This window comes from Streptomyces sp. NPDC060002, assembly GCF_042737245.1.
In the GTDB taxonomy this organism is placed as follows: domain Bacteria; phylum Actinomycetota; class Actinomycetes; order Streptomycetales; family Streptomycetaceae; genus Streptomyces.
This window is the reverse complement of record NZ_JBHWUW010000036.1, coordinates 1-55,934: the sequence shown is the minus strand read 5'-3', so window position 1 is coordinate 55,934 and position 55,934 is coordinate 1. Positions and strand designations below refer to the sequence as shown.

At 72.5% G+C, this 55,934-nt stretch carries 50 protein-coding genes and 2 pseudogenes (1 of these 52 running past the window's edge); 28 read left to right on the top strand and 24 right to left on the bottom strand.

Going from position 1 to position 55,934, the window contains the following annotated elements; all coding sequences use genetic code 11:
* Positions 1-721 carry the 3' portion of a LysR family transcriptional regulator ArgP gene (locus ACFWBD_RS27500; protein WP_385672090.1) on the top strand. The gene continues 182 nt to the left of window position 1, outside the view, so 721 of the gene's 903 nt are visible here — the last part of the coding sequence; its start codon lies off the left edge, out of view; it ends in the stop codon at positions 719-721.
* Here the strand turns inward: ACFWBD_RS27500 and ACFWBD_RS27495 are convergent.
* On the bottom strand, positions 711-1,418 hold the full coding sequence (locus ACFWBD_RS27495; protein ID WP_385672087.1) for a TetR/AcrR family transcriptional regulator: 708 nt from the start codon (positions 1,416-1,418) through the stop codon (positions 711-713). The two genes, ACFWBD_RS27500 and ACFWBD_RS27495, sit on opposite strands and share 11 nt — an antisense overlap.
* A 283-nt stretch (positions 1,419-1,701) precedes the next feature.
* Between ACFWBD_RS27495 and ACFWBD_RS27490 the strand changes: the two genes are divergently transcribed.
* Positions 1,702-2,919 (top strand): saccharopine dehydrogenase family protein, encoded by a 1,218-nt coding sequence (locus tag ACFWBD_RS27490; RefSeq protein WP_385672084.1) that lies wholly within the window; start codon positions 1,702-1,704, stop codon positions 2,917-2,919.
* A gap of 103 nt (positions 2,920-3,022) precedes the next feature.
* On the top strand, positions 3,023-3,271 hold the full coding sequence (locus tag ACFWBD_RS27485) for a WhiB family transcriptional regulator (RefSeq protein ID WP_385672082.1): 249 nt from the start codon (positions 3,023-3,025) through the stop codon (positions 3,269-3,271).
* 263 nt (positions 3,272-3,534) lie between these two features.
* Here ACFWBD_RS27485 and ACFWBD_RS27480 read toward each other — a convergent pair whose 3' ends face one another.
* The 4 genes from ACFWBD_RS27480 to ACFWBD_RS27465 all read right to left on the bottom strand — a co-directional run bounded on the left by ACFWBD_RS27480 (position 3,535) and on the right by ACFWBD_RS27465 (position 8,348).
* The gene (locus ACFWBD_RS27480) at positions 3,535-5,403 is read right to left on the bottom strand and encodes a sensor histidine kinase (RefSeq protein ID WP_385672079.1); all 1,869 of its coding nucleotides are present in this window, start codon (positions 5,401-5,403) and stop codon (positions 3,535-3,537) included.
* On the bottom strand, positions 5,400-6,098 hold the full coding sequence (locus ACFWBD_RS27475; RefSeq protein ID WP_385672076.1) for a response regulator: 699 nt from the start codon (positions 6,096-6,098) through the stop codon (positions 5,400-5,402). The genes ACFWBD_RS27480 and ACFWBD_RS27475 overlap by 4 nt, the downstream gene beginning before the upstream one ends.
* Before the next feature lie 17 nt (positions 6,099-6,115).
* Positions 6,116-6,868 carry a L,D-transpeptidase family protein gene (locus ACFWBD_RS27470; protein ID WP_385672073.1) on the bottom strand — a complete coding sequence of 251 codons (753 nt, stop codon included), beginning with the start codon at positions 6,866-6,868 and terminating at the stop codon, positions 6,116-6,118.
* A gap of 61 nt (positions 6,869-6,929) precedes the next feature.
* Complete coding sequence (locus ACFWBD_RS27465) at positions 6,930-8,348, bottom strand: M1 family metallopeptidase (protein WP_385672070.1); 1,419 nt, start codon at positions 8,346-8,348, stop codon at positions 6,930-6,932.
* Positions 8,349-8,509: 161 nt separating this feature from the next.
* Here ACFWBD_RS27465 and ACFWBD_RS27460 point away from each other — a divergent pair, with 161 nt between their 5' ends.
* A complete protein-coding gene (locus tag ACFWBD_RS27460; RefSeq protein WP_385672067.1) occupies positions 8,510-8,875 on the top strand; it encodes a DUF488 domain-containing protein in 366 nt (121 codons plus the stop codon).
* A 95-nt stretch (positions 8,876-8,970) separates the two neighbouring features.
* On the opposite strand, the gene ACFWBD_RS27455 is transcribed toward ACFWBD_RS27460, so the two are convergent.
* Both ACFWBD_RS27455 and ACFWBD_RS27450 read right to left on the bottom strand, forming a co-directional pair.
* Positions 8,971-10,644: an FAD-binding dehydrogenase gene (locus ACFWBD_RS27455; protein WP_385672064.1), complete on the bottom strand. Its 1,674-nt coding sequence runs from the start codon at positions 10,642-10,644 to the stop codon at positions 8,971-8,973.
* 28 nt (positions 10,645-10,672) lie between these two features.
* Positions 10,673-11,329: a TetR/AcrR family transcriptional regulator gene (locus ACFWBD_RS27450; RefSeq protein WP_385672060.1), complete on the bottom strand. Its 657-nt coding sequence runs from the start codon at positions 11,327-11,329 to the stop codon at positions 10,673-10,675.
* Between the two features lie 140 nt (positions 11,330-11,469).
* Here ACFWBD_RS27450 and ACFWBD_RS27445 point away from each other — a divergent pair, with 140 nt between their 5' ends.
* From ACFWBD_RS27445 to ACFWBD_RS27435, 3 genes are all read left to right on the top strand, one after another.
* Positions 11,470-12,099 (top strand): alpha-ketoglutarate-dependent dioxygenase AlkB, encoded by a 630-nt coding sequence (locus ACFWBD_RS27445; protein ID WP_385672057.1) that lies wholly within the window; start codon positions 11,470-11,472, stop codon positions 12,097-12,099.
* A gap of 155 nt (positions 12,100-12,254) precedes the next feature.
* Positions 12,255-13,004: an MBL fold metallo-hydrolase gene (locus ACFWBD_RS27440; protein WP_385672054.1), complete on the top strand. Its 750-nt coding sequence runs from the start codon at positions 12,255-12,257 to the stop codon at positions 13,002-13,004.
* A 9-nt stretch (positions 13,005-13,013) separates the two neighbouring features.
* On the top strand, positions 13,014-14,249 hold the full coding sequence (locus ACFWBD_RS27435; RefSeq protein ID WP_385672051.1) for a DUF4032 domain-containing protein: 1,236 nt from the start codon (positions 13,014-13,016) through the stop codon (positions 14,247-14,249).
* Between the two features lies 1 nt (position 14,250).
* Here the strand turns inward: ACFWBD_RS27435 and ACFWBD_RS27430 are convergent, their stop codons facing one another.
* Complete coding sequence (locus ACFWBD_RS27430) at positions 14,251-15,123, bottom strand: universal stress protein (RefSeq protein ID WP_385672048.1); 873 nt, start codon at positions 15,121-15,123, stop codon at positions 14,251-14,253.
* A 61-nt stretch (positions 15,124-15,184) separates the two neighbouring features.
* Between ACFWBD_RS27430 and ACFWBD_RS27425 the strand changes: the two genes are divergently transcribed.
* A complete protein-coding gene (locus tag ACFWBD_RS27425; RefSeq protein ID WP_385672045.1) occupies positions 15,185-15,541 on the top strand; it encodes a VOC family protein in 357 nt (118 codons plus the stop codon).
* Positions 15,542-15,697: 156 nt separating this feature from the next.
* On the opposite strand, the pseudogene ACFWBD_RS27420 reads toward ACFWBD_RS27425, so the two are convergent.
* Positions 15,698-16,794: pseudogene (locus tag ACFWBD_RS27420) on the bottom strand (helix-turn-helix domain-containing protein).
* 119 nt (positions 16,795-16,913) lie between these two features.
* Here ACFWBD_RS27420 and ACFWBD_RS27415 point away from each other — a divergent pair.
* From ACFWBD_RS27415 to ACFWBD_RS27405, 3 genes and pseudogenes are all read left to right on the top strand, one after another.
* A pseudogene (locus ACFWBD_RS27415) lies at positions 16,914-17,319 on the top strand (MerR family transcriptional regulator).
* Between the two features lie 119 nt (positions 17,320-17,438).
* On the top strand, positions 17,439-17,654 hold the full coding sequence (locus ACFWBD_RS27410; protein WP_385672043.1) for a hypothetical protein: 216 nt from the start codon (positions 17,439-17,441) through the stop codon (positions 17,652-17,654).
* Between the two features lie 181 nt (positions 17,655-17,835).
* Positions 17,836-18,225, top strand: coding sequence for a hypothetical protein (locus ACFWBD_RS27405; protein ID WP_079403197.1), 390 nt, complete (start codon positions 17,836-17,838; stop codon positions 18,223-18,225).
* A gap of 65 nt (positions 18,226-18,290) precedes the next feature.
* Here the strand turns inward: ACFWBD_RS27405 and ACFWBD_RS27400 are convergent, their stop codons facing one another.
* Both ACFWBD_RS27400 and ACFWBD_RS27395 read right to left on the bottom strand, forming a co-directional pair.
* Entirely contained in the window at positions 18,291-20,081 is a 1,791-nt protein-coding gene (locus ACFWBD_RS27400) for a hypothetical protein (RefSeq protein WP_385672040.1), read from the bottom strand.
* 225 nt (positions 20,082-20,306) lie between these two features.
* On the bottom strand, positions 20,307-20,807 hold the full coding sequence (locus ACFWBD_RS27395) for a GNAT family N-acetyltransferase (protein WP_385672037.1): 501 nt from the start codon (positions 20,805-20,807) through the stop codon (positions 20,307-20,309).
* Here ACFWBD_RS27395 and ACFWBD_RS27390 point away from each other — a divergent pair.
* Positions 20,712-21,011: a hypothetical protein gene (locus tag ACFWBD_RS27390; RefSeq protein ID WP_385672196.1), complete on the top strand. Its 300-nt coding sequence runs from the start codon at positions 20,712-20,714 to the stop codon at positions 21,009-21,011. The two genes, ACFWBD_RS27395 and ACFWBD_RS27390, sit on opposite strands and share 96 nt — an antisense overlap.
* Positions 21,012-21,320: 309 nt before the next feature.
* Here ACFWBD_RS27390 and ACFWBD_RS27385 read toward each other — a convergent pair whose 3' ends face one another.
* Genes ACFWBD_RS27385 through ACFWBD_RS27375 form a run of 3 tightly spaced genes read right to left on the bottom strand, consistent with a single transcriptional unit; the run spans position 21,321 to position 22,845 of the window.
* The gene (locus tag ACFWBD_RS27385; RefSeq protein ID WP_385672034.1) at positions 21,321-21,848 is read right to left on the bottom strand and encodes a hypothetical protein; all 528 of its coding nucleotides are present in this window, start codon (positions 21,846-21,848) and stop codon (positions 21,321-21,323) included.
* 12 nt (positions 21,849-21,860) lie between these two features.
* On the bottom strand, positions 21,861-22,247 hold the full coding sequence (locus ACFWBD_RS27380; protein WP_385672031.1) for a recombinase family protein: 387 nt from the start codon (positions 22,245-22,247) through the stop codon (positions 21,861-21,863).
* Positions 22,198-22,845, bottom strand: coding sequence for a recombinase family protein (locus ACFWBD_RS27375; protein WP_385672028.1), 648 nt, complete (start codon positions 22,843-22,845; stop codon positions 22,198-22,200). The genes ACFWBD_RS27380 and ACFWBD_RS27375 overlap by 50 nt, the downstream gene beginning before the upstream one ends.
* Before the next feature lie 29 nt (positions 22,846-22,874).
* On the opposite strand from ACFWBD_RS27375, the gene ACFWBD_RS27370 reads away from it, so the two are divergent.
* The 9 genes from ACFWBD_RS27370 (at position 22,875) to ACFWBD_RS27330 (ending at position 39,162) form a co-directional block, all read left to right on the top strand.
* Positions 22,875-24,548 carry an FAD-dependent oxidoreductase gene (locus tag ACFWBD_RS27370; protein WP_385672025.1) on the top strand — a complete coding sequence of 558 codons (1,674 nt, stop codon included), beginning with the start codon at positions 22,875-22,877 and terminating at the stop codon, positions 24,546-24,548.
* Positions 24,545-26,020: an ATP-binding protein gene (locus ACFWBD_RS27365; protein WP_385672022.1), complete on the top strand. Its 1,476-nt coding sequence runs from the start codon at positions 24,545-24,547 to the stop codon at positions 26,018-26,020. Before ACFWBD_RS27370 ends, ACFWBD_RS27365 begins: the two co-directional genes overlap by 4 nt.
* Positions 26,017-26,370, top strand: coding sequence for a UBP-type zinc finger domain-containing protein (locus ACFWBD_RS27360; RefSeq protein ID WP_385672020.1), 354 nt, complete (start codon positions 26,017-26,019; stop codon positions 26,368-26,370). The genes ACFWBD_RS27365 and ACFWBD_RS27360 overlap by 4 nt, the downstream gene beginning before the upstream one ends.
* A gap of 118 nt (positions 26,371-26,488) precedes the next feature.
* Positions 26,489-29,485: an ATP-binding protein gene (locus ACFWBD_RS27355; RefSeq protein WP_385672018.1), complete on the top strand. Its 2,997-nt coding sequence runs from the start codon at positions 26,489-26,491 to the stop codon at positions 29,483-29,485.
* Positions 29,486-29,707: 222 nt separating this feature from the next.
* Positions 29,708-31,174, top strand: a complete 1,467-nt coding sequence (locus ACFWBD_RS27350; RefSeq protein WP_385672016.1) for a CAP domain-containing protein — start codon at positions 29,708-29,710, stop codon at positions 31,172-31,174.
* Positions 31,175-31,320: 146 nt separating this feature from the next.
* Complete coding sequence (locus ACFWBD_RS27345) at positions 31,321-32,490, top strand: tetratricopeptide repeat protein (RefSeq protein ID WP_385672013.1); 1,170 nt, start codon at positions 31,321-31,323, stop codon at positions 32,488-32,490.
* Positions 32,487-33,545 carry a polyprenyl synthetase family protein gene (locus ACFWBD_RS27340; protein WP_385672010.1) on the top strand — a complete coding sequence of 353 codons (1,059 nt, stop codon included), beginning with the start codon at positions 32,487-32,489 and terminating at the stop codon, positions 33,543-33,545. The genes ACFWBD_RS27345 and ACFWBD_RS27340 overlap by 4 nt, the downstream gene beginning before the upstream one ends.
* 363 nt (positions 33,546-33,908) lie before the next feature.
* The gene (locus ACFWBD_RS27335) at positions 33,909-35,540 is read left to right on the top strand and encodes a serine/threonine protein kinase (protein WP_385672193.1); all 1,632 of its coding nucleotides are present in this window, start codon (positions 33,909-33,911) and stop codon (positions 35,538-35,540) included.
* A 229-nt stretch (positions 35,541-35,769) separates the two neighbouring features.
* Positions 35,770-39,162, top strand: coding sequence for a hypothetical protein (locus ACFWBD_RS27330; RefSeq protein WP_385672007.1), 3,393 nt, complete (start codon positions 35,770-35,772; stop codon positions 39,160-39,162).
* Positions 39,163-39,449: 287 nt separating this feature from the next.
* Here the strand turns inward: ACFWBD_RS27330 and ACFWBD_RS27325 are convergent, their stop codons facing one another.
* Together ACFWBD_RS27325 and ACFWBD_RS27320 are read right to left on the bottom strand one after the other, a co-directional pair.
* The gene (locus tag ACFWBD_RS27325) at positions 39,450-40,148 is read right to left on the bottom strand and encodes a tectonin domain-containing protein (RefSeq protein WP_385672004.1); all 699 of its coding nucleotides are present in this window, start codon (positions 40,146-40,148) and stop codon (positions 39,450-39,452) included.
* Positions 40,149-40,357: 209 nt separating this feature from the next.
* Positions 40,358-40,885: a hypothetical protein gene (locus ACFWBD_RS27320; protein WP_385672001.1), complete on the bottom strand. Its 528-nt coding sequence runs from the start codon at positions 40,883-40,885 to the stop codon at positions 40,358-40,360.
* A gap of 498 nt (positions 40,886-41,383) precedes the next feature.
* On the opposite strand from ACFWBD_RS27320, the gene ACFWBD_RS27315 reads away from it, so the two are divergent.
* Complete coding sequence (locus tag ACFWBD_RS27315; protein WP_385671999.1) at positions 41,384-42,079, top strand: hypothetical protein; 696 nt, start codon at positions 41,384-41,386, stop codon at positions 42,077-42,079.
* A gap of 67 nt (positions 42,080-42,146) precedes the next feature.
* Here the strand turns inward: ACFWBD_RS27315 and ACFWBD_RS27310 are convergent, their stop codons facing one another.
* From ACFWBD_RS27310 to ACFWBD_RS27300, 3 genes are all read right to left on the bottom strand, one after another.
* The gene (locus tag ACFWBD_RS27310) at positions 42,147-43,022 is read right to left on the bottom strand and encodes a PhzF family phenazine biosynthesis protein (protein WP_385671996.1); all 876 of its coding nucleotides are present in this window, start codon (positions 43,020-43,022) and stop codon (positions 42,147-42,149) included.
* A gap of 92 nt (positions 43,023-43,114) precedes the next feature.
* Positions 43,115-43,795, bottom strand: a complete 681-nt coding sequence (locus ACFWBD_RS27305; RefSeq protein WP_385671993.1) for a class I SAM-dependent methyltransferase — start codon at positions 43,793-43,795, stop codon at positions 43,115-43,117.
* A 74-nt stretch (positions 43,796-43,869) separates the two neighbouring features.
* Positions 43,870-44,481, bottom strand: a complete 612-nt coding sequence (locus tag ACFWBD_RS27300; RefSeq protein WP_385671990.1) for an MBL fold metallo-hydrolase — start codon at positions 44,479-44,481, stop codon at positions 43,870-43,872.
* 130 nt (positions 44,482-44,611) lie between these two features.
* Between ACFWBD_RS27300 and ACFWBD_RS27295 the strand changes: the two genes are divergently transcribed.
* The gene (locus tag ACFWBD_RS27295; RefSeq protein WP_385672189.1) at positions 44,612-45,520 is read left to right on the top strand and encodes a GlxA family transcriptional regulator; all 909 of its coding nucleotides are present in this window, start codon (positions 44,612-44,614) and stop codon (positions 45,518-45,520) included.
* A 375-nt stretch (positions 45,521-45,895) separates the two neighbouring features.
* On the opposite strand, the gene ACFWBD_RS27290 is transcribed toward ACFWBD_RS27295, so the two are convergent.
* Positions 45,896-46,741, bottom strand: a complete 846-nt coding sequence (locus ACFWBD_RS27290; RefSeq protein ID WP_385671987.1) for an RNA polymerase sigma factor SigF — start codon at positions 46,739-46,741, stop codon at positions 45,896-45,898.
* Between the two features lie 254 nt (positions 46,742-46,995).
* On the opposite strand from ACFWBD_RS27290, the gene ACFWBD_RS27285 reads away from it, so the two are divergent.
* Positions 46,996-48,714, top strand: a complete 1,719-nt coding sequence (locus tag ACFWBD_RS27285) for a SpoIIE family protein phosphatase (protein ID WP_385671984.1) — start codon at positions 46,996-46,998, stop codon at positions 48,712-48,714.
* 27 nt (positions 48,715-48,741) lie between these two features.
* Here the strand turns inward: ACFWBD_RS27285 and ACFWBD_RS27280 are convergent, their stop codons facing one another.
* The 3 genes from ACFWBD_RS27280 to ACFWBD_RS27270 form a co-directional block, all read right to left on the bottom strand.
* A complete protein-coding gene (locus ACFWBD_RS27280) occupies positions 48,742-49,950 on the bottom strand; it encodes a PP2C family protein-serine/threonine phosphatase (RefSeq protein WP_385671982.1) in 1,209 nt (402 codons plus the stop codon).
* Positions 49,951-50,168: 218 nt separating this feature from the next.
* The gene (locus ACFWBD_RS27275; protein ID WP_385671979.1) at positions 50,169-50,402 is read right to left on the bottom strand and encodes a hypothetical protein; all 234 of its coding nucleotides are present in this window, start codon (positions 50,400-50,402) and stop codon (positions 50,169-50,171) included.
* Between the two features lie 184 nt (positions 50,403-50,586).
* Positions 50,587-51,801 (bottom strand): MFS transporter, encoded by a 1,215-nt coding sequence (locus ACFWBD_RS27270; protein ID WP_385671976.1) that lies wholly within the window; start codon positions 51,799-51,801, stop codon positions 50,587-50,589.
* Positions 51,802-52,106: 305 nt separating this feature from the next.
* Here ACFWBD_RS27270 and ACFWBD_RS27265 point away from each other — a divergent pair, with 305 nt between their 5' ends.
* Positions 52,107-52,445, top strand: a complete 339-nt coding sequence (locus ACFWBD_RS27265; RefSeq protein WP_385671973.1) for a hypothetical protein — start codon at positions 52,107-52,109, stop codon at positions 52,443-52,445.
* Positions 52,442-52,564 (top strand): hypothetical protein, encoded by a 123-nt coding sequence (locus tag ACFWBD_RS27260; protein ID WP_385671970.1) that lies wholly within the window; start codon positions 52,442-52,444, stop codon positions 52,562-52,564. The genes ACFWBD_RS27265 and ACFWBD_RS27260 overlap by 4 nt, the downstream gene beginning before the upstream one ends.
* Before the next feature lie 200 nt (positions 52,565-52,764).
* Here ACFWBD_RS27260 and ACFWBD_RS27255 read toward each other — a convergent pair whose 3' ends face one another.
* On the bottom strand, positions 52,765-53,454 hold the full coding sequence (locus ACFWBD_RS27255) for a GAF and ANTAR domain-containing protein (RefSeq protein ID WP_385671967.1): 690 nt from the start codon (positions 53,452-53,454) through the stop codon (positions 52,765-52,767).
* A gap of 247 nt (positions 53,455-53,701) precedes the next feature.
* Between ACFWBD_RS27255 and ACFWBD_RS27250 the strand changes: the two genes are divergently transcribed.
* Positions 53,702-54,673 (top strand): LLM class F420-dependent oxidoreductase, encoded by a 972-nt coding sequence (locus tag ACFWBD_RS27250; protein WP_385671965.1) that lies wholly within the window; start codon positions 53,702-53,704, stop codon positions 54,671-54,673.
* 118 nt (positions 54,674-54,791) lie between these two features.
* Positions 54,792-55,844: a hypothetical protein gene (locus ACFWBD_RS27245; RefSeq protein ID WP_385671962.1), complete on the top strand. Its 1,053-nt coding sequence runs from the start codon at positions 54,792-54,794 to the stop codon at positions 55,842-55,844.
* Positions 55,845-55,934: the final 90 nt, after the last annotated feature.

Below are 55,934 nucleotides of genomic sequence, written 5' to 3'. Positions count from 1 at the left end.
GGAGTCGGGCGAGATCGTCGTCCGGTTCGCCCGCCAGCTGGCCCGGCTCGAGCGCGACACGCGGTCCGAGCTGGGCATGAGCGGCGAGGGCGAGCCGGCCCGGGTGACGGTCGCGGTGAACGCCGACTCGCTCGCCACCTGGTTCCTGCCGGCCCTGACCCGGGTGCCGCGGGAGCCGCAGCTCTGCTTCGAACTGCACCGCGAGGACGAGACCCGCACGGCGGAGCTGCTGCGGGAGGGGCTGGTGATGGCCGCGGTGACCTCGTCGCCCGAGGCCGTGACCGGCTGCTCCGTACGGGCCCTGGGCACGATGCGCTACCTGGCCGCCGCGACCCCGGACTTCGTCGCCCGCCACCTGGTCGACGGCCCGCTCCACGAAACCCTCGCCCGGGCGCCGGTGATGACCTTCGACCGGAGCGACGACCTCCAGGACGCGTTCGTGCGCGGGCTGCGCCGGGGCGCCGGCGGTGCGAGTCCGGTGCGACAGGCCGTGCCGACCTCGGAGGGTTTCGTGGCCGCCGTGGTCGCCGGCCTGGGCTGGGGCATGGTGCCCGAGGTGCAGTCCGGCCCGCTGCTGCGCTCCGGCCGCCTGGTCTCCCTCGCCCCCGAACGCCCGCTGGACGTCCCGCTGTACTGGCAGCAGTGGAAGCTGGACTCCCCGGCGCTCGCGGCGGTGGCGGACGCGGTGACGGCGACGGCGGCCGAGTCCCTCAGGAGCTGAGCCCGGCCAGCGTCGCCTGCGCACTGTCCAGCAGCATCTCCAGCGCCGTCGGATAGGCGCTGGTCACCATGCGGGTCGACAGCAGCGGGGCCGCCTCGGCGATCCGGGGGTGGGTCTCGGCGGGCAGCCGGGCGTACGTCGAGCGCCACACCGCTTCGTCGGCGCGCTGCGCGGCCCGGGGCAACGCCAGGGACGCGGCGTCCAGGGCGGCGAAGGCCAGCGTCTGGTCGATGAAGGCGTGGTAGATCCGCACGGTGTCCGGCAGCGGGAACCCGGCGGTGCGCAGCACGTCCAGGACGGCCTCGTCGGCGGCGAGTTCGTTGGCCCGGCCGGTCACCCGGCTCGCGGTCAGCTGGGCGGCCTGCGGGTGGGCGACGTATGCGGCGTGGATGCGCAGCCCGACGGTGTGCAGATCCGTGCGCCACTCCCCCGTCGGCCGCCAGCCGCGCAGCGCCTCGCCGACGAGCGCGTCGCCGATGGCCAGGGTCAGCTCGTCCATGCCCCGGAAGTACCGGTACAGGGTGCTGGGGTCGCAGTCGAGGGCGATGCCGAGCCGGCGGGCGCTGAGGCCGGCGCTGCCGTGCTCGCGCAGCAGGCGCAGCGCCGCCTCGACGATCAGCCGCTCGGACAGCACGGTGCCGCTCCTGGTGGGCCGGCGCCGGCGCCGCTTCTCCTCGGGTACCACCTGTTTGGCCACGGCCCTCGCCCCCTCGCCCCTCGTCCGCGCTCTTCGGTCGCCGGTCTTCGGTCGCCGGTCTTCGGTCGCCGGTCTTCGGTGTCGGTCTTCGGTCGTTGCGCTTTGGTCGTTGCGCTTTGGTCGTTGCGCTTCGGTCGTTGCGCTTCGGTGTCCGGCCGTCGTGCTTCGGTCGTCGCCCTTATGCCAACGCCATTGACCTTACGCGGGCGCACGGCGTTGTATCTCTCTCAGGGCCCCCCTTCGCACACCTTCGTTCGCAGTCTCAGCCGAGGGAGTTCTCGTCATGCGTGTCCTGCTCGTGGGCGCCGGCGGTGTGGGCACCGCCATCACCCGCATCGCCGCCCGCCGTCCGTTCTTCGAGGCACTGGTGGTCGCCGACTACGACCCCGCCCGTGCCACTGCCGCCGTCGCCGCGCTCGACGGCGACGACCGCTTCCACGCCGAGCGCGTCGACGCCGGCGACGAGGCGGCCGTGGCCGGCCTGCTCGCCCGCCACCGCTGCGACGTCCTGCTCAACGCCACCGACCCGCGGTTCGTGATGCCGCTGTTCCGCGCGGCACGGGCCGCCGGGGCCACCTATGTCGACATGGCGATGTCGCTGTCGCGGCCGCACCCCGACCGGCCGTACGAGGAGTGCGGGGTCCGGCTCGGCGACGCCCAGTTCGCCGAGGCCGACGACTGGGCCGAGGCGGGCGCCCTGGCCCTGGTCGGCATGGGGGTCGAGCCGGGTCTGTCGGACGTCTTCGCCCGGTACGCCGCCGACGAACTCTTCGACGAGATCGAGGAGATCGGCATTCGCGACGGTGCGAACCTCACCGTCGACGGCCACGACTTCGCACCCTCCTTCAACATCTGGACCACCATCGAGGAGTGTCTGAACCCACCGGTGGTCTACGAGGCCGACCGGGGCTGGTTCACCACCGCGCCCTTCAGCGAACCCGAGGTGTTCGACTTCCCCGAGGGCATCGGGCCGGTGGAGTGCGTGAACGTCGAGCACGAGGAGGTGCTGCTCGTGCCGCGCTGGGTGAAGGCGCGCCGGGTCACCTTCAAGTACGGCCTGGGCAACGAGTTCATCGAGACCCTGAAGACGCTGCACCTCCTCGGACTGGACCGCACCACGCCCGTCACCGTGCCCGGCGAGCACGGACCGGTGCGGGTCTCGCCCCGGGACGTGGTGGCCGCCTGTCTGCCCGACCCGGCGACCCTGGGCGAGCTGATGCACGGCAAGACCTGCGCGGGCACCTGGGTGCGGGGCGTGAAGGACGGCGCGCCGCGCGAGGTGTACCTGTACCACGTGGTCGACAACCAGTGGTCCATGGCCGAGTACGGCAGCCAGGCCGTGGTGTGGCAGACCGCCGTCAACCCGGTGGTAGCCCTCGAACTGCTCGCCACGGGCGCGTGGTCCGGCGCGGGTGTCCTGGGCCCCGAGGCGTTCCCGCCCCGCCCGTTCCTCGACCTGCTCACGGCGTACGGCTCCCCGTGGGGGCAACGGGAGCAGTGAACGTTTTTCCGGGCCCGCCCGGTTTCACCGGCGCCTCTGCGGTGACCCGATCGGGAGCAACTCATCCGGAAAAGCGCATACGACGAGATCGCAGGTGACTTCGATGGACAACTGGCGAGAGCACGCCGAGTGCCGCAACGAGGACCCCGACCTCTTCTTCCCGATCGGTACCTCCGGTCCGGCACTGCTCCAGACGGAGCAGGCGAAGACGGTCTGCCGACGCTGCCCGGTGCAGGAGGCGTGCCTGGGGTGGGCCATGGAGACCGATCAGAGCCTCGGGGTCTGGGGCGGTACGAGTGAGAACGAACGACGTGCCCTCAAGCGGCGCATCAGGGCGCGACGCAGCTCGTGAGCCGCGGGTCGATGCCCGGGGCCGGGGCGGCCCGTGGCCGGGGAGTCGCACCCCGGCCCCACGCCCGCCGGGGGCCGGTGGCGGAGCGGCCGGGCGGCGGCCGGGCCGGGAGACCGGGCCGGAGATCGGCATCCGGGCCGGCCGCCCACCGGCCGGTCCGGCGCGGCGGCCCTCGCCGGACCGGCGGCGCCGTTCCGCAGAACGCAGTGCACACGGCTGTTCCGCAGCTGTACCCCGGCCGTCCCGGGCAGCAGGGCTGCCGGCTAGCCGTCCGCGGGCGGCGTCGCCGCGGGCAGCCGCAGGGTGAAGACGCTGCCCGCGCCCGGGGTGCTCGCCGCCCGCGCCGTGCCGCCGTGGGCGTCCGTCAGCTGACGGACTATCGGCAGACCCAGCCCGCTGCCGCCGGTGCGGCGACTGCGTGACTTCTCCGCCCGCCAGAACCGCTCGAAGACGTGCGGCAGATCCTCGGCGGCGATTCCCGTGCCGGTGTCGGCGACCTCCAGGACGACCCGCTCGCCGTCGCCGCGGGCGGTGAGGGTGACCGTGCCGTCGGGCGGGGTGTGGCGTACGGCGTTGGTGACGAGGTTTCCGAGCGCCTGCCGCAGCCGTACCGGGTCGGCGTCCAGCCAGGGAGCACCCTCGGTCTCGGTGCGCAGGCGCACGCCGGCCGTGTCGGCGGCGACCCGGTGGGCGGCGGTGACCTGGGCGAGCAGGTCGTCGGCGGGCACCGGTTCGCGGTGCAGGCGCAGGGTGCCGGCGTCGGCCGCCGCGAGGTCGCGCAGGTCGTCGATGACGCGCTGGAGGAGCAGGGCCTCCTCGTGCAGGGCGCCCAGCAGTTCGGTGTCGGGTTCCACGAGGCCGTCGCGGGCGACCTCCAGCCACCCCCGGATGTTGGTGAGCGGGCTGCGCAGTTCGTGGGCCACGTCGCTGACGAGCGCCTTGCGCTGGGCCTCCAGCCGTTCCCTGCGTTCGGCCAGGTCGTTGAAGGCCTCCGCGAGGATCCCGGTCTCGTCGCGGGTCGTGACGGGCACGCGCGCGTGCCGGTCCGGGGGCTGCCCCGCGGCCTCGGTCAGGGCGCGCAGGGGCCGTACCAGGCGGGTGGCGACGACGGCGGTGACGGCGACGGTGACGGCCAGCACCAGCCCGGCCGCGCCGACGACCTTCGCCTTGTTGGCCGGGGACATGACCCAGCGGGGAGCCGCGCCGTCGTCCCCGACGCCGAGGAACAGCTCGGCGACCGGGGCGACGTACGGGTCGAGCTGGGCGTGCCGCGCGGTCTCGAAGCAGGTCTGGGCCGCGCGCAGGGCCGCCTTGCCGTCGTCCGCGCCGTCGGTGCCGCCGGCCGCCACCTTGGCGAACACGGGCGCCAGGGTCGGCGCCCGGCCGGACACGCCGGGCAGGCCGGTGCCGAACAGCAGGGGGGTGTCGGGATCCAGGCCCGCCCGGGTCAGGCAACCGCCGGCGCGGCCCTGAAGCGCGGTCAGCGCCTTCTCCTCCGTGGGCGCGGGCGTGTCGAGCTGCCCGTCCCCGCACTCCTCGAACGCGTATCCCGAGACGGCGGTGGAGTCCGCGGCGGTGACCACCGGGCGCCCGCTCGGGGTGTGGGTGACGGTCATGTCGATGCCGAAGCCGGAGAGGCAGCGTTGCCGCGCGCGGGCCACGGCGTCGAGCTTCGTGCGTTCGAGCGTGCTGAGCCGGTAGGGGCCCACCACGCGCGGGTCGGTGCCGCTCAGCTGCGCGCCCGGTTCGCTGTAGGTGTCGGTGCGCAGCGGGTCGACGGTGGCGGCGGCGCTCGGCGGCAGGGAGGTGCCGCGCGGCGCGGAGTCGGCCAGGGTTGTGCGGTCGGCGGTGGTCAGGGCGATGCGCCGGCCGGTCCGCGCGGACAGGTCACGGACCGTCGCCTGGACACCCTTCCAGTCGGGGTGGGTGGCGGCGTAGCCACTGAGCCGCGCGAGGATGTCCATGTCGTCGGCGAGGGCCTGGCCCTGTTCCTCCCGCAGCGCGCGGGTGGTGGTGGTGACGGCGAGCCAGGCGGTGGCGGCCACCGAGCACACGGCGATCAGGACGGACGCGATCAGCAGACGGACCAGCAGGCGCTTGCGCAGCGGTACGCGGGTGCGGGCGGTGTTCACGCGTGGCCGCCGCTGAGCTTGTAGCCGACGCCGAACACCGTCAGCAGCCGCACGGGTCTGCGCGGGTCGTCCTCGATCTTCCGGCGCAGGTTCATGATGTGCACGTCGATCGCCCGTTCCGTCGAGGCCCGGTCGACCCCGCGGGTGCACTGGAGCAACTGCCTGCGGGAGAACACCCGTTCGGGTTCGGCGGCCATGGCCAGCAGGATCTGGAACTCGGCCGGTGTGCACTCCACCGGCTCGCCGTCGCAGCGCACCTCGTGCCGCCCGGGATCGACGGCGAGCCCCGCGGCCCGGACGACGGGGTCGTCCCGCCGGTCGGCGCCGGCCCGCCCGCTGCGCCGCAGGACGGTACGGATGCGGGCCATCAGCTCGCGCGGACTGTAGGGCTTGGTCATGTAGTCGTCGGCGCCCAGTTCCAGGCCCAGCAGCACATCGTCCTCGCCGGCCCGGGCGGTCAGCATCAGCACCGGGATGTCGTCGTCCCGGCGCAGCACCCGGCACACCCCGAAACCGTCGATGACCGGCAGCATGAGGTCGAGGACGACGAGGTCGGGCCGGCTGCGCCGCACCGCGTCCAGCGCGGCGGCGCCGTCGTGCACGACGGTGGCGGTGTGCCCCTCGGCGAGCAGCGAGCGGCGGATGAGTTCGGCCTGCATCGCGTCGTCCTCGGCGACCAGTACATGAGCGCACACGCGACAACTCCGTTTGTTCAGCGGGCCAGAGAGGCATGGTCGCCCATGACGACCACAGGGTGCAGGGCGGGGTCCAGGGTGAGGAGCAGCTCCTTCATGTGCTGCTCGGCGATGCTCACACAGCCGTGGGTGGGGCCGCCGTGGTCGACGTGCAGCCAGATGCCGCCGCCGCGTTCCGCGCCGAGGGGGCGGGTCCAGTCGAGGGGAGAGGTGCCGGGCTCGCGGTTGTAGTCGATCGCGATCACGTAGTCGAAGGAGCCTCGCAGCGATTCGCCCTTGAACCCGGTGCCGTGCGCGGTGAAGCCGGTGCCGCGGTCGTAGGAGAGCCGGGTGCCGGGGTCGCGCAGCAGGCCGCCGGCGTCGGTGAGGCCGTAGACGCCGACGGGCGAGCGCAGGTCGCCGCCCCTGTGGTGGTCGCTCCAGCCGCGCAGCGCGTTGTGCGCGGGCCACGGCTCCCCCGACTGCCAGCCGGCCGCGGTACGCCGGTACAGGACCACCGTGGAGAGCGGGGAGTCGCGGCCCCGGCCGGTCACCACGACCACCTGAGCCGCGTCGTCCGGCACGGCCGCCAGGGTCTTCGTCCCCAGGCCGGGTATCCCCTGCGGTGCCACCTCGACGGAGATCGCGGGCGTGGGTGTGCCGGGCGTCGCCGGTGTGCCGGCGGCGGTGGCGCCGGGCCGGGGTTGCGGCGTGGCCGCGGCGCCGCCGCCGCATCCGGTGAGCAGGAGGGATGCGGCGAGCAGCACGGCCCGGCGGCGATGGGTGATCATCGTTCGACTTTCGCCGACAGGTGTGTGGAACTCGTCAGGTTCCGGGGCCTGTTCGGCCCCGCTACGGCTTGCCGGGCTTGCCCCGGCCGTACAGCCAACTCTGGAACAGCGCGCCGAGGTTCTGCCCGGACTCCCGTTCCGCGAGGCGTTCGAACCGGGCGGTGGTGCCGTGGCCGTAGCGGTGCGCGGCGGCCCAGGCGCGCAGGACGCGGAAGAAGGCACGGTCTCCGACGGCGGTGCGCAGGGCGTGCAGGGTCATGGCGCCGCGGGCGTAGACGGGGGTGCCGAAGATGTTCGCGCCGCTGCCGGGGTCGCCGGGCGGGAACTCCCACAGGCCGTCGGTGGCGGGGCGGGCGTACAGGGCGTCGAAGGTCTGCTGGGCGGTCTTGCCGCCGTGCTGCTCGGCGTAGAGCCACTCGGTGTAGGCGGCGAAGCCCTCGTTGAGCCAGATGTCCTTCCAGGAGGTGAGGGAGACGGAGTCGCCGAACCACTGGTGGGCGCTCTCGTGGACGAGGGTGCTCAGGTCGGGGGCGCTGTCGTACACGGGCCGGGACTGGGTCTCCAGGGCGTAGCCGACGTTCGGGGCGTGGTCGACGATGGAGCCGGCGGCGCGGAAGGGGTAGGGCCCGAACAGTCCGCTCTCCCACTCCAGCACGGTGGGCAGCTGTCCGAGGACGGGTGCGGCGGCCGCGGCCTCGCGTGGGTCGACGGCGTCGTAGACCTTGAGGCCGGTGCGGGTCGTGTACTGCTCGACCTGGAATCTCCCCACGGTGGCGGTGGCGAGGTAGGCGGCCATGGGTTCGCTCTGGCGCCAGCGGAAGGTGGTCCGGCCGTTGGTGGTGCGCCGGCCGAGGAGGACGCCGTTGGCGACGGCGGCGCGGTCCTTCGGCACGGTGATAGTGAAGTCGTAGGAGGACTTGTCGAGGGGATGGTTGTTGGCCGGGAACCAGGTCATGGCGCCCTGCGGTTCGCCGGCGACGAAGGCCCCGTCGTCGGTGGGGATCCAGCCGTCGAGGGAGCCGTCGGGGTCGGTGACCGGGCCGGGGGTGCCTTGGTAGGTGACGGTGACCTGGAATCGCTCGCCCTTGCGCAGGGCGCGCCGCGGGGTGACGACGAGTTCCTGGCCGTCGCGCCGGTGCGCGGCCTTGACGTGGTCGACGGTCAGGCCGGTGACCTTGAGCCCTTGGAAGTCGAGGTCGAGGCGGGTCAGCCGCTGGGTGGCGCGGGCGGTCAGGACAGCCTTGCCGTCGAGGTGCCGGCTGCCCGGGTCGTAGCGGAGGGTCAGGTCGTAGTGGGTCACGTGGTAGCCGCCGTTGCCGGCGAGCGGGAAGTAGGGGTCGCCAATGCCGGCGTCGCCCGTCGGTCCGGCCGCGGTGGCGGGTCCGGCCGCCGTGAGCAGCGCCGCCAGGGCGACGGGGACGGTGGCGGCGACGGTTTGGCGGCGCAGGAGGGTGGTGGCGCGTCTGCGGGGCTGTGTCACGTGCGCTCCTGGGGGGTGGCGTGTGATCAAACGTCCTCAGACTAGGGACTGGGCGCCCCGCTCTTCCCCCTCGTTCAGGTCAAGCCGAGCGGTGCCGGAGGGCGTCCGGGGCCTACGCTCGGCAGGACCTGCCCACCCGACAACGGACGGACGGCCTGCCCATGAGTGTCCGCGTGCGCCGCGTCTACGAACCGCCCGAGCCCGACGACGGGGTGCGGGTCCTGGTCGACCGGCTGTGGCCGCGCGGTGTGTCCAAGGACGCGGCCCGCGTGGACGAGTGGCCCAAGGGCCTCACCCCGTCCACCGAACTGCGCCGCTGGTACCACGCGGGCGAGGGGCCGTACGAGGAGTTCGCGCGGCGCTACGAGGCGGAGCTGACCGCCCCGGAGGCGGCCGGACTCCTCGACCGGCTGCGTGAGTCGGTCCGCGAGGGCCCTGTGACGCTGCTGACGTCCGCGAAGTCCCCGGAGCGGAGCCACACGGCGGTGCTGGTCCGCCTGCTGGAGGCAAACGCGGACCAGCGCTGACGATCCGTGGCGGCCGGCCCGGCCGACGGCCCGTAAGTCAGCCCGTCAGCCGGCCCGCCCGTCAGCCGGTCCGCCCCGTCGCCCCGTCAGCCCCGTCAGCCGGTCTGTCGGGCCGCGGCCCGGCCGGCGGCCCGACCGGAGAAGAGGCAGCCGCCGAGGAAGGTGCCTTCGAGGGCGTTGTAGCCGTGCACGCCGCCGCCGCCGAAGCCGGCCACCTCGCCCGCCGCGTACAGGCCCTCGACCGGCTGTCCGTCGGCGCCCAGGGCGCGCGAGTCGAGGTCGGTCTGGATGCCGCCGAGCGTCTTGCGGGTGAGGACGTGCAGCTTGACGGCGATGAGCGGGCCGGCCCCGGGGTCCAGGATCCGGTGCGGGGTGGCGACCCGGCCGAGCCGGTCGCCGATGTAGCGGCGGGCGTTGCGGATGCCCTGGACCTGGGAGTCCTTGGCGTACGGGTTGGCGATCTGGAGGTCGCGGGCCTCGATCTGACGGCGCAGGCCGTCCACGTCGAGCAGCGCCTTCTCCGTCAGGCCGTTCATCTTCTCGACGAGCTTGTCGAGGGTGTCGGCGATGACGAAGTCCGCCCCCCGGTCGAGGAACGCCTGCACGGGCGCCGGGGCGCCCTTGCCGAGCAGCCGGTCGCGCAGGACGGCCTTGCGGTCCTTGGCGGTGATGTCGGGGTTCTGCTCGGAGCCCGAGAGCGCGAACTCCTTCTCGACGATCTTGCGGGTGAGGATGAACCAGGAGTGGTCGTGCCCGGCGATGTCCTCGGTCGTGCGCAGGTACTTGAGCGTGTTGAGGGTGTCGTAGCCCGGCAGGCACGGGTCGGGCAGGCGGCGGCCGAGGGCGTCGAACCACAGGGAGGACGGGCCGGGCAGGATGCGGATGCCGTGGCCGGGCCAGATCGGGTCCCAGTTCTGGATGCCCTCGGTGTAGTGCCACATGCGGTCGCGGTTGACCAGCCGGACGCCGGCCTCGGCGCTGATGTCGAGCATGCGGCCGTCGACGTAGGCGGGGACACCGGTGACCATCTCGGCGGGTGGGGTGCCCAGCCGCTCGGGCCAGTAGCGCCGCACGATGTCGTGGTCGGCGCCGATGCCGCCGCTGGTGACGACCACGGCCTGGGCGGTCAGCTCGAAGTCGCCGAGGCGGTCGCGGTTGGAGGCGACGCCGCGCGCGCAGTCGTCGGGGGCGAGGACCGTGCCGCGCACCCCGCGGGCGGCGCCGTCCTCGAGGACCAGCTCGTCGACCTGGTGCCGGTGGTAGAAGGTCAGCAGCCCGTCCTTCGCGGCCTGCTTGGCGTACCGCACGAACGGTGCGACGACGCCCGTGCCGGTGCCCCAGGCGACGTGGAAGCGGGGCACGGAGTTGCCGTGTCCGTCGGCCCGCAGGTCACCGCGCTCCGCCCAGCCGACGGTCGGCACGAAGGAGATCCCGTGCCCGGCGAGCCAGGTCCGCTTCTCCCCCGCCGCGAACTCGACGTAGGCGCGCGCCCAGCGCACCGCCCAGGAGTCCTCGTCGTCGGCGCGGTCGAACTGCGCGCTGCCCTGCCAGTCGCTCCAGGCGAGGTCGAAGGAGTCCTTGATGCCGAGGCGGCGCTGCTCCGGCGAGTCGACGAGGAAGAGCCCGCCGAAGGACCAGAACGCCTGGCCGCCGAGGTTGGCGGCGTTCTCCTGGTCGACCAGGGCGACCCGCCGGCCCCTGCTGGTGAGTTCGTGCGCCGCGACCAGGCCCGCGAGGCCCGCTCCGACGACGATGACGTCCGCGTCCATGGCGTCCGCTGCCTTTCTCCTGAAGAGGTCATTGGGGGGTGCCGCTGCCGTCGGTCAGCAGCGCGGTGAGCAGTTGCTTCAGCCAGACACGGGCGCCCTCGACGTCCTTGTCCAGCAGCAGTTGGGCGGTGACTCCGTCGTAGGCGGCGACCACGGCGTGCGCCGCGCTGTCGACGTCCCCGAGCACGGCCGGCGGTGCGGCGAGGCCCCGGGCCCGGGCGAGCCGGTCGGCGATCGCCCGCCGCAGCCGCGCCCGGTGTTCCAGCAGGGTCTGCGCGATGTCCGGAGCCCGCGCGGCGTGCACCAGGAAGTCCGTCTTCACCAGGAGCCAGTCCAGGTCGAGGAGGAGCACCTCGGTGACCCGGTCGACGGCCGCCGGCACGTCGAGGTCGGGTCCGTCGAGGGCGAGGGCCCCGGAGACCTGCTCGGCGATCAGGTCGGCGCGTTGCCGGTAGAGGGCGAAGAACAGCTCGTCCAGGCTGTCGAAGTTGGAGTAGAAGGCGCCCCTGCTGTAACCGGCGGCCTCGCAGACCTCCTCGATGGAGACCCGCCCGAAGCCCTTGGCGGCGAACACCTCGAAGGCGGCGTCGAGCAGCTTCGCCCGGGTGCGGACCCGGCGCCTGGTGACGCGCCCGGTCGTCGGCCCGGTCTGCTCAGCCGTCTGTTCGGTCTGCTCCGCCGCCATCCCGGACCTCCGTTCGATACGGGAATGTATCCGATACACCGATGTATCGAAAGCCCTCCCGAAGGGACCGCACCACCCCCCGCCTCCCGCGAGTGACGGCTGAAGGGAACATGTTTTCGATTAAGGCGTACGCTGGAACCATGACCGCGCACCACCTCCAGGGCTCCCTCTTCGACCAGACCGACGAACTGCGCCTCGGCCCCCTCGACGGGATCCGCCGGACCGTGCTCGGCGCGGGCGCCTGGATCGATGTCCTGCCGGGATGGCTCACCGGATCGGACGCCCTGTTCGAACAGCTGGCGGCCGAGGTCCCGTGGCGTGCCGAGCGCCGGAGGATGTACGACAGCGTCATCGACGTACCGCGCCTGCTGGCGTTCTACGGAGCCGGCGAGGAGCTGCCCCACCCGGTGCTGGCCCAGGCGCGTCGGGCCCTGTCCACGCACTACGCCGAGGAACTGGGCGAGCCCTTCGTCACCGCCGGTCTGTGCCACTACCGCGACGGCCGGGACAGCGTCGCCTGGCACGGCGACCGGATCGGCCGCGGCGCCCGGCAGGACACCATGGTCGCGATCCTCTCCGTGGGCTCCCCGCGCGACCTGCTGCTGCGCCCGGCACGCGGGGGCGAGACGGTACGGCGCCCGCTGGGACACGGCGACCTGATCGTGATGGGCGGCTCCTGCCAGCGGACCTGGGAGCACTGCGTCCCCAAGTCCACCCGCGCCGCCGGGCCGCGCATCAGCGTCCAGTTCCGCCCGCGCGGGGTGCGCTGAAACGGAAGCAGACGGTACCTGTGCCCCTACCCTTCAGGGGTACGTGGTTGACCGCATGACCTGTTCGGCGTGCGTGGAGCCCCAGCGTCCACATCCACCCGGTGATCTGCTTTGCTGTCCCCGTCGAGCACGAACCTCCAGGACACGGGACGGCCATGCGGGCAGACGTACGGCAAGTGGCGGACGGCACCTACCTGGTGCACGGCAGCAACACCAACTGGGTGATCCTCGCCGAGGGGGACGCCGTCACCCTGATCGACACCGGCTACCCGGGCGACCGGCAACTGGTCCTGGACTCCCTCGCCTCCGTGGGCAGTTCGCCGGAGGCCGTCACGGCCGTACTGATCACCCACGCCCACAACGACCACCTGGGCTCCGCCGAACACCTGCGTTCGGTGTACGGCACCCCGGTGTATCTGCACGAGGCCGAAGTGCCGCACGCCCGACGGGAGTTCCTCCAGCAGGTGACCGTGGGCGAGGTCCTGAGGAACGCCTGGCGGCCCGGCGTGCTGCCCTGGACGGTGCACGCGCTGCGCTCCGGCGGCACCGAGCAGCACCCGGTCACCGCGCCCGAGGCGTTCCCCGGCGACGGCGGACCGCTCGACCTGCCCGGCCGTCCCGTCCCGGTGCACACCCCCGGCCACACCAGCGGCCACGCCGTCTTCCACCTGCCGGGGGCGGGCGTCGTCATCTCCGGCGACGCCCTGGTCAGCGGCCACCCGACCTCACGTCTGAAGGGGCCGCAGCTGCTGCCCGACATGTTCCACCACGAGCGGGGCCGCGCGGTGGAGTCCCTGAACGTGATCGAAGGGCTCGCGGCCGACCTGCTGCTGCCCGGGCACGGCCCGGTGCACCAGGGGTCCGTGAAGGCGGCGGCCCAGCAGGCCCGCGAACGCGCCGTCTAAGGTCAGGCCATGGCTTTGCAGATCAGCGCCACCAACCCGGAGCATCCGGCACTCCTGCTGGAGCTGCCGTGGCACCTGCCCCTGGAGGAGTGGCCCGAGGAGGTCCTCGTCCCGCTGCCGCGCGGCATCTCGCGCCACGTGGTGCGCTACGCCCAGGCCGGCGACGAGGTGATCGCCGTCAAGGAGCTCGCCGAACGCCCCGCGCTGCGCGAGTACGAGCTGCTGCGCGACCTGGACCGGCTCGGCATCCCCGCCGTCGACCCGCTGGCCGTGGTCACCGGCCGCGCCGACGAGGGCGGTGTCCCGCTGGAGTCGGTGCTGGTCACCCGGCACCTGGGCGGCTCGATGCCGTACCGCTCGATGTTCGAGACGACGATGCGCCCGGCGACCATGCACCGGCTCATGGACGCCCTCGCCGTGCTGCTGGTACGGCTGCACCTGGCCGGGTTCGCTTGGGGCGACTGCTCGCTGTCCAACACGCTGTTCCGGCGGGACGCGGGCGCCTACGCGGCCTACCTCGTCGACGCCGAGACCGGCGACCTGCACCCCCAGCTGAGCCTCGGCCAGCGCGACTACGACCTCGACCTCGCCCGCGTCAACATCAGCGGCGAACTGCTCGACCTGGAGGCGTCCGGGGCGCTGCACCCCTCGGTGGACCCGATCGAGTTCGGCACCGAGATCTGCGCCCGCTACGGAGCGCTGTGGCAGGAGCTGACCCGCACCTCGGTCTACCCGGCGGGCAAGTACCACTACATCGAGCGCCGGATCCGCCGGCTCAACGAGCTCGGTTTCGACGTCGCCGAGATGCAGATCGAGCACTCCGCCAACGGCGACACGGTCACCTTCGTGCCGAAGGTCGTCGACGCGGGCCACCACCAGCGTCAGCTGCTGCGCCTCACCGGCCTGGACACCGAGGAGAACCAGGCCAGGCGGCTGCTGAACGACCTGGAGAGCTGGATGGCCACCCAGGACGACTACGCCCCGGGCGACCCCCTCGCGGCCCGCCCGGAGGTGCTGGCGCACCGCTGGGTACGGGACGTCTTCCGGCCCACCGTGCGCGCGGTCCCCCTCGAGCTGCGCGGCTCCATGGACGCGGCGGAGATCTATCACGAGCTCCTCGAACACCGCTGGTACCTCTCGGAGCACGCGCAGCACGACATCGGCCTCGACACGGCGGTCGAGGACTACATCCAGAAGATCCTGCCCAGGGCACGGGAGACCCTGGAGCCGACGATCCCGGAGTGAGTCACTCGTGGGGCACGACGGCGACCGGGCAGTCCGCGTGGTGCAGGACGCCGTGCGCCACCGAGCCGATCCGGGCGCCCACGGCCGTGCGGTGGGCGCGGCGGCCGACCACCATCAGCTGCGCCCGCCCGGACACCGACAGCAGCACCTGACCGGCGCTGCCCATCTCCACCTGCTCCACCACCGGCACGTCGGGGAACCGCGCCCGCCACGGCTCCAGGGCTTCGGCCAGCGCCTTCTTCTCGTACGGCTCCAGGCCGCCGGCGTCGTCCGCGAGCTTGAGCGAGCCGGGGCTGTAGGCGAACACCGGCGGGAGCGTCCAGGCCCGTACCGCACGCACGCCCGCGCCCCGGGCCGCCGCCGTCTCGAACGCGAAGCGCAGCGCGCGGGCGCTGTCCTCGGGCTCTCCGTGCTGGCCGACGACGATCTCGTGGCCGGCCACCTCGGACGACGGCGTGTCACCGGCCCGGACCAGCACGACCGGGCGCGCGGCCTCGGTGATGACCTGCTGGCCGACCGAGCCGAGCAGGAACCCGACGACCGGCCCGTGCCCGCGCGAGCCGAGCACCAGCAGCTCCGCCTCCGCCGCGGCGGCGACCAGCGTCCCGATCGGGCTGCCCTCCCGGACGTCGATGGTGACGGCCGGCCCCGGGTACCGCTCGGCGACCGTCGCGACGGCCCGCCGCACGGAGTCGCGCACCCACTGCTCCTGGGCGTCCCGGTCCGCCACGTCGGCCGCCGCGTTCGGCTGGAACCCCCAGGCGTGCACCACCCGCAGTTCCAGGTCTCGCCGGACGGCCTCGCGGGCCGCCCAGGCGAGCGCCGCGAGGCTCTCGTCCGTCCCGTCGACCCCTGCCGTGATCGGGCCCGTCATCCCGCCGCCTCCTCGTGTCGTGATCACATCCGTCGGACCCAGTCTTCACTACGCTGCGGACATGGCATTGGAGTGGGAGCAAGTGGTCATCGACGCGGCCGACCCGGTGGCGCTGGGGCGGTGGTGGGCCGCGGCCCTCGGCTGGGTCGTGGTGCACGACGCCCCCGACGAGTACGAGATCCAGCCGGAGCGGGACCGGCTGCCGGGCCTGATCTTCGTTCCGGTGCCGGAGGGGAAGACCGTCAAGAACCGTCTCCACCTGGACTTCCGCCCCGACGACCAGAACGCCGAGGTGACCCGGCTGCTGTCCCTGGGCGCCCGCCACGCGGACATCGGGCAGGGCGCGCGGCCGTGGGTGACACTGTTCGATCCCGAGGGCAACGAGTTCTGCGTGCTGGGGGCGCGGCAGCCGTCTTGACCGCGTGCGCCCTGCCCTGTGCTCAGAGCGCACGGTCCGCCGGTATCCCGGAGCGGACCGCGGCGATCGAACATACGATGGGCGGAGCCGGCGCGGGCTTCGCCGTGCCGCCGTGAGTGACGACCCTGCGCTTGCCGAATACCTCCTCCATGCTGGTCAGGCGGCATGTTGATACTCGTGGAGGGTGCCGCCGAGTCGCGCTTGCCGTCGTATGTCCAGATGGGCGATGCGGTCCGGGTCCTCGATCGGAGCGGGCAGCGAGTGGAGAGGGCGGGCATTCGCAAGCCCCTGGTGCGGCCGGTGCTCGTGCTAAAACGTCTCGAACTCGCGCAGGGCGTGCAGGAGATGGCGCTGGTTCCAGATCAGCGTACGGTCCAGCAGCTCTCGCCTGCAGGTCTGCACCCACCGCTCCATGATCGAGTTCATGCGCGGCATCCGGACCCCGCTGAGCACCACCTCGATACCCGCGTCCTTGAGCACCTCGTCGAACGGCCGTGGGAACTTCCCGTCCCGATCCCTGATCAGATAGCGAGCCCGGCAGCCGGCGTCCTCGAGGTCCATGACGAGATTCTTCGCAGCCTGGACCACCCAGGACGCGGTCGGGTGCGCGGTCGCGCCCAGGATCCGGATCCGGCGGCTCGCGTGCTCGATCACGGCGAACACGTACAAGCGGGCCCGGACAGAGTGACGGCCTCGAAGAAATCGCACGCCAGGCGCGCGTCCGCCTGGGAGCGCAGGAAGTCCGCCCAGGTACTGGACGTCCGCTCGGGTACCGGGTCGATCCCCGCCTCCTTCAAGATTTCCCAGACCGTGGATGCTGCCACCTTCACCCCGAGTACGAGCAGCTCACCGTGCAGGCGCCGATAGCCCCAACTTGGATTTTCCCTGGCCAGGCGCAGCACCAGCGCCCGGATCGAGTGCACGGTGCGGGGCCGGCCTCCGCGCTTCGGCCGGGACTGGGAGGCGTGTCGGCGGGCGATGACGTTGCGGTGCCAGCGCAGTACCGTGTCCGGCCGCACCAGCAGCCGCATCCCGCGCAGCACTTCCCGTGGCAGGCCATGGAGGAGCGACGCCAAAAACGCCCGGTCGCTCGCTTGGAACCGGACCTGCTGCCCGTTCAGCTGCCGTTCCAGAACGCCGATCTGGTGGCGCAGAGCGAGGATCTCGACATCTTTCTCCCGGTCGCTCATCGGCAGCAGTCGCAGCATCGCGAACGCGTTCGTCACACCCAGGTACGCCAGTCTCAGCAGCACGACCGATCATCATGCCGCGCCAACCGGCGCCGCGCGATACCGGCGACTCGATCGGCCTCGGCCAACGCCCAAACCCGATCCCACCTGCGTGGATGAGGTATTCGGCAAGGGCAGCGTTGATGCGCATCGGTGAGCTGGCCTCAAGGGTGGGCGTGAGCGTGCGGGCACTGCGCTACTACGAAGAGCAGCACCTGCTGGCCTCGGCGCGCAGCCCCAGCGGCCAGCGGCAGTACCCGGACAGCGCAGTACCCAGACAGCGCGGTCGACCGCGTCCAGCTGATTCAGCAGCTGTACTCCGCAGGGCTGCCGAGCAGGGCGATCCTGGAACTGCTGCCGTGCGTCGAGACCGGTGACGTGACCCCCGCGCTGCTCGACCGGCTGTCGGCCGAGCGGGACCGCAGGACAGGCACGAGCCCTCCGGTGATCACTGAGCGTCAAGAACTCCATGATCACCCAGGCTCGTGCCTGTCTTGCCTCCGGGTCGTCACACGGCCATTCGCCGCACCTACCGCCGAGCTCTCTTAACCGCTCTGTTCTGGTGAGCTGAAACAACCAGCCTGGCCTGCTGGCCAGGGCCAGGGCACTATCACCGCTGATAGCGGCCTGGCCCTACCCGCAGGGCCGGACCTGGGACACCAGGGATCATGACCGACCGTCGACCGCTCTCGCTGCCCGCCTTCTCCGAGCCCACTTCCGACGCTCCCGTACCCGCCCAGGCGGGTGGGCGCCGACTGATGCCGGTCGAGCAGAGCGCCGACTTCCGCCAGCCGCCCGGCGAGACCGAGCCCGCACCCGCCCCGGCCCGACGTCCGCTCGCCCCCGGCGGCCTCACCTTCTCAGACCCGGACCGCCATATCTGAGCGCTACCACCACGGGTTGCGCCACGTCCAGGACCAGCTCACCACCTAGCCCCACCGCCCGGTGTGCCAGCGCCTCCACCTGGACAGTGGTCGTAGCCGGCCCGGCTCCCGCCTCGGATACCGTGTTCCTCTACGGGGTGCCATAACGGATGTGACGCCCCTCACCGGAGGTAGTCAGCGTATGAGTTCAAAGCGCAGCAAGAATCCAGCCCTGCCCGTACTTGACGACGCATTCCGACTCGCGTCGGTCAAGGACGCCGAAGAGTCCACCCGTGACTTGGCCGCGCGGCTGGCCACCACCGAGCTGCGCCGCGTTTCCCACCCGGGCCGGGTCACCTGGGAGCCCACCGATCAGGCCGAGCCCGTACCGGTCCCGCCGACTGTGGTCGACGGTGACGGGGACCTGTGGCTGCGGGACCGGGGCACTGGCACCTGGACCATGCCCGAGTTCAACCCGAAGGAGTTCCCGGCCCGCTGTGGCGAGGTTCTGACGTGGAACCAGCTTGCCCGCGAGTTCGGCCCGCTTACCGCACTGGCCGACGACCGCCGCATCGGCGGCGGCCGGCGCTGACCGCGCAGCCTTCTGGGATGACCGCGCCCCTGAAGCGCCCGTTACGGGTAGCTGGGAGCTCCAGCTCACCGCCGAGCTCGACGATGGCGGCGAGCAGGTGAGCGTGGTGGTCGGTCACGATGTCTCCATGTCGCAGCCGGATGCGTCGTCGCTGTCCGTGGGGTCGGGGTGGAAGAAGCGGGTGTAGCGGAGTCCGGTCTCCGGAGTGATGTTGAACACCGCGCATAGGTGCTGCGGGTCAGCGCCGCTGACGGCGGCCTCTTCGAGGATTCGGTCCTCGCGAAGTTGCTGGGCGGTGACCTGGCGGCCGCGCAGCAGAGGCTGCATCCAGCCGGTTGTGACCGGGGCCCGGGTGTGCGCGGTCTGCGAGCTGATGAACACGTGAGGGTTGCGGGTATGTGGCCAGCTCTGGTGCCGGAGGTGGATGTAGCGACGGCGGCCTGCTGGGTGAAGGCGTCGAGGGGGTGATCGATGTCGCCGAGCGTGAGCCGGCCGCGGGTGAAGTCGATGGCGGTCAGGGGCAGCGCTCGGGCCTGGTGCGGGTAGAGCGCATGGATGCCGACGAGGGCGATCAGCAGCTTCAGGGCGGGGTTGGTCTCGGCGGCTGCGGTCAGACGCTGGATCGTTTCGGGGCTCAGCGGCATGGGCACCGAGCTGGGCCGGGATCCCAGGCTCACGCCTCGTGCGGGGTTGGCGAACAACAGCCGTTCGCTCTTGAGGGTCTTGAACATGTCGCGCAGCGCGACGGCTTCGGTGTGCGGTGCCGCGCATTGGGCGAGCCAGTCGGTGACGTCGGCACGGCTGACCTGGCGAAGGGTGCGGTAGCGCTGCGAGCAGGCAAGAAGGAACGGGATCGCGGAGTTGGCCTGGTTTCGGACCGTGGTAGTCGAGCGGGGACGGCGGCGAGGTCCGCCGTGACGGACGATGCGGATCCACACGAGAACTTCTTCGCGGATCTCCGGGTGCACGCTGGCCAGTCGGCGGTGGATCCACGCGTCGAGGGGGTCGATGCGGTCGTCGTCGAGGAGAGCGAGGTGGTCAAGGACTTCGGTGACCCGGATGACGGCACGTCGGTTTTGCTGACGCGGCAGCGTGGCAACGGTGCTGGCCTTGATTGTCTCGTGCGGACCGTGGACGGCGGTCAGTAGGTACAGGCTGTTCTGCACGCGCTCCCGCAAGGCTGGTGACCAGCCTTGGGTCTCGGCGCTGGCATCGGCCTGTGTGACGACGTAGGCGGTGAAGGGGGAATCGATCGGCGTGACGTCGGGCACGGTGACGCGCGACATGTCCCGAGCTGCGATGAACAGCGGCTCCTGGCGCCACCGGGGTGTCGCCCAGAAGGCGATGTCGGGCCGCTGGTGCGCCGCGGGGGCTCCGTATCCTCGCGGTCGAGCGGCGGCGGCAAGGTGCACCCGCCGGACCAGATCGGCGAGGAACAACTGCTGCCCGGCGTTGGCCGCGGTGGACCAGTCCGGGCGCTGCCATGTGCGCGGAACTGCGAGAGCTTGGCAGCGGCACAGTCGGCACACCCCCTGTTTGAAGAGCGGCACGGTGCGGCGGCAAGCCGCGCAGGTGCCGGTCAGGTGGCCGCGGTTGCGCAGGGAGGTGCAGGCCGCGCAGCGGCCGTGGCGGCGCCAGATGCCCCAGGCAAGGCAGTCGCTGCAGCTGTCCGCATACGGCACGCGGGGATGGCATCGGCGGCAGAAGCCGCCGGCGTAGTGGGCGTCGCTGCCGCAGACCTTGCAGTTCGGAGGCGGAAGGCTGGGATGCAGGCAGCTGAAGCAGCGGGCCCGGCCGTACTCCGCGATCTTCTCGCCGCACTGCTTGCACGATCGGGGAGCGGCGGGCGCAGCCACGTCCCGTGGTCTTCCCAGTACCGGCCGACTTCCGGGGGCCGCACCTTGACCCAGTACACCGGGTCGGCGGCGTAGCTCTCGATGCAGCCGGCGTCGCTCTCGCCGGTCGGCGTGGTGGGGAAGGCCGCGGCCGGGATCGTCTCCAGCTTCCAGGTGATGGCGCGCAGATCGACGTCTCCGTAGTCGTCCATGAAGTGGCCGTTGTCAAGGTCGTTGAGCTTCATGTCAGGCCCCGCTCTCCAGCGCATACAGCTCGTAGGGGACGGTTGCGGTCTCGGTATCTCGGTCGGCCGTGCCGATGCGGGTGAACCCGGCTTTGGCCAGGACGCGGCCGGAGGCGGGGTTGTCGGGGTGGTGCATGGCCTCCAGCCGGTTGAGGCCGGCGGTGGTGAAGGCGACCGTGACGACCTGGTGGGCGGCGTGGGTGGCGTAGCCGTTGCCCCAGCTGTCGTCCCGGAGGATGTAGCTGATGGTGCCCATGGTCGGGGTGCGTCGGCGCAGGGAGATCAGGCCGATCAGGTCGTCCTCGTGGAGGCACGACCGAGGCGGCGGCCCGGCAGGGCGAGGGCGGGGTGCTGCTGCACCGCCAGGCGCTCTACCGACCTGGTCAACAGCCCGGCCGCACGCCAGATGCTGCGCTGGCACACCGAAACCGGCACCGAGGTCACCCTCGACGTCGCCGCCGGCCAGGACCGGAAACGGACCGACTTCCTGGAAGCACTCCATCGGATGGGCGACTGGCCCCAGCGCCCCCGCCTGCTCGGTGTCGCCAACGGAACGGGCACCGGCGCCGGGAACAACATCCCCGCCGACGACACCGCGATGTCCGCCCCCGGACCGAAGGCGAACGCCCACCTGCGCACCCAGGGCCAGGGAAAGCAGGCCGTCGCCCAGATGGCGAAGGCGCGCCAGGCCGCCATCGTTCGTTAGGTTTCCAGCGCTACATGTCCGTTCGCCGCCGGGCCCCCGGGTGCTCCGAGACGGCACCTTCTACGAATCCCGCACGCCCACGGACGTCGAGCTCGCCGCATGACCCCAGCAAGCCCGAACCATCCCAAACCCGACAGGGGTGCCTTGACGAAGGACATAGAGGCCCCCCGGCAGGCGTCCGCCGACGGGAATCCGGCCGGACGAGATCTGCCAAGCGATGTGATCCGCGATCACCACGTAGCAGAAGCGCCCGCAGGTGGGCGCCTAGTTCGGCCGCCTCGCGGCCGTACAGCGGCTCACGGATGCTGCTCATGCGTCCTCCCCCGTCCACCAGACGATCCGGTCCTGCACGGCCGGAGAGGCGGAGTCCGCGACCCGCCGAATACGCGGCTGTCCGAGCGGCCCGTCCGGGCTGAAGATCACGGAGGCCACGGCGCGCTGCGTGGTGATGTCCAGGGCGGCCCACCGCTCCGCCGCGCCCGGCCCGGTCTGGAACACCTCGGCCAGCGAGTCGGGGGCGAGGTGTCCCGCCTCCTGCTCCTCCAGGGCGGCAATGTCCGCCTTCAGCTCCCGGATCTTGCGGCCGTAGAAGTCGGCCGCCTCCGGGGTCTCCGGGTCCTTGCTCTCCCACATCGTCAACTGCCCACGCTTCGTGGCCAGTTCGCCGCGCACGGCGGACAGCTCGGAGTCGTCGTCGCTGTCGGCCAGGTCGGCGTTCACGTCCGGGCGGGACAAGTACGCGAGCAGCACGCCGGGCCGCTCGGCGGTGCCGATCAGCACGGCGTCCGTCTGCGCCTTGTCCGCCGTGAAGCAGTCCCGCTCCCAGCAGCGGTACACGATCCGCCCGTCCTACGCCCGGCCGCCGGGACGGGTGGACGTCTTGCCTCCGCACCTGCCGCACCGCAGCGCTACCGTGGATACGTGCTTGACGGAGGTCGAGGTGGTGCTCCGGCGGGCCGGGTCGGCGAGGTTGCGCTGCACGGCGGCGAACAAATCCGGCTCAACCAGGGGTGCCCAGTTGCCGGGCGTCTCAGTGGTCTCGCCGGTCGCCGAGTCCTTGTGGACCCGGACGCCCGCGTACGCCTTGCGCTTCAACACCTGGGCCAGATTCTGGCGGCTGAACGGCACGCCGTCGCGGCTGGTGACGCCGCGCCTGAGCCAGTCCTGCTCCACGGCGCGGACGGACTCACGCCTCCGGCCGTTCCAGCCCGCCACCCGCTCGAACAGCTCGACCACGCGCGGCCCCTCGCTGGGGGTCGGCCTCCTGCGACACGGGGCGCGGGCGGCCGTCGATCAGCTCATAGGTACGCCGGAAGCCGAACGGGATCTTTCCGTGGGGACGGCCCTCGTGAGTGGCTGAGTTCACGCCTCGCAGCGTACGCGCGGAGAGCAGCCGGGCCTCCTTCTCCACGTCGTTGATCCCGGAGATCAGGCTGTGCCGGTCCCCGTAGTTCCTTGGGTTGAACGTGCGCTTCAGGCTGGTGACGTGGATCAGGTATCCGCCCGCCTCCGCCGCGTCCACCAGGGCCACACCCCGGCCGGTCTCACGGGCAAGCCGGGACACCTCCCACAGCACCAGCACGTCGCCCGGCCGTCCGAATGCGCCGGTCTCCAGGTCGGACAGCAGCTGCTCGAAGTCGTCGCGGATCTTGGTCGCGAACTTGGAGGCGCTGCCCGTGTCCTTGTACGCCTCGCCCCACGTCCACGGCCCGTGCTCCTCCCCGGCCGTGAGGTTGTCGCGGTGCTGGTCGGTGATCGATCGCGCCGCCTTGCCCTTGCCCTTGCTGACCCGCAGGTACTCACGTGCTGCCCGGATCACCGCTGCCGTCGCCATGGCGCCTCCCCGTCACGTACGGTCGTTCTATGGCACCTGAAAGGTCTACCGTAGGTGTAATCATGACCGTGGACGACGACCCGGGGGTCTCCCGGGCCGTCGCCCGCGACCTGCGGCGCCGTTACGGCGCCGCGTACCGGATCGTGCGTGCCGAGTCCGGGGAGTCCGCGCTGGAGGCGCTGCGCGAGCTGAAGCTCCGCGGTGACCTGGTGGCCGTCATCCTCGCCGACTACCGGATGCCGCAGATGAACGGCATCGAGTTCCTCGAACAGGCCCTGGACGTGTATCCGGGCGCCCGGCGCGTGCTGCTGACCGCGTACGCCGACACGAGCGCGGCGATCGACGCGATCAACGTCGTCGACCTCGACCACTATCTGCTGAAGCCGTGGGACCCGCCGGAGGAGAAGCTCTACCCCGTCCTGGACGATCTGCTGGACGCCTGGCGCTCCAGCGACCACCGGCCCGTGCCCGCCACGAAGGTGGTCGGGCACCGCTGGTCGGCACGGTCGTCCGAGGTGCGGGAGTTCCTGGCCCGCAACCAGGTGCCGTACCGCTGGTACTCCGCCGACGAGCCGGAGGGGCGGCGGCTGCTGGCCGCGGCCGGGGTCGACGGACAGCGACTGCCGCTGGTGGTCACCGCCGACGGCACGCCCCTGGTCGAGCCGGACGCGCCCGGACTGGCCGCCCACGTGGGGCTGGCGACGACGCCGACGGCCGACTTCTACGACCTGGTGGTGATCGGCGGCGGCCCGGCCGGGCTCGGGTCGGCGGTGTACGGGGCCTCCGAGGGGCTGCGGACGGTGCTCGTGGAGCGGTCCGCGACCGGAGGACAGGCCGGGCAGAGCTCCCGCATCGAGAACTACCTGGGCTTCCCGGACGGTGTGTCCGGGGCCCAGCTCACCGACCGGGCACGGCGGCAGGCCACCAAGTTCGGCGCCGAGATCCTCACCGCGCGCGAGGTCACCGGGCTCGAGGTCAACGGCTCCGCGCGCGTCGTGCGGTTCTCGGACGGCTCGGCGGTCGCCGCGCACAGCGTGATCCTCGCGACGGGCGTGTCGTACCGGCAACTGGCGGCGCCGGGCTGCGACGACCTGACCGGCTGCGGGGTCTTCTACGGATCCGCGCTCACCGAGGCGTCCTCCTGCCAGGGGCAGGACGTGTACATCGTGGGCGGCGCCAACTCGGCAGGCCAGGCGGCCATGTACCTGGCCAGAGGCGCCAAGTCCGTCACGCTGCTGGTGCGCGGGGAGTCCCTGGCGGCCTCGATGTCGTACTACCTGATCCAGCAGATCGACGAGTCGCCCAACATCTCCGTACGCCCCGGCACGGTCGTCGACGCCGCCCACGGGGACGGCCACCTGGAGCAGCTGACCCTGCGGGACGTGACGACCGGCGAGACCGAACTCGTCGACGCGCAGTGGATGTTCGTGTTCATCGGCGCGGCTCCGCTGACCGACTGGCTGGACGGCACGGTGCTGCGCGACGAGCGCGGGTTCATCCTCGCCGGGCCCGACCTGACGCCGGACGGGCGGCCGCCGGCGGACTGGGCGCTGGACCGGCCGCCGTACCACCTGGAGACCAGTGTTCCCGGCGTGTTCGTGGCGGGCGACGCGCGCGCCGAGTCCGCGAAGCGCGTCGCGTCCGCCGTAGGAGAGGGAGCCATGGCCGTGATGCTCGTCCACCGGTATCTGGAGCAGTCATGAGCGGGCAGCTGATGCCGTGCAGCCCGGCCGAGATCAGCTCGCTGTTCCTGTTCGAGAAGCTCTCCCCCGAACAGCTCGGACGGCTGTGCAGCGAGGGCCGGGTGGAGAGGTTCGAGCCCGGTCCGGTGTACACCGAGGGCGATCCGGCGACCTGCTTCTACGTGATGGTCGAGGGCACGGTCGTGCTGTACCGCCGGGTAGGCGGGGACGACGTGGAGGTGAGCCGCACCTCGCAGCGCGGGGTGTACGCCGGGGCCATGCAGGCCTACCTGGGGGACCAGGTGCCGCAGGTCTACAACAACTCGATGCGGGTGACCGAGCCGACGCGGTTCTTCGTGCTGCCCGCCGAGTCGTTCTCGGCCGTCATGCGGGAGTGGTTCCCGATGGCCGCGCATCTGCTGGAGGGGCTGTTCTTCGGCTCGAAGAACACCCAGCGGGCCATCGGGCAGCGTGAACGGCTGCTCGCCCTGGGCTCGTTGTCGGCGGGCCTCACCCATGAGCTCAACAACCCGGCCGCGGCGGCCGTACGCGCCACCGCGACACTGCGGGAGCGGGTGGGGAAGATGCGGCACAAGCTGGCCGTCATCGCGTCCGGAGCGTACGACCCGGAGGCGCTGACCCGGCTGATCGAGATCCAGGAGCGGACGGCCGAACTGGTGGCGAAGGCACCGGTGTTGAGCCCGCTGGAGGCCTCCGACCGGGAGGACGACCTCACCGACTGGCTCGACGACCACGGCATCCAGGAGGGCTGGCGGATCGCGCCGACCTTCGTGCAGGCCGGGCTGGACGTGGACTGGCTGGAGCAGGTCGCGGCCGTCGTGGACGAGGAGATCCTGCCGGGCGCGATGGGGTGGCTCAACTACACGGTCGAGACAGAGCTGTTGATGGACGAGATCGACGACTCCACCAACCGCATCTCGCACCTCGTGGACGCCGCAAAGCAGTACTCGCAGCTCGACCGGGCCCCCTACCGGGTCGTCGACGTGCACGAACTCCTCGACAGCACCCTGCTGATGCTGTCGGGCAAGATCGGACAGCGCATCGAGGTCGTCAAGGACTACGACCGTGCGCTGCCGGCGATCCCGGCCTACCCGGCGGAGCTCAACCAGGTGTGGACGAACCTCGTCGACAACGCCGTCTTCGCCGTCAACAGCGCGGGCGGCGAGGGCACGTTGACCGTGCGTACCGCCCGCGAGGGCGACCGGCTGCTGGTGGAGTTCCGTGACACGGGCCCCGGGATCCCACCGGACGTCCGGGGCCGCATCTTCGACCCGTTCTTCACCACCAAGCCGGTGGGCGAGGGCACGGGGCTCGGTCTCGACATCTCCTGGCGGATCGTCGTCAACAAGCACCACGGCAGCCTTCATGTGGAGTCCGTGCCGGGCGACACCCGCTTCCAGGTGCTGCTGCCGCTGACCGCCCCCGACCCCGAGAGCGCGCCGGATCCCGAGACCGCCGAGGAGCCCGTATGACCGACGTAGACGCGATCGACCCGAGCGTCCCGCCCAGCAGCGCCGGCTGCGTGGACTGCGACTCGGCGGGCGGCTGGTGGTTCCACCTGCGGCGCTGCGCGAGCTGCGGCCATGTCGGCTGCTGCGACTCCTCTCCCTCGCAGCACGCCACCGCCCACTACAAGGCGACCGGGCATCCCCTGGTCCGCAGTTTCGAGCCGGGCGAGGAGTGGTTCTGGGACTACTCCACCGACGAGCTGTACGAGTCCGGGCCCGAGCTCGCCCCACCGGCCGTTCACCCCGCGGACCAGCCCGTGCCGGGCCCCGCCGGGCGGGTGCCGGAGGACTGGGCGCAGTCACTGCACCGTTGAGCCCGCACGACGCACCACTGAGATCGCACCACTGAGATCGTCCCGTCGAGATCGTCCCGGCAGGGCTCCGTTCCTGGTCGCGGGCCGCGTTGTCGGTGGCGCGTGCCAGGATGGAGTCGTGTCGCAGACCGTGTTCGCCACTCCGTTCATCGGCCGGGAAGAGGAGCTCGCCCGGCTCTCCGGCGTGCTGGAACGCGCCCGGGGCGGCGAGTCGCGCGCGGTGCTGATCGCCGGGGACGCCGGCGTGGGCAAGACCCGGACGCTGGACGAGGTCGCCACCCGGGCGGCCCGCTCCGGCATGACCGTGCTCACCGGACACTGCGTCGACCTCGGTGACGTGGGGCTGCCGTATCTGCCGTTCACCGAGATCCTGGGCCTGCTCGCCGCCGACGAGCGGTTCGCCGCCGTCCTCGCCGCGCACCCCCTGGTCGACCGGCTGCTCGGCGCGGGCACGGATACCGCGCGGGACGACGCGGGGCACGCCCCGCGGTCCGGCGGCAGCGGGGAAGGACGGCTGAGACTGTTCGAGGGGATGGCGGCGCTGCTCGCCGACCTGTCGGACGTCACACCGCTGCTCCTCGTCCTGGAAGACCTGCACTGGGCGGACCAGTCCTCCCGGGACCTGCTGCGCTTCCTGCTCAGCCGGGGCTTCCTGCAACGGCCCACCGGCAGCAGATCCGGTCACCGGCTGGCCGTCCTGGCCTCCTACCGGGCGGACGACCTGCACCGCCGGCACCCGCTGCGCCCACTGCTGGCGGAGCTGGTGCGGCTGCCGGCCGTGGACCGGCTGGAGCTGCGGCCGCTGGCGGACGCCGAAGTGGCCCGGCTGCTGCGCGCCCTGGAGGACCGGCCGCTGCCGGAGGCCACGGTGCGCCGCATCGTGGAGCGCGCGGAGGGCAACGCCTTCTACGCGGAGGAGCTGCTGGCGGCCACGGACTCGGAGGCCGGCGGAATGCCCAGCGGACTGGCCGACCTCCTCCTCATCCGCGTCGAGCAACTCCCCGACACCGCCCAGCAGGTGCTGCGCACCGCCGCCGTCGCCGGCCGGCGCGTGGAACACGACCTGCTGCGGGACGCGGTGGGGCTGCCCGAGGACGAACTGGAGTCGGCGCTGCGGGAGGCCGTCGGCCACCAGCTCCTGGTCGCGGGCGGCGACGGCGCGTACGCCTTCCGGCACGCCCTCGCGCGCGAGGCGGTGTACGCGGATCTGCTGCCGGGTGAACGGTCCCGGCTGCACGGCGCGTTCGCCGCCCTGCTGGCCGGGCGGGGCCACCGTGCCGAGACCGCGGCGGAGCGCGCCCACCACTACCGCGAGAGCCATGACCTGGGCGAGGCCCTCGCCGCCTCGCTGGAGGCCGCCGACCACGCCAGGCGGGTCGGCGCGCCCGCCGAGGAACTGCGCCATCTGGAGGCCCTTCTCGACCTCTGGGAGTCGGTGCCCGCGACGGCCCTTCCGTCCGGTGAGGGGTCCGACCGGGTCACGCTGATGCTGCGCGCCTCGGCGGCGGCCGCGCACGCCGGGGAGGCGCACCGCGCGGTCTCCCTGAACCGGGCCGCGCTGGCGGGCGTCGGCCGCACAGCCGACTCCGAACTCGCCGCCCGCGTGCGGTACACGCTGGCCGGCACGCTCATGGGCGTCGACAGTCTGACGGCCGCGTTCGCCTACAGCAGCGAGGCGTTGGCGATGATCCCCGCCGAACCGCCGTCGCCGACCTGGGTGTGGGCCGCCGCCACACATGTCCTGGCCGCCCGTCAGATCGGTGACCACGAGACCGCCCTGCGGGTCGCGCGCCGGGCGCTGCGCGCCGCCGAGCAACTCGAACTGACGGACGCGCGTGCCGACCTCCTGGTCTCGCTGGCCAACCTCGAGGGCGAGGGCCGCCGCTCCGCCGAGGGTCGCGCGAGGCTGACGGAGGCGCGGGAACTGGCCCGGCGCGGCGGCAACGCGCCGGTGGAGATGCGGGCCCTGTTCACCCTGGCCATCGGCGCCTACGAGGCCGGGGAGCTGGAGGAGTGCCTGCCCTGGCTGGCCGAGGGTCTGGACCGCGCCCGGCGGGCGGGGCTGCTGTCCTCGCCGTATCCGCTGGAGATGCGGTACCTCCAGCTGCTGGTGCTCTACACGCTGGGCCGCTGGGACGAGTGTCTGCGGACGGCGACGACCGACCTGGCGGTGCTGCCGGCGTCGGGTGGATTCGCGGTGGGTCCCGCCCTGTACGTGGGTCTCGCGCGCGGCGACAAGGGCGTCGCCGACCGGGCCCGGGCCCTGCTCGACGGGCGCTTCGACTGGATGGCGGCGCTCGTCGCGGGCATCGTGCTGACCGATGCGGCGGTACTGAGCGGTGACGCCGAGGCGGCGGTGGCCCGGCTGCGGTCCTCGGTCGAAGCTCTCACGGACGACGTGGGCATGCTCCCGGACGTCACGGTCCGGCTCACCGCGCTCGCCCTCACGGCGGTCGCCGACGCGGCGGCCGGGGCTCGGCACGGCGGTGACGAGGCGGCGGCGGGCCGCTGGTCGGCGGTCGCGACGGAACTCCTGGAGCCGGCGCGGGCGGTGGCCCTGCGGGGCGCGACCGGTGTGCCGCAGGGCCCGGAGGGCCGCGCCTGGCTGGCCCGCGCGCAGGCCGAGTGGACGTGGGCCACCACCGGGCCCGACCCGGCGGCCTGGGAGAGGACGGTGGCGGCGTTCGGCTACGGCGACGCCTACGAACTCGCCCGCTGCCGGCTGCGGTACGCGCAGGCCCTGCTGGCGGCCGGGCGACGCGAGGAGGCGACGGCCGAGGCCCGCGCCGCCCGGGAGACGGCCGTACGGCTGGGCGCCACGCCCCTGCTGGAGCGGGCGGACGACCTGGTCCGCCGCGGGCGCCTCACCGACGCCGGGTCCACCGCCCGGGGCGGTCCGGTCGCCCTGACGGCCCGGGAGCGGGATGTCCTGCGGCTGCTCGCCCTCGGCCGGAGCAACCGGCAGATCGGCGAGGAACTGTTCATCAGCGGCAAGACGGCGAGCGTGCATGTCTCCAACATCCTCGCCAAGCTGAGCGCGGCGAGCCGTACAGAGGCCGTGGCGATCGCCTATCGCGAACGACTGCTCGAACCGGAGCTCGGCGCGTCGGGCTGAACCCGGCGGGCGTCGGGCTGAACCCGGCCACGTCGGGCTGAACCCGGCGGCTTCGGCCCGGCCACGGCGGGCGGGCCTTCAGCGGGGCATGCGATGCGGGCGGGCCTTCAGCGGGGCCGTGCGATGCGGGCGGGCAGATGCGGGCGAGGAACCCCGGCGCCCCGCCGCCCGTTGTCGGGACAGGCCCGCGGTAGGGCCGTACGACGACATCGGGACGGCAGGATGAACGTGTTGGTTCCCGGGGGCAACCTGCCCCTCCCGGGCGGCGCCCTGGCCGTCAGGGTGCCCGGCCCCTTCGACGTCTGCGCGCTCGTCACGGACGACAGCGGCAAGGTCCGGGGCGACGCCGACTTCGTGTTCTACAACCAGCCGGCCGCGCCGGGAGCCCTGCTCCGGGGCGACACCCTGACGCTGGAACCCGACCGGCTGCGGGCCGGCGCCACCCGCGTCACCGTGGTCGTCGGCGCGGCCGAGCCGGGCACGCCCCTGGCCCGGCTGCCCCTGCCCACGCTGCATGTCGCCGATGCGCCGGGCCGTGTACTGGCCCGGTTCACGCCACCGCCCACGCAGGGCGAGACGGTGCTGCTGCTCGCGGAGTTCTACCGGCGTGGCGGCGGCTGGAAGCTGCGGGCGCTCGGCCAGGGGTACGCGGACGGACTGGCGGGTCTGGCCCGGGACTTCGGGGTGGAGGTCGTGGCGGAGGACAGCGCGTCCACGAGCGGACGGGCCGGGGCGGGGCCGGCGCGCGGGTACGCCGGGGAGGGCGGCGCCGCCCCCGCGAGCCGGCAGCCGACGACCGCACGGCGCCCGCCGTCACCGGGCCCCGTGGCGCCGGGCCCCGCCTTCGCCCCGCACGGCCCGTCCGCCCCGCACGGCCCGTCCGCCCCGCACGGCTCTGCGGTGTCCGCCGCCGATCCCGACGGCTTCCTCGCTCTCGTCAACCCCGCCCGCGCCGCGGCCGGTTCGCCGCCGGTGTCCCTCGACGCCCGCCTCTCCTCCGCGGCCCGGGCACACGCGGCCGCCCTGGCCGCTGCCGGGCGGCTCGGTACCGAGGGCGCGGACGGCGTCTCGGTGCACCAGCGGGTCACGGCCGCCGGATACCGGTATCTCGCCGTCGGCGAGCACCTGGTCTCCGGGCCCCGCACCACCGCCGAGTTCGTCGCCTACTGTCTGCGCACCGACCAGGCCCGGCAGACCCTGCGGGGCCCGGCGTTCACGCACGCCGGGGTGGCGCGGGCCACCGACGCGCGCACCGGCGACGCCTACTGGACCGCCCTGTGGGCGAGCCCGCTCACCCCGGACGGCCTGGCCCGGACCGAGGCCGAGGTGGTCGACCTCACCAACCGCGAGCGGGCGAGGGCCGGGCTGCGCGCCCTGGCCGCCGATCCCCAGCTCACCACGGCGGCACAGGCGCACAGCGCGGACATGGTGGCGCGCGCCTTCTACTCACACACGTCGCCGGAGGGGAGCCGGCCGTGGGACCGGGCCGCCGCCGCGGGCTCGACCCGGCGGGCCATCGGGGAGAACATCGCCTGTGGCCAGCGCTCCCCCGCCGAGGTGGTGGAGGGCTGGATGAACAGCCCCGGTCATCGCGCCAACATCCTCAAGCCCGCCTTCACCCACCTCGGCGTCGGCTTCGGGGGCGGCGGCCCCTCGGGCACGTACTGGACCCAGCTCTTCGGCGCCTGACGCCCCATCGGCCTCCGGGGTGATCTACGCCTCACAGGCAACCCCCGTCACGGTGACCGCGTCTTGACCGGCAGCACGCGCACTATACCCACCGTGTATACACAGAGTGTATATGTCAACACCCGGTGGTCTGCCGAAGGGAACCGATGTACGGCAAGGCAATCGCCCCGGAGTACCAGGGCGCACTCACCACCCTGTCCGTGAACTCCTCGCTGGACGACGTACTGACCGTCGGCACCGAGCGGCTGCGGGCGGCGGAGCGGGCCGGGGAACGCGGCGAGGCGGCCCGCTCGGGGCTCGCGGTCGCCGAGGCGCACCGGCGGCTGGGGCAGGTGCGGGAGGCCGACCGGGCCTGGAAGGCGAGTTACCGGGCGGCCCGGGACGCCGGGGACGTCGCCGCGATGGCGTGGGCCCTGTGGAGCGGCGGCACCCTGGCCCGGCAGCGGGGCGCGTTCCGGCTGGCCCGGCGGCTGTTGGGGCTCGCGGCCGGCCTCGGCGAGCAGGGCGGCGACATCGTCGTCCGCGGCTACTCGCTGGCCGGGCTGGCGGAGACCGGGCGCATCCAGGGCGACTACGAGGCCGTGGGCCGGCTGCACGAGCAGTTGCTGGCGGAGGCGCGCAGGCGCGGCGAGGCGCGGCACACGGTGTGGGCCCTGGAGGGCATCGCGCAGATGCACCGCAACTCCGGCGCCCATGACACGGCGTACGCGCTCTTCGAGGAGGCGGCCCAGATCGCCGCGGGCGCCGAGGACCGCCGCGGTCACGCCTGGGCGCTGCGCGGGCTGGCCGACATCGTCTCCGCGCGGGACGGGGACACCGAACGCGCGCTGGGCCTGCTGACGGAGGCCGAGGAGTCCTGCCGCGCGATGAACCTGTCCGGCGCGCTGGCCTACAACCACAAGATGCGCGGCAACGTGCTGTACCGCGCGGGGCGTTACCCCGAGGCCCGGCAGCTGTACACGCAGGCGCTCGGCGAGTTCCGCGCCATGGGCGAGCCGCGCGGCGAGGCGCTCTCCCGACTCGGCCTGACGAAGGCGCTGGCCCGGCTGGGCCGTGCCCGTGCGGAGACGGCGGCCGAACTGGCCGAGCTGGCACGGGAGCTGGAGCGCATCGGCCTGCGGCACGCACGGGAGATGGTGGCCCGGGCACAGAGCGAACTGGGGGTCGAGACGGCGGCCCCGGATACGGCGGTGCCGGCACCGACCTCGGCGTCGACACCGACACCGACACCGGCACCGGCACCGGCACCGACCTCGATATCAGGAACGGCACCCACGACCGGGGTTTCCGACGAGCGCGCGGCGGTCGCCCGGTGACGGCGTACGGCGCGACGGTGCGGGAAGCCACCGCCACCCGGTCTCGCGCGCCCCAGGTCCTCGCCCGCTGCCGGGCGTTGGTGCGCCCCGCGCTCATGGAGGCCGTCGGGCGGACGCACCCCTGGGTGGGCGAGATGGCCGGCTACTCCTTCGGCTGGTGCGGGGTCGGCGGGGTTCCCGCGGCCGGCTCCGGAGGCAAGGGCGTACGGCAGGCCCTCGCGGTCCTCGGCGCCGAGGCGGCCGGCGCACCCGCGCGGACCGGGGTGCCCGCGGCGGTCGCGGTGGAGCTGGTGCACGCCTTCTCCCTGCTGCACGACGACATCATGGACGGCGACGCGACCCGGCGTGGGCGTGCCACGGTGTGGAAGGCGTACGGCACGGGACCGGCGGTCCTGGCGGGCGACGCCCTGTTCGCCCTGGCGGTGGAGACCCTGGCGCTCCAGCCGCCTCCGGCGGGCGCCGACGCCGTACGTCTGCTGTCCGGCGCCCTCGGGGACCTCGTCCGAGGGCAGGCCGACGACCTGCTGTTCGCCGCGCGTCCCTGGTCGGGGCCGGAGCGGGTACGGCCGGACGCCTACCGGGCGATGGCCGAGGGCAAGACCGGTGCGCTGCTCGGCTGTGCGGCCGCGCTGGGGGCCGTGCTGGGCGGCGCGTCCCCGGCCGCCGCGGCCGCGCTGGACCGGGCGGGGCGGCATCTGGGGGTCGCGTTCCAGGTGGTCGACGACGTGCTGGGCATCTGGGGCGACCCGTCGGTCACCGGCAAGCCGGTCCACGGCGATCTGCGCGAGCGGAAGAAGACCTTCCCCGTGCTGGCCGCGCTGGACTCGCCCGCTCCCGCCGCGCGCCGGCTGGCCGCGCTCCTGGAGCGGGGCGGCGGCGACCCGGGTGAGGCGGCAGCGCTGACCGAGGCGGCGGGTGGCCGTGCGGCGGCGCTCGCCGAGGCGGGCCGGCAGGTCGCCGCCGCCGAGTCGGCGCTGGCGGACGCCCCGCTGGCCGCCGGTGCCGTCCGCGACCTGTGCTCGCTGGTCGACTTCGCGGTGCGCCGAGACCTCTGACCCGGCCCGGCCGTGCTCGCGGAACGAGCTTCTGATGCTGCCCGGCCGGACCGCTGTGCCCAGGCGATTGCGCCGGATTGGGAAATCCGTCGAGGGGCCTCCGAGCAGGAATGCATCACGGTCAAGGAGGTCGTTCCCAAGAACCCCGACGAGTCCGGCCCGGCTTGTTTACCGCCGGTTACACCGCAGGACGGACCCAGGACGACCCCCGGCAATTCCCTTTTCTCGTACATGCACTCGGACCAAAGCGACGCCCCTTTTGAATAAAAGACAGGAATCGCACCGGAGTTGCGCTCCAATTGAACGGACCCCCTCACGCCGGTCGTACCACTGGGAAAGGTGAGTCCAGCGGTTCAGCGAGGGATGGCCATGGTCAAGACGCACGTCTCCACGCACGAGTTGGTCGCCGGGAGGTACCGGCTGCTCGACGTCGTCCACCGGGAGACGAACCGCGTCGGCTGGTACGGCGAGTACGTCGAGGACACCGGGGCGGCCCGGCCCTGCCTGGTCACCAGAATCGGGCTGCCGGCCGGCCAGGGCGAGGAGAAGGCCCGACAGGCCGCCGACCGGGTCCTGCGCATGTCCGAGACGATGGCGCGGCTGTGCCCCGGTCGGATCGCCACGGTCGTCGACGCCGTGGAGGAGGCGGGCTCCCTGTGGACGGTCACCGAGTGGATCGACGGTCTGCCCCTGAGTCAACTCATCGATCAGAAGGGGGCGTTCCATCCGGCCAAGGCCGCGGCGATCGGGCTGCAGCTGCTCGACGTGCTCGAGGTCGCGCACGGTGAGGGCATCACCCACGGCGAGTTGAGCCCCGGTCAGGTCTTCGTGCGGGCCCGTGGCCCTCTCGTCCTGACCGGGTTCGGGCTGGCGGGCGCGACCCTCGCCCCCCGGGTGGCGGCCCCGGCGTACGCCTCCCCCGAGCAGGCCCGGGACGACCGGATCGGCCCGGCGGCCGACCTGTGGGCGCTGGGCGCGATCCTGTACACGATGGTCGAGGGGCGGCCGCCGTACCGGGACCGGGACCGGCCCGAGAGCACGCTGAAGGGCGTGGACCGGCTGCCGCTGCGCACCCCGCTGCGGGCCGGCTCGCTCACCCCGACCGTGCAGGGGCTGCTGCGCAAGGACTCCCGTGAGCGGCTGACCAGGACGGTCGTACGCCAGTCCCTCACCCGGGTGCTGGACGAGGACCCGCACGCTGTCATGCACGCTCCCCGGCTGAAGCGTGCCTGCGCCGCCGCCCGGTACGTCGGCCCGCGGTGGAGCGGCCGGGCCATGGCGGCCGGGACGGCGCTGGCCGTCGTCACCGTGGCGGTCGCCGCCCTCGCCGTGACCCACCAGCTGCCCGACACCGACGACACCGCGGCGGGCGGCGCGCAGGCCCGGCCGTCCGCTTCGGCCGCGGCACCCGGCGAGGACGCCGGCGAAAGAGACTCCGCGACGCCGGCCCCCACCGCGCCGGGCAGCCCGTCGCCGAGCACGTCCCCGGAGTCCTCCCCCTCGGCGCCCGCCACCGCCGACGCCCTCCCCGAGGGCTACCGCGTGTACCGCGCGCCCGAGGGTTTCTCGGTCGCGCTTCCCGAGGGCTGGAAGGCGCTGGAGACCACGCGCGGCGCCGACCAGGCGTACCGCGTCACCTTCGGGGCGACCGGCGATCCGCGCACCCTCGCGGTGACCTACAGCGAGAGCGCCGGACCCGACCCGGTGATCGTCTGGCGCGAGGACGTCGAGCCCGGTCTGAAGAAGGACGACGGTTTCCGTCGGCTCGGCGACATCGAGGCGACGACGTACCAGGGGTACACGGCCGCCGACATGGAGTGGCTCGTGGACGTCGACGGCGCACAGGTGCGCACGTTCGGCCGCGGCTTCCTCCTCGGCGGGCACCGCAGTTTCTCGCTGCGCTGGACGACGCCCGCCGCGGACTGGGGCAAGAGCGCCAACCGCGAGGCCCTGGACACGTTCCTGGAGACCTTCCGGCCGGGTTCGGCCGCCTGACCGGGACGACCGGCGCGGCGCGCACACCGAAAGCGGCCGGCCGCCGGGCAGGGGTGACTGTCCGGCCACCGCGGACTCGGCCCCCGCCACGAACGCCTGCCACGCGACCGCCTGGCCCTTCTCGGCCTCGCGGCGGCCCCTTGCCGCCACCGGCGACCACTGCGCCTCCCCGCACAGGGCACCGTCTTATTCGATCGCATGAACAAATCCCGCCGGGCACAATCGGCGCATGCCGACCAACGCGGAGCAGCTGCTCTCCGCCCTCGAACCGCTGCCGTTCCCCGCACGCCTGACCCTGACGGCGCGGACCGCACGCGGGCTCGCGGACGACGGGACGCTCGCCCCGCTCCTGGCCGAGTTGGACGGGCGTGGACCGTACGAGCGGCGGATCGCGGCACTGGCGGCCCTCGTCGGACGGGACGCGGGGTTCCTCGCGGAGCGGTTGGCCGACCCGGACCCGGTCGTCGCCGGGTACGCGCGCCGCGCCGCACGGGATTTGCCCGTACCGGACCGGGCGGTGGAGGCGGCGTACGACGACGCACCGGCAGTGCTACGGCAGCGGCTGGCACGTCTGCTCGCCGCGGGAGGCCGTACCGAACTCGCCGAGCGGCTGGTCGCGCGACTGCGCGAGGAGTGGGGCGACGCCGAGGCCGCGCGGCTGCTGCCGGCCTGTTCCACCCCTTTCGTGGCACGGGAGTTGCCGGGGCTGGCACACGCCGTCGACGGCTGGACGCGGCTCGCGTGCCGGCATCCCGACCCGGTACTGGACCACGCCGAGCAGGCCCTGGCGGACCGGGCCGGCGGACAGCAGCGGGACGACTGGTGGCGCCTCCACGCCACCACGGTCGCGGCACTCGCGCCGCTGCGCCCCGAGTCGGTGCTGACCCTGCTGGAGCGGCACGGCCCCGGCAGTCTGCCGCCCGCGCTGAACAACGGACTCGGCCCCCTGGTCACCGCCGACGCCGACCGCGTGATCCGCTGGATCACCTCCCCCGACCGCCGGGGACAGCGCCACGAGCCGATACCGCCGCCCGGAGTGCTGCACAGGCTCGTACGGGCCGAACCCGCGTCACTGACCGCGCTGGGCCGTCACTGGCTGACCCGCGGCGGCCACTTCACCGCACTGGTGAAGGCCCTCGCGCCCGGCCGGCGCCCCGCGTTCGTGGACGCGGTCGCCGACGGAGGGACTCGCCTGGACCCGGCGCTGAGCGTCCTCGGCCTGCTGCCGCGCGAGCGGCGCTGGGCGGAGGTCCGGCGTGCGACGGCCGAGTCCGACGGCACCGACTGGTGGGACGACCTGGACACCCTCGCCCACGGCCCGATCGACGGGGCCCGTCCCGCGCTGCTCACCGCGATCGGGCGGTCCGACGCCGACGACCGGGCCGCCGCCTGGCCGCTGTTCGTGGCCTGCGCCGCCCGGGACGGCAGCCGGGAGGCGATCACCGGGCTGCTGACCACGGCGGGCCGCCGTCTGCGCAACGAGCGGGACCCGGTGCGCGCCGAGGCGCTCCGCGCACTCGCCGAGACCCACCCGCGGCTCTTCGGCTCCGACGACGCCCCGCTGCTGGACGCGATCGCCGCCGACGCACTGGAGGCACGGGACAGTTCTGCCGCCACCTTGACGGCGCTGCGCACACTCGCCGTACGTCTGCTCGTCGAACACGCCACGGACGAGGCGACGGACCTGCGGCACTGGGCGCTGCGCACGCTGGAGCGCATCACGAGCCGCGTGGGCGTACCCGACTTCGGCCCGCTGCACCGCGTCCTGCGGCGGGGCCAGGAGCACCAGGTGTGCGACGCCCTGCGCCCCTGGCTCGACGCCGGGGCCGGGCGGGCCGACTTCCGGCTGCTGCTGGGCCTGGCCGCCGCACTGGGACCGCGCGCCCGGCGGCTGCCCGAGCTGCAGGAGAGGCTGGCCACGGCCCTGGAACGCGGCGACGACGAGACGTTCCGGACTGCGGCGCGACTGTGGCTGGCCGCACCGGCGACCCGCGACGAACGGGTCGCCACGATCGTCGCGCTCGAACCGTCGTCGGTCGTCCTCGCGCCCGTACGGCGGGCGCTGACCCGGCGGCGCACGGATCTGCTGGACGCCCTGCTCGACGCGTCTGCGCCGTACGGCCGCTTCCTGGTGGACGGCACCCGGCGCCCGCTGCCGGACCTGGCCGACAGCGACCGCTGGCTGCCCCGCCAGCAGCGGACGGCGGTCCGGCTGGCCGGAGAGGCGGTCGCGGACGATTCCCTCCCGCTCGACGACCGGGCCGCCCTGATCCGGGCCGCGGCCCCGGTTCCCGAGTTCGGGCGGGCTCTGGCGCTCGCGCACAAGGACGACACGGAGGTGGTCGTCGCCGAGGCGGCGCTCGGCGCGCTGCCCTGGACCGACCGGCCCCACGACACCCTGCCGGCACTGCTGGAGCAGGCGGGCAGCGACCGGGCCCGGGTCGCCGTGTACGCGGCGTCCCGGGCCGCCCGCTTCACCGCTCCGTCCGAACTCGCCCTGGCCCTGGGCGCGTTGCTCACCGGGGAGCGGCCCGCGAAGGTGACCTCCCGCAAGGAGGCCGTACGGCTCGCCGCGTCCTTCCTGCCGCCCCGGCGGGCGGTCTCCCTGCTGGCGAGCGCGTTCCACGCTCCCGACCGCCACCCGGACGTGCGGGCCGCCGTCGTCCGCGCACTGCCGCCGCTGCTCGGCGAGCCGGAGGCCCGGCACCTGCTCGACGACGTCGCACACGACGACGCCCGGCCCGTACACGAAGCCCTCCTGGCCGTCACCCCCTGGGAGCTGGCCGAGACCCACCGCCGCGCCTACGCCGCGGTGGTCGTGGCGGCGTACGACACCTCCCTCGCCCTCACGGAGGGTTTCGGGGGCGGCTATGCCCTGCTGCTCGCCATGGGGGTGTGGTGCCGCTACTCACCCGAACTGGCCGTCCGTGTCTCTCGTACCGTCTGTGACCTCGGCGAGCGTACGCACTGGCAGTGCGCGGGGTGGGTGCTGCGCGATCTGGCCGTGTCCGAACTGCCGCACCCCGTGGGCGGTGCCGCGCCGGGCAGCGTGTTTCACGGCGCGGTGGCCGAGTTGCTGACCGCGATGCGCACGACGGAGGGCGGCGCTGACGCGCTGGAGGGCCGGGACCTGCCGGCGCTGCAGCGGCTGCGGAACCTGACGTCGTTCGGCCATGTCGACGCAGTGCGACCCGAGTTGCTCGAAGCGGTCGCGGAACAGCTGGCGTCGGATCCCCTGCTCGTTTCCGAACGCGCGCACCTGCTCGGCCAGTTGGTCGAGCACACCGTGGAGCCGATCGCGCTGCTCGAACGACTGCGGGACCTCGCGGACGCTCTCGAGGGCGCCGGGGCGGCGGTCGCGGTACACACCTCCGGCCGGCTGCGGACGCCTTCGGCGTATCGCGCCGATCCGCAGCGCTCCGAGACCCTGCTGACCGCGGCCGACCGGTTCGCCCGCGACGGCGGCACCGCGACGGGCCTTCTGGCGGTCGGCCTGGTGAAGGGAACGGGCGCCGCGCTCGGCTGGCCCGAGGAGTGGCGGTCGCTGCTGCGCCTGCTGCGCGGGCACAGGAACGCCGACGTACGCCACGAGGCGCACAGAACCATGACGGCGAACGAATGACAGCCGCCCGCCCCGCGTCGGCGAGGCGGGCGCACCCAGGGAACGGGAGCATCATCAAGCACCGGCCAAAGCACCGGCCAGCACCGACCGCCGGACGCCTGACGCTGACGGCCCCGGCCCCGGCCCCGGCCCCGGCCCAGCGTCGTCCGTCCGACGACAGATGGACCGGAACGGGGCCGACGACAGCCTGCGCGGCCGTCGGCCCCGCACGGTCTCCTCGAGCCGGGCGGCGGCGTGCGAGGTCCCGGTCGCTGTGGACCGGGACCCGCACGGCCTTGCTCACCAGGTCAGCTCGGCTGGTCTCCGGTGTAGCGGTAGATGCCGCCTGCGGAGTTGACGACCCAGACGGTGCCGTCGGCGGCGGCACCGACGTCGGCCGCGCCGCCGGGGATGCCGGTCCAGGGGTTGGCGTCGTGGCCCGTGTACCGGTAGATCTGGCTGGAGGAGTTGACGCCCCAGACGTTCGTCCGCGAGCCCACCGAGATGCGTGACAGGCCTCCCGAGACGCCCACCCAGTCGGTGGAGCCCTGGTCCCCGGTGTAACGGAAGATCCCACCCGCGGAGTTGACGTGCCACACCGTCCCGTCCGCGGCCACACCGATGTCCACCGCCCTGCCCGGGATACCGACCCACGGGTTCGCGTCGTGTCCGGTGTACCGGTAGATCTGCCCCAGGGAGTTCACCCCCCACACGTGGGTCCGCGACCCCACCGAGATTCGGGTTAACCCGCCGGCGACGCCCACCCAGTCGGTGGAGCCCTGGTCCCCGGTGTAACGGAAGATCCCACCGGCCGAGTTGACGTGCCACACCGTCCCGTCCGCGGCCACACCGATGTCCACCGCCTTACCCGGGATACCGACCCACGGGTTCGCGTCGTGCCCGGTGTACCGGTAGATCTGCCCCGAGGAGTTCACCCCCCACACATGGGTCCGCGACCCCACCGAGATCGTCGTCAGACCACCGGAGATCTGCTTCCAGTCAGCCATGTCTGTGCCCCTTTCACGTCGCACGTTGCACCCGGTACATGCGGTGCGACCAGGACAACCAAACTGCGCTATATACCGATTGACCGCTCAAAATATCCAGAAATCGATGTTTGGTGCCGCTCAGTCCTCTGAGAGCACGGGAACCAGAACGTCGGCGCCAGATCCCCAAAGGCCAGAAACGCTGTAACCCACATGGAGGCACCACGTCCTCAAGGTCGGAGTACGGCCGGTGCGGGAACGCCGACGTTCATCGCCTCCAACCGCTTGATCTTCTGCCGCACCACGTACAGCGGGATCGCCCCGAACACCCCGAACGACATGTCGATCACGCTCCACCAGAAGGGAATCCCCCGGAGCGGTCCGCAGATCAGCGCGAGCGGGATGATCCCGGCGCAGGCGATCATCGAGAACTCGACGACCCAGATGTTGCGGACGGGGTCACGGTAGGGGCCGTAGAAGGCGACGGCGATGACCAGATGAGCGAAGGCCAGCCAGTCCGTCCCGTAGAGGAGGAACGGGTAGTCGGCGTCGGCGCTGTCGAGCCCGCGCCGGACGCGCTCGATCCACTCCATGAGCCCGGGCAGCTGCTCGGGGGCGGACAGATGGCGCAACAACTCCTCGGCCCAGCGCAGTTCGTGCACAAGCGGGAAGGCGGTGGCGCCGCTGAGCACCAGACAGACGACGAAGAGGGCCAACCATGCGCGGATGCCCTTCACAAGGGCGGCTCGGTCGCTCATGGGGGTAGCGTACGCCCATAATTGAACACGTTCAAAACAATCCCCTACCGCGTCCGCTGAAACACCTCGACCGACAGGTCGAAGGTGACCGACGACCCGTCGAGGTTGCGCAGGTCGCTGTGGTCGGCGAAACGATCTGCGCACCTCGGCCCACCGCGACGCCGTCCACTCCACCCCCTGGCCAGTCCGGCATCGAGGTCAGCGCCCGGGGCGCCCTGCGTGCAGCGGTATCGCACCGGCTCGACGACGTCGGCCGCATCGACGTCAAATGCCGCTCTTCGAGGCGGGAAGCGTTCGTTCAGGACCCAGCAAACTGCGCTCGCCGGGCCAGGAACCGAGACGGCGTGACGCCAACCGCAGCGAGGCCGTCGGTGTACGCCGTAGCCGAAGGCATACATAATCTGGCCAGGACGCAACTGCCGACGGCTGAAACTCGTCCCTTCCTCCCGAGCCGACGAGCTCACGGAGATCTCAGACAAGCAAGATGGGGGACGAACCATGAACCTGACGCCGAGGAAGAGCCGTCGCAGACCGGGCGCCGTCCGAGCGGTCGTGCTGGGCGTGTGCGCCGCGGGCGCGCTGGGCCTCACAGGCTGCTCCGGTGACGGCGGCACGGCGGGCTCCGGCAGCAGCGCGAAACCGAGCGCGACGACGGCGAGCGGCACCGGCGACAAGACGGGGGCGGACGCCGGCACGACGGGCAGGAAGCCCGGCGCGGGGCCCTCGACGGGCGCAGGCAGCGGCGCCAAGTCGCCCAGCGTCGTTCCCGTTGCCTCAAAGTCCCCGGCTCCCACGGCGACGGGCACGGCGGACGCTGATGGCGACGGCGACGGCGACGGCGACGACTGTGACCACAAGATGCCGATCTCCCCGGACGAGGTCGCGGTCTACCGCTACACGCCGGAAGGGGGATCGCTGAGCCTGATCGTCAAGCACGGCAACTGGGGGTGCGGCTCGCCCGACTCGGACGGCGCACCGTTCGAGACGGTCGGCGAAGAGACCTACATCCCGATGGACCAGGCCGCATACGTCACGGTGACCAACCCCATCGTGGAAAGCACCGGGAACCAGCCCATCGGCGTCCAGGAGTTCCTCGACTGGCTCGAGGCGAACCCGAACTCCGGACTGGTCTTCACCTACCACCTCGACAGCGACGGGGCCATCGACCGCCTCGACGAGGTCTTCACCCCCTAGTACTGCCACCGATGCCCCTGCGACCAGTACGAAGGCAGTTGGCCCCCGTCAGGGAGGCGGTGACGCGTCAGCCGATGCGAGCTCCCGTGCCGCTGACACGGATGCGCGGGTCACCCGCGTGCAGCGTCACCGTGAGTTCGCCAGGGCGGCCCAGGTCCTCGCCCTGATGCAGGGTGAGGACGGCGTCCTCGGGGACCAGGCCGAGCTCACGGGCGTACGCACCGAACGCGGCAGCCGCGGCGCCGGTTGCCGGGTCCTCGACGACGCCGCCGACGGGGAACGGGTCACGGACATGGAAGACGGTGGCCGACTCCCGCCACACCAACTGGACCGTGGTCAGGTCCAAGCGGTGCATCAGGGCTTCGAGGCGCGCGAAGTCGTACGCGAGATCTGCGAGGCGCGCGCGTGTCGCCGCCGCGAGAACGAGGTGGCGGGCACCGGCAAACGCGATACGGGGCGGGAAGGCCGGGTCGAGATCGGCGGCCGGCCAGTCGAGCGCGGCGAGCGCCTCCGTGAGGTCGGCGTCGGCGATCTCCTCGATGTGCGGCTCGACACTGGTGAGTGTGGCCCTGACGGTCCCGCCCTCCTCGGCCACCTCCACCGGCACGGCGCCGACGCGCGTGGCGAATACCAGCTCCCCGGGGCCTGTCCGCTCGGCGAGCGCGACGGCGGTCGCAATGGTGGCGTGCCCGCAGAACGGCACCTCGGCCTTGGGGCTGAAGTAACGGATGCTGTACGCCCGTCCCTCCTCGCCGCCGAGGCCCTCCGGGGGCGCGGTCAGGAACGCGGACTCCGAGTATCCGAGGCCGGCGGCGACAGCCAGCATGTCGCTGTCGTCCAGGGCGGTGGCATCCAGAACGACGCCGGCGGGGTTTCCGCCGTCAGGGTCGCTGGAGAAGGCGGTGTATCGCAGTACTTCGGGCCCCGGCGCAGTCGTCGTCATACTCGCGGCAACGCGGGGCGGGCCCGCGGCTATTCCACCTCCCGGTGGGGCTTGGTCCCGCAACGCTTCCTCGCTCGTCATGCCCGCGGATGTCAGCGCAGCCGGCGTACGCGTAGCACCAGGTCGTCGGTATGGTGCGCGCCGGCGCCGCCGTCGGGTGCCACGCGTGGCCGTTGCTCGTCCACCTCTACGGCCCAGTCGTCGTTGAGCACATCGGTGATCATCGAGGGCCAGACGTAGTCAGCCGGGTCGAAGCCGCTGTCGTGGGCCTGTTGGGTGTCCATCCCCGCGTGGTGGACGAGCAGCAGCACGCCGCCGGGCGCGACGGCCGCGAGCAGCGCTCGCTCGGCGGCAGCCTCGGGGGTGCGCAGCAAGGCCGGGTACTGCGCGGAGACCAGGTCGAAGGAGGCCGGCGGGAGCGCCGCCTCGGTGAGTGCGGCGTGTACCCAGTGAACGGCGAGGCCGGCGTCCCGCGCGTGCCCGGCCGCCCGCTCCAGCGCCACGCCCGAGACCTCGAGCGCGGTCACGTCCCAGCCGCCGCGCGCGAGCCAGACGGCGTCCGCGCCCTCGCCGCAGCCGACGTCGAGCACCCGCCCGGGTGTGAGCCCGGCGACCTCGGCCACGAGCGCGCCGTTGGGCCGGCCGCTCCACAACTGTTGTCGGTCGGCGTACCGGTTGTCCCACTCCGCCCGCACCGCAGGGTCTCCGACGTATCCGTCGGCGGGCGAGGGGATGTCGGACGCGGGCGATCCTGCTGCGATGTTGTCGGTCACGGGCCCACCGTCGCCCACCGCGTTCCGGTCTGCCACTCCTGTTGCCGGTCCGGCAAAAACGGCGTCCAAAGGGCTCACACCGGACGGAGCGGCTGGCCTGGCGTGGTGTCGTCGGCCCTGAACGGGCCGCCGTGGCCGGGCACGATCAGGTCCGCGGCGGTCAGCACCCGGAGCCGGGAGGCGCGCAACACCTCACGGTCGGGGGCTACCGGATCGCCCGCCGGGCCGTCCGCGTGCCACCACAGGTCACCGGCGAAGGCGACCACGCCCGACTCCGTGCCCGCCAGCAGCGTGATGTCCTCGGCGCTGTGGCCCGGGGTGCGAATCAGCCGTAGTGACGGGGTGAGTTCGTAGCCCTCCGCGTCCCGGTTCCTCCACTGGTCGCCGAGGTACTCCACCTTGTGGTCGTGCACCCGGGCCCGTCCGAACAGGCCCACGTTCATCGTGTTGTCCGGGTGGTGATGGCTGAGCACCACGTCGGTGATGTCGTCGGGGCCGAGCCCCAACTCCTCGAGCGGGGCGAGGATACGGTCGCGACTCGCCACCATGCCCGGGTCGAAGATCACATGCCGGCCGGCGTCGGATACGTAGGAGACGGTGGCGGCGACTCCGGGGCCGGTGGAGCCGACGTAACCGGTGGTCAGGATCGTGTACACGGCGCTGCGGCCGAGCGGTGCGTCTGTCATGGCCTCAATCCTTCCGGGCAGTACGGTCGTTCACGAGTGGCACAGTTGCCACTGATCGCAGGATCAGTGCCACACTGCACCTGTGCCTCCTTTCGTGACCGTCGCCGCGTACGCCCCGCCCGGAGTCGGCATGCTCGCCGTCGGCATCGTCACCGAGGTCTTCGGCCCGCACGGGAAGACACTGCCCGGCTTCGACCTCGCCCTGTGCACCGACCGGCCCGGGCCGGTCCCCACCGACTTCGGCGTGCCGCTCACCATCGCGCACGGCCTGGACCGCCTCGCCTCCGCCGATCTGGTGATCGCCCTGCCATGGTCCGGCTTCCGCACACCCCCCGCACCGGCCGTGCTCGACGCGCTGTCGGCCGCACACGAGCGCGGCTCACTGGTCGCGGCCCACTGCGTCGGCGCCTTCGCGCTCGCCGCCGCCGGGCTGCTCGACGGCAGGCGGGCCACCACCCACTGGCGGTTCGCCGAACTGCTCGCCCACCGCCATCCGGACGTCGCCGTCGAACCCGACGCCCTCTACATCGACGAAGGACGCGTCGTCACCGGCGCGGGAGCCGCCGCGGGCTTCGATCTCTGCCTGCACCTGCTGAGGCGGGAGTACGGAGCCTCGATGGCCAACGCCGTCGCCCGGGACGTGGTGCTGCCTTCCCACCGCGACGGCGGGCAGGCGCAGTACCTGGCCGCCCCCGTCCCCGAAGACTGCCGCGACGAGCGTCTCGCCGAGGTGCTCGCATGGGCCCGCGAGAACCTCCACCAGCCGCTTCCCGTCGCGGAACTGGCCCGGCGTGCCCTGATGAGCAAACGCTCCTTCGCCCGCCGCTTCACCGCCGCGACCGGCACCACCCCCCACGCCTGGCTGCGGAGCCTGCGGCTGAGCAGCGCCGAGGAGTTCCTGGAAACCACGGACCTGCCGGTCGAGGAGATCGCCCGCCGCGTCGGATACGGAAGCGCGGCCGTCCTGCGCGAACAGTTCGTACGCCGCCGGGGAGTGCCGCCCCGCTCCTACCGCCGCTCCTTCACCAACACGCCGTAACGACATCGCGAGCCGGCCGGACAACCGCGGGGGCACCCGAGCGCCACCCCCTACGTCATCACCTCCGACGAAAGCTTTTGCGCGGGCCGACGCCCGGGTGATGGGGTGGCACGGTGATGAACCACGAGGGGGCGGGGGCGTCCGGCCGTTGACTACCGAGCCTGTCCTGCCGGGCCGGCCGACGTCACGAGCGTAGGCACGCCATGGAGACGATGGTGAGGCGGGGCGAGACCGTGATCGAGCACGAGCCGGGGCTAATCATCCGGTGATCGGCCGGTCGGCTCCCGGCCGGGGTCTGCGGCGGCGGCAGCGGCGCATGTCCGCTGGTGAAGTCGCAGGCCCCGGCGGGCTGCCCGCCTCGCTCGGGGTGCCCTCTCAGCGGGAGGTGAGCATGCCTTCGCGCAGCCGGGCGAGGGTGCGCGACAGCAGCCGGGAGACATGCATCTGTGAGACGCCCAGGTGTTCGCCGATCTGGGCCTGGGTGAGTTCCTCCACGAACCGCATGTGGATGATCTGCCGGTCCCGCTCGCCGAGTCCGGCGAGCAGCGGGGCCAGGGCGTGGAAGTCCTCCACGAGCGCCAGAGCCTGGTCCTCGGCGCCGATGAAGTCCTGCAGCGCCGCCTCGCCGTCCTCGCTGCCGCTGATGGCGGCGTCCAGGGAGGAGGAGTTGTAGCCGTTCGCGGCGAGGCGGGCCTCGCACACCTCTTCCTCGGGAAGACTCATCAGCTCCGACAGCTCCTTCACCGTCGGGGTACGGCCCAGACGGCTGCGCAGTTCCTCCGTGGCACGCGCGAGCTGGACGCGGGCCTCCTGGAGCCGGCGGGGCACGTGCACGGCCCAGGTGGTGTCGCGGAAGAACCGCTTGATCTCACCCACGATGTAGGGGATGGCGAAAGAGGTGAACTCGACCTCGCGGGTCAGCTCGAACCGGTCGATCGCCTTGATCAGGCCGATCATGCCGACCTGGACGATGTCCTCCATCTCCTCCGGCCCCCGGCTGCGGAAGCGGCCGGCCGCGAAGCGGACCAGGGACATGTTCATCTCGATCAGCGTGTTGCGCGCGTACTGATGCTCCGGCGTGCCCTCCTCCAGCACCGCAAGCCGGCCGAAGAACAGCCTGGACAGTTCGCGCGCGTCCCTGGGCGCGACACGAGAGGGATCGGCGACCTCCGGCAACTCCCGTGCCTGCGTGTCCGTAGCCGTCGCGCTCATGAACATCATGACGAACCCCTCCCACCATCGAAGCCGACCACCCGCCACCGGTGGATACGACCGGCGCCACCGCGCGGATACCCACTCATTCTGCATCCATGCCTGCACTCACACGAAGGGGGGGAGGGAGCAGGTGGGAGCGAGGGCGGCCCGGCTGCGGCGACCGGGAGGCGAGAACAGGTGGGATTCATCGGTGCAGGGGCAGTCGGGAGAGGCGGATACGTCGATCGGGCGTGCCGCCCGTCAACTGAGGAGATCACGGCATGGCAGGACCGGAGGATACGCAGAGTGATGGCAGACGGCTCCTGTCGGCGCCCGCCGCCGCGGTCACCGAAGCGCTGGAAGCCATCGGGACCGGGGCTTACCTCGTGGACGAACAGGGCCGCATCCTCGCCGCGAACTCCCGTGCCGAACAGTTCCTGGACCGGCCCGCCGGAGATCTCCTCGGCCATGACGCGCACGACCTGCTGCACCGGGACGCCCACGGCCATCCCATGCCGAGAACCCAGTGCCGTATGCGGCCGGCTTTCCACGCCGGGCGCACCGCTCAGGCCGAGGAGGACCACTTCGTTCGCGGGGACGGCTCGGTGCTGCCCATCTCGTGGCTGATCACCCCGTTCGATCTCGATGAGTGTGAACGCAGCACGCTCGTCCTCTTCCATGCCCGGCCGCCGCGGGAGGCCGACTTGCGGCCGGAGCCGGCGACCACGCTGCTGCCGGACCTCGAACGGCTCGCGCTGCTGGCTGCGACCACCACCCAGCTGACCTCCACCCTTGATGTCGAAGAGGCACTGCGGCGGCTGGTGACCCTGGTGGTGCCCCGGCTCGCGGACTGGGCCATCATCGATCTGATCACCGAGCGCGACGAGGTGTGGCGCACTGTCGTCGTCGAGGCGGACGGTGACGCTCTGGTCGCCCATGAGGAGCTTCAGGGGCCGATGCCGCCGGTCCCCGAGGAATCCCCGATGCCCTTGTCCAGGGCCCTGCGCGGGGTCGCCTCGACGCTGGCCGGCCCGCAGACCTACCAGGGGCCGCCGGACTCCGGTATCGCGGTCGAACAGCGCCGTCTGTTCGACGCCACCGCAATCCACTCCGCGGCCATCGCGCCCATCCGCAGCACCCGCGCCGTCCTCGGCGCCCTGACCCTGGGCCGTGCCAGGCAGCCGGGCGACTTCAGCACCGCCGATCTTCCCCTGATCGAGGACATCGCCCGCCGCGCCGGCCTCGCTCTGGACAACGCGCGGCTCTACCAGCGCCAGCGCAAGGTCGCCGAGACCATGCAGAACCATCTGCTGCCCCAGATGCCGCGTGTGTCCGGACTGCAGATGGCGGTCCGCTACCTGCCCTCGCCCGACGCCTCGCAGGTGGGGGGCGACTGGTACGACGCCTTCTCCCTTTCCGACGGCGCCACCGCGCTGGCCGTCGGCGATGTCGTCGGCCACGACCTGGAGGCCGCGGCCGGCATGGCGCAGGTGCGCAACATGCTCCGCGCCTACGCCTGGGCCTTGCCCGAGCCCCCCAGCCGGATCGTCGAACGCCTCGACGAGGCGGTCATGCACATCACCGACGTCACCATGGCCACCCTGATCCTCGCCCGGGTCGAAGAGGCCGACGAAGGCCGGTGGAAGCTGTCCTGGACCAATGCAGGCCACCCGCCGCCACTGCTGATCAGCCATGACGGCCTGGCCGAATACCTCACCGGCGGCCACGGCATCCTCCTGGGCACCGGAGTCGGCAAGCCCCGCACCGACGCCACCGCCCTGCTGCCGCCCGGATCCACCCTCCTGCTGTACACCGACGGCCTGATCGAAGAACCCGGCCACACCCTCGACGAGGGCCTGCACCGACTGCGCCGGCACGCCGCCGCCCTCGCCCACCGCCCGCTGGCCTCCTTCACCGACCAGCTGCTGCGCCGGGTCCGCCCCGCCGCCAACGACGACGACGTCGCCCTGCTCGCCCTGCGGGCACCCGCCCGGACGTGACCCACGCGCTGCGGTGGCGGTGTTGCTCTATCTCCCGTCATCGCTTCGGGTCGGGTCGGGTCTGGACTCGTCCGGTCGGCGACTGTCGCCGTGCCAGTCCAGTATCAGGACCGTGGCGTCGTCCTTGAGGCTGCCGTGGCAGGCGTCGAGCACCGCGGCGGTCAGGCTCCGGACGGCTTCGCGCGGGTGCAGCGCGCGGGTGTCGTGAATGACCGAAGCCAGGTCGACGGCCGCGGCGCCGCGTTCCTGCATTCCGTCGGTGAGCAGGACCAGGCGGTCCCCAGGAAGCAGTTGCAGTTCCTGCAGACGGTAGGAAGTGGGCGCCGCCACGCCGAAGGGCAGGTTGACGGCGAGGCTGACCTCTTCGACGGCGCCGTCGCGCAGCCGCAGCGGCCGGGGGTGGCCGGCGTTGACCAGTTCGCACAGGCCTGTTCCGAGGTCGACGCAGAGCAGTTGTCCGGTGGCCAGGCCCCGGCTGTGGCTGAGCAGGGCCTCGTGGGCGTGGCGGGCTTGCTTGAGGGCGTCGCAGCCGCTGCGGCGTGCCCGGCGCAGTGCGCCGACCAGCAGGGTGGCCAGCAGCGCCGAGTCCGTGTCGTGGCCCATGGCGTCGGTGATGGACAGGTGCAGGGTGTCCCGGTCGAGGGTGTAGTCGTAGGTGTCGCCACCGATGTCGTCGGCCGGGACCAGCCCGGCGGCGAGGGTGAACTGGGCCGCCTCGCAGCAGGGCGCCGAGGGCAGCAGCTGGTGCTGGATCTCAGCGGCCAGACTGGTCTCGGTGGTGCGCCGGCCCAGGTGGTACAGATCGGTGAAGCGGCGGTCCGTGACGATGATGTAGGCCAGCGCGTGTGCCGCGTCGCGGACCTGTCGCAGCACGGTGTCGTCGGCGGACTGGAGGGTGACCTCCAGGACGCCGATGCAGTCGCCGCGGTTGGTGACCGGTGTGATGACGCGCCGTCCGCCCTGGCCGTCCGGTTCCACATGCTGACGCTGGCTGCGCAGAACGGTGTCGTAGACGCTGCCGTGCAGGCCGATCGGCTCGCCGTGGTCGGCGGGCTCACCGCCGGCCGGGGCGAGACGTACCAGCCGCTCACCGATGAGGTCGACGAACAGGAACGACACGTGCTCGGCACCGAAGCGCTTCTGCAGATCGTGTGCCACCACATCGACGGACTCACCGGGCGGTGCTGCTTCCGCAGCGGCCAGCAACTCGCCCAGTTCCAGATCTCCACCCTCCACGACAACCTCCTATCGGTTGCCGCAACTTCTTCCCCGAGTCTCCGCAACATCACCTGCTCTGCCCGTCTTGCCTGGTCAGAACAGCGGGTTGGGTCGGTGTGAGCAGGTGCTGGGTCCGTCAGGCGGCGTCCTGAGGGCTGCGCGGATCACGGAACGGTGGAGCCGCCGGCGGCCAACTCGCGTCGGCGGCCGGGCCGGGAACAACGCTCGGGATCAGCTCAGAGAGGCGAGCGTGAAGTGCCGCAGCTGAAGTGGTGCGACGAGGTACTCGTCCTCGCCCGGCAGGACCACGGGCTGGTCACGCCAGGGTGCTCGCCGGCGTAGCCGACCAGGTCCTGCCGGCAGCGCCAGCGACTGACGTACAGCAGCGAGTCGGGCGGCGCGAGCAGCACCTCGTGGTCGACCAGCCCTGGGTGGCGGCTGGGAAACTCGCGTACCGCAGCGACGATCATGTCGCGGAATTCCTCGAACCGTTCAGGACGTACGCGTGCCTCACTCACCCTGATGATCACGGTCGTCAGCCCGTCACGCGAGCAGACGCTGCGCCACCTTCTCGCCGGGTGCTGTGGCGCCCTCCCGCCGCCGGAGACCGAGCCGTTGCTCGCGGACCGGACGCCGGAAACGAGGTGGCCCTCGTCAGGCCGTCGGGACCTGTCCGACCTCCGTCGAGGCTTCGGCCGCTGACGAAGTGATCACCTCGGAGTCCCCGTTCCCGCGGTCCGTGAGGCCGCTGAGGAGGGCGAGTCCGAGGCCGCCGGCGGCGAGGGTGGCGCCGACCAGGGCAGGTGAGGCCCAGCCCCAGCCCGCCGAGATGGCCAGGCCGCCGAGCCAGGCGCCGCCCGCGTTGGCCAGGTTGAAGGCGGAGTGGTTGGAGGCCGCCGCCATCGTCGGGGCGTTCTTCGCCTTGGCCATGAGCAGCATCTGCACGGGTGTGGTGACCAGGGCGCCCATCGCGCCCATGAACGCGAGCGTCACCAGGGCGGGAACGGTGCTGTGGACCGTGAAGTAGAACGTCACCAGCGCCGCGCCGAGCAGGGCGAGCCCCCCGTACAGCGTCGGGCGCAGGGCACGGTCGGTCAGCGGGCCCGCGATCAGCGTGCCCAGCGTCATGCCGACGCCGTAGAGCGCGAGGACCCAGGTGGTGGAGGAGTCGGAGAAGCCGGTCAGGTGCGTCAGGATCGGCACCAGGTAGCTGTAGACGGCGAAGAAGCCGCCGAATCCCACGACGGCGGTGGCCAGGCCGAGGGCGACCTGCCGGTTTCCCATCGCCCGCAGCTCGTGCCGGATGCCGGCCTGGTTGCTGCGCGGCTGGTGGGGGATGAAGGCGGCCAGCGCGGCGAGGGCGACGAGGCCGATGACGGCGACGGCGCAGTAGGCGTACCGCCAGCCCAGTTGCTGTCCGAGGGCCGTGCCGGCCGGGACGCCGACGATGTTGGCGATGGTGAGTCCGAGGAACATCCTCGACACGGCCCGCCCGGCTCGTTCGGGGGCGACCAGTCGGGAGGCCACGACGGCGCCCACGCCGAACAGCGCCCCGTGGGGCAGGCCCGCCAGGAATCGTGCGGCGAACAGCAGGCCGAAGCCGGGAGCGAGGGCGGACGCGACGTTGCCGACCACGAACAGCCCGGACAGCAGGAGCAGGAGTCGCTTGTGGGCGATGCGCGCGCCCATGCCCGTCAGCAGGGGGGCTCCGACGACGACGCCGAGCGCGTAGGCGGAGACGATGTTGCCGGCGTGCGGCACGGACACGCCGACCCCGTCGGCGATCTGGGGCAGCAGCCCCATCGTGGCGAACTCGGTCGTACCGATACCGAACGCGACGAGTGCAAGGGCCAGCAGGGCCAGTGGCATGGAGCGGGAGTACCTTTCGCGGGCGGCGGTCCGGATGCGGCGGAGCAGGCGGGACCACGGGTGTCCTGCTCCTGTGGTCAGTCGCGCCGGCCACCGTTGCCCGGTGCGCCCCCCAGGACAGGGGAGGCCCACAAGCAGTGCAGCCCCCGCGCAGGCTCACGCATTCCAAAATCGTCCGACCGGAATTATGGCCTCCATCACACTCCGGCGGGCGGACTCCCCCGTCCTCGGCTCCGTGCTCAGCGCCGGCAGTCGGCAGTCGGCAGTCGGCAGTCGGCAGTCGGCAGGAGATTGCCCCGGCGAGGTTGCCCGGCCGGCCAGTCGGGGGCCTGTGGCAGCAGCCCGACGACCTGGCACGGGATCTGGACCGGGCCGGCAAGGCGCTGCGCTGGAGCGTGGCCCACCGCCGTTCAGCCGCCCCGCTCGACGAGGTCGGACACCGCATCCACCTGGCCGAGCGCACCGCGGCTGCCTTGCACTGCCTCACCTCTCAGCTGCGTACGGCGGACGGGCTGCCGGCGGCCGGGCCCCCTGCCGGTCACGCCTCGATCGGCCCCGGCCCGTTGCTGGACGCCGTGCGGCACGCGTTGATCCGCGCGCTGGACGGCGCCGATCCCGCAGAGCTGATCGCCGGGCCCGGGTGATCGGCGGACAGGACGGGCTCGTTCTGAGCGGTCGGCACGACAGTCTGCTTCGCTCCGTCCTGCTGCTCGTCCTCGACCGGCTCGACGCCTACCGCGAGGCGCACATCACCGGCCGATGACCTGCCGACGGCAGCACAAGCGCCGGGTGCCGGCCGGCCCCGGGGTGGAATCAGCGAGGGCGTGCCGTGTGTGCGGAGGTCAGGACTGGGGACTTGAATGCGCAAGCCGGGTTCAGTGGCGTTCCCCTGGGGCGCTGGCCCGGCCCAGGCCTCGCTGGTTCAGCCCACGAGCCAGGGAGGCCGTCCCGCCCTCTTCACGGCTACGGCAGGCTGCCGCCTTCGCAGACCTTGCGGGCGACCTCCCGGAGTTTGACGTTGTTCTCCTGCGAGTAGCGGCGCAGCACGTCGAAGGCCTGGTCCTCGGTGATGTGGTGGCGGCCCATGAGGATGCCCATGGCCTCGCCGATGGCGTGCCGGGTGGCGACGGCCTGTTCCATCTGGGCGTGGGTGCGGGCGCTGGAGAAGGCGATCGCGGCGTGCGAGGCGAGCAGCCAGCCGGCCGTCTCACTGGCCTCGCTGAACGCGCCGGGCTTGCGTGAGTAGAGGTTCAGCGCGCCGAGGTCCTCGTCCTCGGTGAACAGCAGGAAGCCCATCATGCTGCCCACGCCGAGCGAGTGCGCCCTGGGGGCGTAGGCGGGCCAGCGCTGCCACTCGCCGGTGAGGTCGGCGATGCGGAAGACCCGCTCTCCCCGCGCGCTGTGGGCGGCGTCGAAGCAGGGTCCTTCGCCGAGCCGTTCCTGGAGTTGGTCGCTGTCGACGACCAGCTCGTCGGTGGGGGCGAGGGTCTCCACCTTCCCGTCGTGCAGCACGAGAATGCCGGCCGCGTCACAGCCCTCGACCAGCTCGGTGGCGGATGCCGTGATCCGCTCCAGCGTGTCGTCGACCGAATCCTGCGCCAGCAGATCACGCGCCATCGACGCCATCTGCTGCCCGAACCGACCCCAGTCCACTTCGACTCCCGTCCATCGCCCGCCTGGACAAGCCTCATACCCAGCCTTTCACGCAACCTGCACAGCGGCGCCTGTGAGTGACGCACCGGACAGGACGCGTGAGGGCACGGCCGGACCGGCGGCTGTGCGCGTCAAGATCGCTCGTACCCGCCTGCCCGCCCGGACGAAGGGCGACGATCGCCGATCGCCGGCTCGTTTCCCCTCCCGGCGGCCGTTTCCTCCCCCGGCGGCCGGGGACTCGGGCCCCATGGTGCAAATCGGATACACGATGATGACCGAACAGGCCGGCCCTCGTGACCTCATCGACCACGTGGTGCGGGCCGAGCAGGCGGGCTTCGACTTCTCGGTGACCTCGGACCACTACTTTCCGTGGCTGCGCTCGCAGGGCCACGCGCCGTACGCGTGGAGCCTGCTCGGCGCCGCCGCCCAGGCCACGTCACGCATTCCGCTGATGACGTACGTGACGTGTCCTACCTTCCGGTACCACCCGGCGGTGGTGGCGCAGAAGGCCGCCACGATGCAGCTGCTGTCCGAGGGACGCTTCCGGCTGGGGCTGGGCTCCGGGGAGAACCTCAACGAACATGTGGTGGGCGGTGGCTGGCCCTCCGTGGACGTGCGGCACGAGATGCTCGAGGAAGCCGTGGAGATCATCCGCGCGCTGTTCGAGGGTAAGCATGTGACCCGGCACGGCACCCACTACGACGTGGACTCCGCCCGGCTGTGGGACCTGCCCGACGAACCGCCGCCGATCGGTATCGCCGTCTCCGGCGAGCGGTCGTGCGCACTCGCGGGACGGCTGGCCGACCTCGTGATCGCCACCGAGCCCAAGGCGGACCTGCTGGCGGCCTTCGACCGGCACGGCGGCTCGGGCAAGCCGCGCGTGGGCCAGCTCCCGGTCTGCCACGACCCCGACCGGGACGCGGCCGTGCAGCGGGCGCACGAGCAGTTCCGCTGGTTCGGCAGCGGCTGGAAGGTGAACTCCGAACTGCCCCACCCGGACTCCTTCGACGCGGCGACCCAGTTCGTGACGCCCGACGACGTCGCCGCCTCGATCCCCTGCGGCGACGATCCGGACGACTTCGTCGAGGCCGTACGTCCGTACGCCGAGGCAGGGTTCACGGAGATCGCCCTGGTGCAGATCGGCGGGGACGCCCAGCCCGCGTACCTGGACTGGTCGGAGAAGACCCTGCTGCCCGCGCTGCGGAACGCCTTCGGCTGACCGCCGCCGTCCCGGGCGCGGGTCCGGCAAAGCATCGCCAAGAGGTGCATATAGGCTGCCGGTCTGCACTTTCGCAGTGCCGATCCTACGTCCAGCAGCCCGCAGAGGAGAGTCATCCGTGACCCTGGCGATCGACCTGGCCGAGACGTCCGCCCAGACGTCCCCCGCGCCCCTGTCCGACCTCGTGGCGCGGGACGCCCGTGAGTTCGGCGTCTACGCGCGGACCGGCGGGTGGGCCTTCGGCCTGATGGTGGCGCGCAGCGTGCGGCCGGGCGGGCAGAGCGTGGACGAGACGCCGAAGGTGTCGGCGAAGGAGTTCGCCGAGCTCGCCGGCTGCTCCCCCGACCGTGTCATGCGGTACTACAAGGCCTGGGACCGGGCCGCCGACGACGGTCTCGTCCCGCACTTCGAGGAGCTCGCGCCGGGCCAGGAGGTCGAGCTGCCGGACGCGGAGGTGTGGCTGACCTACTACGTCTCCCGCTCCAGCGCCACCTCGGAGCGCGGCACCGCGATCGCCGAGGCCGCCGAGGCCGAGGGCATCCGCCCGACGAAGGCGCTGGAGGTCGCGGAGAACCCCACCGCCCTGCGCGCCGCGATCCTCGCCGACCCCTCGACCGCCCGCGCGGCCCGCGCCGCCCTCCTGGACCGCATCAAGGAGGATCCCGACCTCCAGATCGAGCTGGCCCGGGACGTCGTGCGCACCGACGACCTCAAGAAGGCGGTGGCCACCGAGAGCCGCTCGGCCGACCGCATCGGGTACGTGCGGCAGATCGCCGAGTCCGGCCAGATCAGGACGCCCGCCGGGCAGACCCTCGACGCGCCGGCCGAGCTGCGCCAGGAGGCAGAGCGGCACCTGTCGCTGCTCGACGAGCTGAACGACGACGAGGACGCCGGCGAGTGGGCGAGCGACGCCTACGACACGATGAAGAGCCTGGTCGTGGAGACCGTCGAGGCCGACCCCGAACTGCGCGTCCAGGAACGTCGCACGAAGTTCTACAGCGGCCTCCAGCGCGCGACGAAGGTGTTCGAGGAGCTGACCTTCGACGACGCCGACGCGCAGGAGTTCTACGAGGACGACATGGTCCAGCGGCTGGAGGAGCTTCAGCAGGCGATCGGCAGCTGTATCACCGCGCTGCGCGGAGCCCGGGGCACCGCGCCCGACGCCGGCTAGTGAGCTGGTTCGGAGATGCGTGAGCAGTAGCGGCAGATTCGGTCGAGGATCTGGTCGGCGGTCTTGGTCCATTTGAAGGGTCTGGCCTGG

Excerpts from the sequence above, each read along its gene's own strand:
- ACFWBD_RS27490 (WP_385672084.1), top strand. The coding sequence starts at position 1,702 with ATGCGTGTCCTGCTCGTGGGCGCCGGCGGTGTGGGCACCGCCATCACC.
- ACFWBD_RS27485 (WP_385672082.1), top strand. The coding sequence starts at position 3,023 with ATGGACAACTGGCGAGAGCACGCCGAGTGCCGCAACGAGGACCCCGAC.
- ACFWBD_RS27470 (WP_385672073.1), bottom strand. The coding sequence starts at position 6,868 with ATGATCACCCATCGCCGCCGGGCCGTGCTGCTCGCCGCATCCCTCCTG.
- ACFWBD_RS27460 (WP_385672067.1), top strand. The coding sequence starts at position 8,510 with ATGAGTGTCCGCGTGCGCCGCGTCTACGAACCGCCCGAGCCCGACGAC.
- ACFWBD_RS27455 (WP_385672064.1), bottom strand. The coding sequence starts at position 10,644 with ATGGACGCGGACGTCATCGTCGTCGGAGCGGGCCTCGCGGGCCTGGTC.
- ACFWBD_RS27450 (WP_385672060.1), bottom strand. The coding sequence starts at position 11,329 with ATGGCGGCGGAGCAGACCGAACAGACGGCTGAGCAGACCGGGCCGACG.
- ACFWBD_RS27445 (WP_385672057.1), top strand. The coding sequence starts at position 11,470 with ATGACCGCGCACCACCTCCAGGGCTCCCTCTTCGACCAGACCGACGAA.
- ACFWBD_RS27440 (WP_385672054.1), top strand. The coding sequence starts at position 12,255 with ATGCGGGCAGACGTACGGCAAGTGGCGGACGGCACCTACCTGGTGCAC.
- ACFWBD_RS27435 (WP_385672051.1), top strand. The coding sequence starts at position 13,014 with ATGGCTTTGCAGATCAGCGCCACCAACCCGGAGCATCCGGCACTCCTG.
- ACFWBD_RS27430 (WP_385672048.1), bottom strand. The coding sequence starts at position 15,123 with ATGACGGGCCCGATCACGGCAGGGGTCGACGGGACGGACGAGAGCCTC.
- ACFWBD_RS27425 (WP_385672045.1), top strand. The coding sequence starts at position 15,185 with ATGGCATTGGAGTGGGAGCAAGTGGTCATCGACGCGGCCGACCCGGTG.
- ACFWBD_RS27410 (WP_385672043.1), top strand. The coding sequence starts at position 17,439 with ATGACCGACCGTCGACCGCTCTCGCTGCCCGCCTTCTCCGAGCCCACT.
- ACFWBD_RS27405 (WP_079403197.1), top strand. The coding sequence starts at position 17,836 with ATGAGTTCAAAGCGCAGCAAGAATCCAGCCCTGCCCGTACTTGACGAC.
- ACFWBD_RS27390 (WP_385672196.1), top strand. The coding sequence starts at position 20,712 with ATGCTGCGCTGGCACACCGAAACCGGCACCGAGGTCACCCTCGACGTC.
- ACFWBD_RS27395 (WP_385672037.1), bottom strand. The coding sequence starts at position 20,807 with ATGGAGTGCTTCCAGGAAGTCGGTCCGTTTCCGGTCCTGGCCGGCGGC.
- ACFWBD_RS27375 (WP_385672028.1), bottom strand. The coding sequence starts at position 22,845 with ATGGCGACGGCAGCGGTGATCCGGGCAGCACGTGAGTACCTGCGGGTC.
- ACFWBD_RS27370 (WP_385672025.1), top strand. The coding sequence starts at position 22,875 with ATGGCACCTGAAAGGTCTACCGTAGGTGTAATCATGACCGTGGACGAC.
- ACFWBD_RS27365 (WP_385672022.1), top strand. The coding sequence starts at position 24,545 with ATGAGCGGGCAGCTGATGCCGTGCAGCCCGGCCGAGATCAGCTCGCTG.
- ACFWBD_RS27360 (WP_385672020.1), top strand. The coding sequence starts at position 26,017 with ATGACCGACGTAGACGCGATCGACCCGAGCGTCCCGCCCAGCAGCGCC.
- ACFWBD_RS27350 (WP_385672016.1), top strand. The coding sequence starts at position 29,708 with ATGAACGTGTTGGTTCCCGGGGGCAACCTGCCCCTCCCGGGCGGCGCC.
- ACFWBD_RS27345 (WP_385672013.1), top strand. The coding sequence starts at position 31,321 with ATGTACGGCAAGGCAATCGCCCCGGAGTACCAGGGCGCACTCACCACC.
- ACFWBD_RS27335 (WP_385672193.1), top strand. The coding sequence starts at position 33,909 with ATGGCCATGGTCAAGACGCACGTCTCCACGCACGAGTTGGTCGCCGGG.
- ACFWBD_RS27330 (WP_385672007.1), top strand. The coding sequence starts at position 35,770 with ATGCCGACCAACGCGGAGCAGCTGCTCTCCGCCCTCGAACCGCTGCCG.
- ACFWBD_RS27325 (WP_385672004.1), bottom strand. The coding sequence starts at position 40,148 with ATGGCTGACTGGAAGCAGATCTCCGGTGGTCTGACGACGATCTCGGTG.
- ACFWBD_RS27320 (WP_385672001.1), bottom strand. The coding sequence starts at position 40,885 with ATGAGCGACCGAGCCGCCCTTGTGAAGGGCATCCGCGCATGGTTGGCC.
- ACFWBD_RS27315 (WP_385671999.1), top strand. The coding sequence starts at position 41,384 with ATGAACCTGACGCCGAGGAAGAGCCGTCGCAGACCGGGCGCCGTCCGA.
- ACFWBD_RS27310 (WP_385671996.1), bottom strand. The coding sequence starts at position 43,022 with ATGACGACGACTGCGCCGGGGCCCGAAGTACTGCGATACACCGCCTTC.
- ACFWBD_RS27300 (WP_385671990.1), bottom strand. The coding sequence starts at position 44,481 with ATGACAGACGCACCGCTCGGCCGCAGCGCCGTGTACACGATCCTGACC.
- ACFWBD_RS27295 (WP_385672189.1), top strand. The coding sequence starts at position 44,612 with ATGCTCGCCGTCGGCATCGTCACCGAGGTCTTCGGCCCGCACGGGAAG.
- ACFWBD_RS27290 (WP_385671987.1), bottom strand. The coding sequence starts at position 46,741 with ATGATGTTCATGAGCGCGACGGCTACGGACACGCAGGCACGGGAGTTG.
- ACFWBD_RS27285 (WP_385671984.1), top strand. The coding sequence starts at position 46,996 with ATGGCAGGACCGGAGGATACGCAGAGTGATGGCAGACGGCTCCTGTCG.
- ACFWBD_RS27275 (WP_385671979.1), bottom strand. The coding sequence starts at position 50,402 with ATGATCGTCGCTGCGGTACGCGAGTTTCCCAGCCGCCACCCAGGGCTG.
- ACFWBD_RS27270 (WP_385671976.1), bottom strand. The coding sequence starts at position 51,801 with ATGCCACTGGCCCTGCTGGCCCTTGCACTCGTCGCGTTCGGTATCGGT.
- ACFWBD_RS27250 (WP_385671965.1), top strand. The coding sequence starts at position 53,702 with ATGGTGCAAATCGGATACACGATGATGACCGAACAGGCCGGCCCTCGT.